At 66.6% G+C, this 56174-nt stretch carries 56 protein-coding genes and 1 pseudogene (2 of these 57 only partly in view); 33 read left to right on the top strand and 24 right to left on the bottom strand.

Translation table 11 applies throughout. The annotated features are described in order from the left end of the window. The 9 genes from PA6_RS06740 to PA6_RS06780 all read left to right on the top strand — a co-directional run. Nucleotides 1-631 carry the 3' portion of an AAA family ATPase gene (locus tag PA6_RS06740; RefSeq protein WP_021700148.1) on the top strand. The gene continues 1109 nt to the left of window position 1, outside the view, so 631 of the gene's 1740 nt are visible here — the last part of the coding sequence; the start codon falls outside the window, past its left edge; it ends in the stop codon at nt 629-631. A gap of 7 nt (nt 632-638) precedes the next feature. Continuing rightward, nucleotides 639-1007 carry a hypothetical protein gene (locus tag PA6_RS06745; RefSeq protein WP_043216386.1) on the top strand — a complete coding sequence of 123 codons (369 nt, stop codon included), beginning with the start codon at nt 639-641 and terminating at the stop codon, nt 1005-1007. Next, entirely contained in the window at nt 1004-1618 is a 615-nt protein-coding gene (locus tag PA6_RS06750) for a 3'-5' exonuclease (RefSeq protein WP_021700150.1), read from the top strand. Before PA6_RS06745 ends, PA6_RS06750 begins: the two co-directional genes overlap by 4 nt. A 48-nt stretch (nt 1619-1666) precedes the next feature. After that, nucleotides 1667-2494, top strand: coding sequence for an N-6 DNA methylase (locus PA6_RS06755; protein ID WP_021700151.1), 828 nt, complete (start codon nt 1667-1669; stop codon nt 2492-2494). Between the two features lie 7 nt (nt 2495-2501). Beyond that, complete coding sequence (locus tag PA6_RS24005) at nt 2502-2954, top strand: hypothetical protein (protein WP_021700152.1); 453 nt, start codon at nt 2502-2504, stop codon at nt 2952-2954. A gap of 258 nt (nt 2955-3212) precedes the next feature. Continuing rightward, the gene (locus PA6_RS06765; RefSeq protein WP_021700154.1) at nt 3213-3665 is read left to right on the top strand and encodes a hypothetical protein; all 453 of its coding nucleotides are present in this window, start codon (nt 3213-3215) and stop codon (nt 3663-3665) included. A 149-nt stretch (nt 3666-3814) separates the two neighbouring features. Further along, nucleotides 3815-4402, top strand: a complete 588-nt coding sequence (locus PA6_RS06770) for a hypothetical protein (RefSeq protein WP_021700155.1) — start codon at nt 3815-3817, stop codon at nt 4400-4402. 360 nt (nt 4403-4762) lie between these two features. Then, nucleotides 4763-5935, top strand: coding sequence for a tyrosine-type recombinase/integrase (locus PA6_RS06775; protein WP_081693954.1), 1173 nt, complete (start codon nt 4763-4765; stop codon nt 5933-5935). A 28-nt stretch (nt 5936-5963) separates the two neighbouring features. Next, complete coding sequence (locus PA6_RS06780) at nt 5964-7550, top strand: ABC-F family ATPase (RefSeq protein ID WP_021700157.1); 1587 nt, start codon at nt 5964-5966, stop codon at nt 7548-7550. Nucleotides 7551-7605: 55 nt separating this feature from the next. On the opposite strand, the gene PA6_RS06785 is transcribed toward PA6_RS06780, so the two are convergent. After that, complete coding sequence (locus tag PA6_RS06785; protein ID WP_021700158.1) at nt 7606-8112, bottom strand: DUF1993 domain-containing protein; 507 nt, start codon at nt 8110-8112, stop codon at nt 7606-7608. Between the two features lie 77 nt (nt 8113-8189). Here PA6_RS06785 and PA6_RS06790 point away from each other — a divergent pair, with 77 nt between their 5' ends. After that, nucleotides 8190-8528 (top strand): MmcQ/YjbR family DNA-binding protein, encoded by a 339-nt coding sequence (locus PA6_RS06790; RefSeq protein ID WP_021700159.1) that lies wholly within the window; start codon nt 8190-8192, stop codon nt 8526-8528. Here PA6_RS06790 and PA6_RS06795 read toward each other — a convergent pair. Together PA6_RS06795 and PA6_RS06800 are read right to left on the bottom strand one after the other, a co-directional pair. Continuing rightward, nucleotides 8525-9214, bottom strand: coding sequence for a DUF1294 domain-containing protein (locus PA6_RS06795; RefSeq protein ID WP_021700160.1), 690 nt, complete (start codon nt 9212-9214; stop codon nt 8525-8527). The two genes, PA6_RS06790 and PA6_RS06795, sit on opposite strands and share 4 nt — an antisense overlap. A gap of 1 nt (nt 9215) precedes the next feature. Next, entirely contained in the window at nt 9216-10046 is an 831-nt protein-coding gene (locus PA6_RS06800) for an undecaprenyl-diphosphate phosphatase (RefSeq protein ID WP_021700161.1), read from the bottom strand. Nucleotides 10047-10233: 187 nt separating this feature from the next. On the opposite strand from PA6_RS06800, the gene PA6_RS06805 reads away from it, so the two are divergent. The 4 genes from PA6_RS06805 to PA6_RS06820 all read left to right on the top strand — a co-directional run bounded on the left by PA6_RS06805 (nt 10234) and on the right by PA6_RS06820 (nt 15627). Continuing rightward, nucleotides 10234-11865: a methyl-accepting chemotaxis protein gene (locus tag PA6_RS06805; protein WP_021700162.1), complete on the top strand. Its 1632-nt coding sequence runs from the start codon at nt 10234-10236 to the stop codon at nt 11863-11865. Nucleotides 11866-11872: 7 nt separating this feature from the next. After that, nucleotides 11873-12487 carry a hypothetical protein gene (locus PA6_RS06810; RefSeq protein WP_021700163.1) on the top strand — a complete coding sequence of 205 codons (615 nt, stop codon included), beginning with the start codon at nt 11873-11875 and terminating at the stop codon, nt 12485-12487. A gap of 101 nt (nt 12488-12588) precedes the next feature. Beyond that, the gene (locus tag PA6_RS06815) at nt 12589-14469 is read left to right on the top strand and encodes a di-heme-cytochrome C peroxidase (RefSeq protein ID WP_043216387.1); all 1881 of its coding nucleotides are present in this window, start codon (nt 12589-12591) and stop codon (nt 14467-14469) included. A gap of 12 nt (nt 14470-14481) precedes the next feature. Further along, on the top strand, nt 14482-15627 hold the full coding sequence (locus PA6_RS06820; protein ID WP_021700165.1) for a catalase family protein: 1146 nt from the start codon (nt 14482-14484) through the stop codon (nt 15625-15627). 33 nt (nt 15628-15660) lie between these two features. Here the strand turns inward: PA6_RS06820 and PA6_RS06825 are convergent, their stop codons facing one another. From PA6_RS06825 to aroC, 6 genes are all read right to left on the bottom strand, one after another. Then, entirely contained in the window at nt 15661-16044 is a 384-nt protein-coding gene (locus PA6_RS06825) for a hypothetical protein (protein WP_021700166.1), read from the bottom strand. Between the two features lie 16 nt (nt 16045-16060). Continuing rightward, entirely contained in the window at nt 16061-16744 is a 684-nt protein-coding gene (gene mtnC / locus PA6_RS06830) for an acireductone synthase (RefSeq protein WP_021700167.1), read from the bottom strand. A gap of 123 nt (nt 16745-16867) precedes the next feature. Continuing rightward, complete coding sequence (locus PA6_RS06835) at nt 16868-17413, bottom strand: 1,2-dihydroxy-3-keto-5-methylthiopentene dioxygenase (RefSeq protein WP_021700168.1); 546 nt, start codon at nt 17411-17413, stop codon at nt 16868-16870. 10 nt (nt 17414-17423) lie between these two features. Continuing rightward, entirely contained in the window at nt 17424-18035 is a 612-nt protein-coding gene (locus PA6_RS06840) for a methylthioribulose 1-phosphate dehydratase (RefSeq protein ID WP_021700169.1), read from the bottom strand. After that, on the bottom strand, nt 18032-19186 hold the full coding sequence (locus PA6_RS06845; RefSeq protein WP_021700170.1) for an MFS transporter: 1155 nt from the start codon (nt 19184-19186) through the stop codon (nt 18032-18034). The genes PA6_RS06840 and PA6_RS06845 overlap by 4 nt, the downstream gene beginning before the upstream one ends. Continuing rightward, nucleotides 19183-20274 (bottom strand): chorismate synthase, encoded by a 1092-nt coding sequence (gene aroC / locus PA6_RS06850; protein ID WP_021700171.1) that lies wholly within the window; start codon nt 20272-20274, stop codon nt 19183-19185. The genes PA6_RS06845 and aroC overlap by 4 nt, the downstream gene beginning before the upstream one ends. A gap of 169 nt (nt 20275-20443) precedes the next feature. Here aroC and PA6_RS06855 point away from each other — a divergent pair, with 169 nt between their 5' ends. Further along, nucleotides 20444-21226, top strand: a complete 783-nt coding sequence (locus PA6_RS06855; RefSeq protein ID WP_021700172.1) for a hypothetical protein — start codon at nt 20444-20446, stop codon at nt 21224-21226. A gap of 172 nt (nt 21227-21398) precedes the next feature. Here the strand turns inward: PA6_RS06855 and prmB are convergent, their stop codons facing one another. Continuing rightward, a complete protein-coding gene (gene prmB / locus PA6_RS06860) occupies nt 21399-22313 on the bottom strand; it encodes a 50S ribosomal protein L3 N(5)-glutamine methyltransferase (protein WP_021700173.1) in 915 nt (304 codons plus the stop codon). Between the two features lie 110 nt (nt 22314-22423). Here prmB and PA6_RS06865 point away from each other — a divergent pair, with 110 nt between their 5' ends. The 3 genes from PA6_RS06865 to PA6_RS06875 are packed head-to-tail and all read left to right on the top strand — an operon-like array spanning nt 22424 to nt 24000. Beyond that, nucleotides 22424-23017, top strand: coding sequence for a cysteine hydrolase family protein (locus PA6_RS06865; protein WP_021700174.1), 594 nt, complete (start codon nt 22424-22426; stop codon nt 23015-23017). A gap of 57 nt (nt 23018-23074) precedes the next feature. Next, nucleotides 23075-23404: a hypothetical protein gene (locus tag PA6_RS06870; RefSeq protein WP_021700175.1), complete on the top strand. Its 330-nt coding sequence runs from the start codon at nt 23075-23077 to the stop codon at nt 23402-23404. A 35-nt stretch (nt 23405-23439) separates the two neighbouring features. After that, nucleotides 23440-24000, top strand: coding sequence for a Smr/MutS family protein (locus PA6_RS06875; RefSeq protein ID WP_021700176.1), 561 nt, complete (start codon nt 23440-23442; stop codon nt 23998-24000). 6 nt (nt 24001-24006) lie between these two features. Here the strand turns inward: PA6_RS06875 and PA6_RS06880 are convergent, their stop codons facing one another. Beyond that, on the bottom strand, nt 24007-25572 hold the full coding sequence (locus PA6_RS06880) for an FAD-dependent oxidoreductase (RefSeq protein WP_021700177.1): 1566 nt from the start codon (nt 25570-25572) through the stop codon (nt 24007-24009). Further along, nucleotides 25569-26018 (bottom strand): hypothetical protein, encoded by a 450-nt coding sequence (locus tag PA6_RS06885; RefSeq protein ID WP_021700178.1) that lies wholly within the window; start codon nt 26016-26018, stop codon nt 25569-25571. The genes PA6_RS06880 and PA6_RS06885 overlap by 4 nt, the downstream gene beginning before the upstream one ends. A gap of 167 nt (nt 26019-26185) precedes the next feature. Between PA6_RS06885 and folE the strand changes: the two genes are divergently transcribed. Then, nucleotides 26186-26734 carry a GTP cyclohydrolase I FolE gene (gene folE / locus PA6_RS06890; RefSeq protein WP_021700179.1) on the top strand — a complete coding sequence of 183 codons (549 nt, stop codon included), beginning with the start codon at nt 26186-26188 and terminating at the stop codon, nt 26732-26734. Between the two features lie 61 nt (nt 26735-26795). On the opposite strand, the gene PA6_RS06895 is transcribed toward folE, so the two are convergent. Both PA6_RS06895 and PA6_RS06900 read right to left on the bottom strand, forming a co-directional pair. Beyond that, nucleotides 26796-27398, bottom strand: a complete 603-nt coding sequence (locus PA6_RS06895; protein ID WP_021700180.1) for a glutathione S-transferase family protein — start codon at nt 27396-27398, stop codon at nt 26796-26798. Between the two features lie 2 nt (nt 27399-27400). Beyond that, the gene (locus PA6_RS06900) at nt 27401-28579 is read right to left on the bottom strand and encodes an aminotransferase-like domain-containing protein (protein ID WP_021700181.1); all 1179 of its coding nucleotides are present in this window, start codon (nt 28577-28579) and stop codon (nt 27401-27403) included. 82 nt (nt 28580-28661) lie between these two features. Between PA6_RS06900 and PA6_RS06905 the strand changes: the two genes are divergently transcribed. Next, nucleotides 28662-29114, top strand: coding sequence for a MarR family winged helix-turn-helix transcriptional regulator (locus PA6_RS06905; protein ID WP_043216389.1), 453 nt, complete (start codon nt 28662-28664; stop codon nt 29112-29114). On the opposite strand, the gene PA6_RS06910 is transcribed toward PA6_RS06905, so the two are convergent. Next, nucleotides 29115-29738: a hypothetical protein gene (locus tag PA6_RS06910; protein ID WP_021700183.1), complete on the bottom strand. Its 624-nt coding sequence runs from the start codon at nt 29736-29738 to the stop codon at nt 29115-29117. It abuts the gene before it with no gap. A gap of 138 nt (nt 29739-29876) precedes the next feature. Here PA6_RS06910 and PA6_RS23925 point away from each other — a divergent pair, with 138 nt between their 5' ends. Next, a complete protein-coding gene (locus PA6_RS23925) occupies nt 29877-30491 on the top strand; it encodes a LysE family translocator (RefSeq protein WP_021700184.1) in 615 nt (204 codons plus the stop codon). Beyond that, nucleotides 30491-31687, top strand: a complete 1197-nt coding sequence (locus PA6_RS23930) for a benzoate/H(+) symporter BenE family transporter (RefSeq protein WP_021700185.1) — start codon at nt 30491-30493, stop codon at nt 31685-31687. Before PA6_RS23925 ends, PA6_RS23930 begins: the two co-directional genes overlap by 1 nt. 178 nt (nt 31688-31865) lie before the next feature. Here the strand turns inward: PA6_RS23930 and PA6_RS06925 are convergent, their stop codons facing one another. Next, nucleotides 31866-32762 (bottom strand): bile acid:sodium symporter family protein, encoded by an 897-nt coding sequence (locus tag PA6_RS06925; RefSeq protein ID WP_021700186.1) that lies wholly within the window; start codon nt 32760-32762, stop codon nt 31866-31868. Nucleotides 32763-32982: 220 nt separating this feature from the next. Here PA6_RS06925 and PA6_RS06930 point away from each other — a divergent pair, with 220 nt between their 5' ends. Then, a complete protein-coding gene (locus tag PA6_RS06930) occupies nt 32983-35694 on the top strand; it encodes a cation-transporting P-type ATPase (protein WP_021700187.1) in 2712 nt (903 codons plus the stop codon). Nucleotides 35695-35737: 43 nt separating this feature from the next. On the opposite strand, the gene PA6_RS06935 is transcribed toward PA6_RS06930, so the two are convergent. The 3 genes from PA6_RS06935 to PA6_RS06945 form a co-directional block, all read right to left on the bottom strand. Then, nucleotides 35738-36499, bottom strand: coding sequence for an SDR family oxidoreductase (locus tag PA6_RS06935; protein WP_021700188.1), 762 nt, complete (start codon nt 36497-36499; stop codon nt 35738-35740). 145 nt (nt 36500-36644) lie between these two features. Next, nucleotides 36645-37334, bottom strand: coding sequence for an orotidine-5'-phosphate decarboxylase (gene pyrF / locus PA6_RS06940; RefSeq protein WP_021700189.1), 690 nt, complete (start codon nt 37332-37334; stop codon nt 36645-36647). Between the two features lie 58 nt (nt 37335-37392). Beyond that, nucleotides 37393-38136 (bottom strand): ZIP family metal transporter, encoded by a 744-nt coding sequence (locus PA6_RS06945; protein ID WP_043216390.1) that lies wholly within the window; start codon nt 38134-38136, stop codon nt 37393-37395. A gap of 60 nt (nt 38137-38196) precedes the next feature. Between PA6_RS06945 and PA6_RS06950 the strand changes: the two genes are divergently transcribed. The 7 genes and pseudogenes from PA6_RS06950 to cobA all read left to right on the top strand — a co-directional run bounded on the left by PA6_RS06950 (nt 38197) and on the right by cobA (nt 47725). Further along, the gene (locus tag PA6_RS06950) at nt 38197-38637 is read left to right on the top strand and encodes a thioesterase family protein (RefSeq protein ID WP_021700191.1); all 441 of its coding nucleotides are present in this window, start codon (nt 38197-38199) and stop codon (nt 38635-38637) included. Nucleotides 38638-38713: 76 nt separating this feature from the next. Then, nucleotides 38714-39184 (top strand): hypothetical protein, encoded by a 471-nt coding sequence (locus PA6_RS06955; protein ID WP_021700192.1) that lies wholly within the window; start codon nt 38714-38716, stop codon nt 39182-39184. Between the two features lie 416 nt (nt 39185-39600). After that, a complete protein-coding gene (locus PA6_RS06960) occupies nt 39601-40812 on the top strand; it encodes an MFS transporter (RefSeq protein WP_021700193.1) in 1212 nt (403 codons plus the stop codon). A gap of 202 nt (nt 40813-41014) precedes the next feature. Continuing rightward, nucleotides 41015-42679: a bifunctional protein-serine/threonine kinase/phosphatase gene (locus tag PA6_RS06965; RefSeq protein ID WP_021700194.1), complete on the top strand. Its 1665-nt coding sequence runs from the start codon at nt 41015-41017 to the stop codon at nt 42677-42679. A gap of 330 nt (nt 42680-43009) precedes the next feature. Next, nucleotides 43010-44251, top strand: a pseudogene (locus PA6_RS06970) (NAD(P)/FAD-dependent oxidoreductase); the annotation flags it as partial. 1 nt (nt 44252) lies between these two features. Then, nucleotides 44253-46976, top strand: a complete 2724-nt coding sequence (locus PA6_RS06975; protein WP_021700196.1) for a nitrate reductase — start codon at nt 44253-44255, stop codon at nt 46974-46976. Nucleotides 46977-46987: 11 nt separating this feature from the next. Next, nucleotides 46988-47725, top strand: a complete 738-nt coding sequence (gene cobA / locus PA6_RS06980) for a uroporphyrinogen-III C-methyltransferase (protein WP_021700197.1) — start codon at nt 46988-46990, stop codon at nt 47723-47725. A gap of 780 nt (nt 47726-48505) precedes the next feature. Here the strand turns inward: cobA and PA6_RS06985 are convergent. The 4 genes from PA6_RS06985 to PA6_RS07000 form a co-directional block, all read right to left on the bottom strand. Then, nucleotides 48506-50161, bottom strand: a complete 1656-nt coding sequence (locus tag PA6_RS06985; protein WP_021700198.1) for an AMP-binding protein — start codon at nt 50159-50161, stop codon at nt 48506-48508. Between the two features lie 118 nt (nt 50162-50279). Continuing rightward, a complete protein-coding gene (gene sixA / locus PA6_RS06990; RefSeq protein WP_021700199.1) occupies nt 50280-50735 on the bottom strand; it encodes a phosphohistidine phosphatase SixA in 456 nt (151 codons plus the stop codon). Next, the gene (locus PA6_RS06995; protein WP_021700200.1) at nt 50732-51079 is read right to left on the bottom strand and encodes a DUF4389 domain-containing protein; all 348 of its coding nucleotides are present in this window, start codon (nt 51077-51079) and stop codon (nt 50732-50734) included. The genes sixA and PA6_RS06995 overlap by 4 nt, the downstream gene beginning before the upstream one ends. Nucleotides 51080-51092: 13 nt before the next feature. Then, on the bottom strand, nt 51093-52115 hold the full coding sequence (locus PA6_RS07000) for an NAD(P)H-dependent glycerol-3-phosphate dehydrogenase (protein WP_021700201.1): 1023 nt from the start codon (nt 52113-52115) through the stop codon (nt 51093-51095). Nucleotides 52116-52342: 227 nt separating this feature from the next. On the opposite strand from PA6_RS07000, the gene PA6_RS07005 reads away from it, so the two are divergent. The 3 genes from PA6_RS07005 (at nt 52343) to fabB (ending at nt 56111) form a co-directional block, all read left to right on the top strand. Next, a complete protein-coding gene (locus PA6_RS07005) occupies nt 52343-54223 on the top strand; it encodes an ATP-binding protein (RefSeq protein WP_021700202.1) in 1881 nt (626 codons plus the stop codon). A gap of 145 nt (nt 54224-54368) precedes the next feature. Then, complete coding sequence (fabA, locus tag PA6_RS07010) at nt 54369-54884, top strand: 3-hydroxyacyl-[acyl-carrier-protein] dehydratase FabA (RefSeq protein WP_021700203.1); 516 nt, start codon at nt 54369-54371, stop codon at nt 54882-54884. Nucleotides 54885-54896: 12 nt separating this feature from the next. Continuing rightward, nucleotides 54897-56111, top strand: a complete 1215-nt coding sequence (gene fabB, locus PA6_RS07015; RefSeq protein WP_021700204.1) for a beta-ketoacyl-ACP synthase I — start codon at nt 54897-54899, stop codon at nt 56109-56111. A 55-nt stretch (nt 56112-56166) separates the two neighbouring features. On the opposite strand, the gene PA6_RS24745 is transcribed toward fabB, so the two are convergent. Then, nucleotides 56167-56174: the 3' end of a methyl-accepting chemotaxis protein gene (locus PA6_RS24745; protein ID WP_021700205.1), read on the bottom strand. It continues 1618 nt past the right edge of the window; 8 of the gene's 1626 nt are visible here — the last part of the coding sequence; its start codon lies off the right edge, out of view; the stop codon is at nt 56167-56169.

Below are 56174 nucleotides of genomic sequence, written 5' to 3' on the forward strand. Positions count from 1 at the left end.
CGCCATCCCGTCGCCCGAGGCTATCGCCAACGCCGAGACCACCATCGCCAGCATCCGCCAGGACCGCGACCGGGCCAGCGCTGCCCACCAGGCCCTGCAGGACGCTCTGGCCCTGAGCACTGGCCGCGAGGAGCTGATCAAGAAAGCCGCCGCGCACCACGCCGCGGTTAAGGCCTGGTCGGTGATCGCCGCGGCCCTGGCCCCGGATGGCATCCCCGGCGAGATCCTCGCGGAGGCGCTAACGCCGATCAACACCATGCTCGCCAGCATGGCGGCGGCAGCGAAGTGGCAGGAGGTGAAGGTCACCGACGACGGCGAGATCACCTATGGCGGGCGCCTGTATGGCCTGCTGAGCGAGTCCGAGCAGTGGCGCTGCGACGCCCTGCTGGCAGTGGCAATCGCTCACCTGTCCGGCCTGCGTCTGGTGACGCTGGATCGCTTCGACGTACTGCAGCCTTCGGCACGCCCGCAGATCCTTTCCCTGCTGCGCACCCTGACCCAGGGCGGCGAGCTGGAAACCGCCATCCTGGCCGGGACCATGAAAGAGGCTCTGCCGAAGGTGCCCAGCGGTATCCAGCAGGTCTGGATCGCTGGCGGCCAGATCGCGGCGCCTGTCAGCGCAGCAGCGTGAGGTGACGATGGAGCACCTGACGACCCTGAACCTGCCCGGCGCACACAACCGAGAGGCGGAGCGCCAGAGCTTGGCGGCGCTCACCGCCCACTACCTCGCCGGTGGTGGAGCGGTCGAGCAGCTGAAGATCACCGACCGCAAGCCCGAGCCGAAAGGCAGTCTCCGCGACCGCCCCGTCATCGTCCGCACAGGCACCACCACCAGGCGCGAGCTGGAGCTACGCGACCAGGAGCTGGCGAAGCGAGCGCAGGCACTGGCCAACGCTCGCATTCCCGGCGACCGCATCCGCAAAAAGCTGGGCCTCGGCCCGGTGGCATTCGAGCAATTCATCGCGCGGCACGGCATTCGCCTGCCGGCACAAAGGAGCAAGACATGAGCCATCCCCACCTGAACATCTTCGACACCGAGACCACCGGTTTTCCCCTCTGGAAGGAGCCGAGCGACGACCCACGCCAGCCCCACCTGGTGGACATCGCCGCCCTGCTCTACAGCCCGACCGGCGAGCTGATCGACAGCTTCGAGACCATCATCCGCCCCGACGGCTGGGTGATCCCCGACGAGGTGGCCGCCATCCACGGCATCACGACCGAGATGGCGATGGACCTGGGCATTCCCGAGGCCGACGCACTGGAGGGCTTCCTGGCCATCCACGAGCGCGCGGGCATGCGTGTCGCCCACAACTGCAGCTTCGACGACCGCATCCTGCGCATCGCCCTGATGCGCTACCGCGGAGTGGAAGCGGCAGACGCCTTCCGGGCGGGCGCCAGCTACTGCACCGCAATCAACTCGAAGCCGATCTGCCAGCTGCCGCCGACCGAAGCCATGCTGCGCTCGCGCTTCCGCAACCAGTTCAAGACCCCGACCCTGGCAGAGGCCCACCAGCACCTGCTCGGCGAGGAGCTGGTCGGCGCCCACCGTGCCCGCACCGACACCGAAGGCTGTGCCCGCGTCTACTTCGCTCTGCAAGAACGCCTCGCCGCCGCGTAACACCCGCCGCCCAAGGGCGGCCACCATTCCCCCCGCCTGGATCACCCTATGACCGCCGCAGCCAAGCTGCTGCCCGGCCAAGACCCGGGCGCGCACCGTAAAAACCTGATCAAGCTGCTGGAGCAGGCCAGCCGGCGCCATCACCTCTGGGAGGTGTTCGGCGACTTCATCGAGATGTCCGCCCTGGCCATGGCCAACAGCGTCGACCTGGCCCAGCGCGAAGAGCGCGAAGCCCGTTACATGCGGCTGATCAAGCGCTACGAGCCGGACGAGGTGAGGCTGTTCCCCATGATGCTCGGCGAGCTGGTCTGCGCCCTGGAGTACGGACCCGACGACGTGCTCGGCAGGGTGTTCGGCGAGCTGGAGCTGGGCAACAGCGCCCGCGGCCAGTTCTTCACGCCCTACTCCGTGAGCGCCGCTATGGCCCGCCTGCTGGTCGGTGACGGCGCAGAGATACGCGAGCGCATCGAACAGCGCGGCTTCATCCGCCTGAACGAGCCCGCGGCCGGCGCCGGCGCCATGGTCATCGCCATGACAGAGGCCATGCAGGACCGGCAGATCAACTACCAGCAGCACCTGCACGTCATCGCCCAGGACGTGGATTCTCGCGCCGTGCATATGGCCTACGTCCAGTTCAGCCTGCTGCACATCCCCGCCGTGGTGATCCTCGGCAACACCCTGGCCCTGGAAGAGCGCGAGCACTGGTACACCCCGGCCCATGTGATGGGTCTCTGGGGCCCGAAGCTGCGCCGCGGCTATGCCCTGGGCAGCGCCATGGACGAGCGCCCGGCCGACGCGCCGCCGGCGCCGGAACCCACCCCGATCTTCATCCCCCCGCTATCAGCCGCCCTGGGCGAGCAGATGGCCCTGTTCTGAGGTACGCATGATCAGCCAGCCAGACATCATCCGGCCGGAATCGCGCATTGTTGTCCAGTTCAGCTGCGGCGCCGCCTCGGCGGTAGCCGGCAAGCTGGCCTTGGCCCAGTACGGCGCCACACACGACGTCCAGTTCATCAACGCATTTCTTGCGAACGAGCACATCGACAACCGCCGCTTCCTGGCGGACTGCCAGACCTGGCTTAACCGCCAGATCACAGCAGAGGGCTGGACGCCGGCGCACGACGATCTCTACTGCGCCGCCGAGCTGCCCAGGGCGGCAGCGGCCTACATCCTCAACGGTGCGAACGACGAGGCGCCAGCCATCTGGCCGTTCGCCTCCAAATGGTGGAAGCCGAGGGATGCCCGGTCCAACTATGTGCGAGCAGGCGCCCTGATACTTGCCGAGGTTGAGCGCTTGGATCGTGCAGCAGCAGCCAGCCAGGAGCAGCAGCCTTGAGTCGAATCAAGAAGCCCCGCTGCCCGGCCTGTAACCTCCGCGACTGCCCTGGATGGCAGCCAGGCGATCCAGTTCACGAGTACCGCGGCAAAGGCAGCTGGTACCTGGGCTGCCACTGCGAGGGATGCTCGCGTGCCCGGCAGGAGTCCGGCGGCTTCATCGGTGCGCTTGCCGAGGCGCTCAGCCCCCCGCGCCAACCCTCATAACACCTTCCCTTTCCACCAAGCTGCCGGCGCCGCCCGGCGGTAAGGATTCCCTATGTCCGAAAACCCGACCCACCACACCTGCACCGACTGCTTCTACACCTGGGAGCACGGCCGCGATGGCAGCCACAGCTGCGTGCAGCGCCTGAAGGCCCGTATCTCGCTGCTGGCCGCCGCCCTGCGGGAGAACCACGAATGGCACCAGCAGCACGACGAGCACGGTGGTTACCCTGACTCGGCGCTGGAGGCCACCAACACCAACGCCCTGATCGGCGCCGCAGCCGAGTGGAAGCTGCCCTGCGAGGTCCGTTTGCCGGGAGGGATGACCATCGGCAAGGGCTGCAGCCTCAACACCCTGCTGCTGGCAATGCGCCGGCGCGAAGGTGGCCAGCCGTGGCAGGTCAGCTTCGACGAACCGATCCCGATAGACAGGGGACTGCAGCGACTCCTGCAGCCGCTGCCGGAGCAGCCGCTGGGCATCGATAGCGAGGGTGGCAGCCATGACTAAGGCGAAGCCCTGCAAACTTGGCAAGCGTCACAAGTGGGAATTTGCCCACAACCGGATCACCCAGAGCGGCGGACCGCGAACCATCCGAATTAGCAAGCGAGGCGTCTACCGCTGCGCATGCGGAGAAACCAAACTTGGGGCTCCCGACCATGAAGATTGAGCAGACCCAGATCACCAAGCTGCTGATCAGCGACCTGATGGGCGAACCGTACAAGCTGGATCCGGTGACCGTCATTCTCGAAGACTTCGAGCCAGGCAAAGGCAGGATCATCATCGAGTGCTACGGCAAGTCCTGGTCTGCCGGCTGGAGTGCTATGAGCGGTCGGACCGTTGCCCAGTTCGTCAGCGATTGTGGCGATGAATACATCATCGGCTGCATGACCAGTGTCTCCCGGCAGATGTTCAGCCCGAAGGAGCTGGTGAAGCTCGCCCGCAGGGCAATCATTGATCGGCGGCGTCGACGCGGACTGTACTGGGAGTACGGCGAGGCCCTGGAGCGCGACGAAGCTCGAGCGCTGTACGACCAGGCGGAAGAGCTTCGTTACATGGAGAACATCAACGATGGGCGCGCCCATAACGAGATGCTCACCAGCTTGTTTGGCCAGGAGTGGTGGCACATGGTGGACGGCGAAGCGGTCGAGCCGAACCCGAGCTACCTCTACCTGCAGCGCATCGTGCTGGCAGTGCAGGCAGGACTTGTCCAGGCAGGCCTCGCCCAGGGCAAGGTGGCAGCATGAACGCCCCCACATACTGCCGCACCACCGGCGACCGAATCGGGCGCTGCACCTGCCTCCGGTGCAGTCCGCCCGCTCCACCTGAGCCACCAGCTGGGCCCTAACCGGGCCTCGCAGTCCACCTTCCCCACCGCCAACATTCACTGCCGGCCGAGCCGGCGGAGGTGCCCTTATGTCTGCAGTAGAGACCGTGCAACCTCTGGACAAACTGTCCGAGAAGCAAATGGCCGAGCGCCTCGGCACGACCGCCCGAGCCCTCGAAGCCCGCCGCTCCCGGGGCCAGATACCCGAAGGGGTCTGGCGAAAGATCGGCAGCCGCATTTGGTACAGCGTCAGGAGATACGACGATTGGCAAGAAAGCCTATGGGCCTCCCCCGAGGCGTCGAATTACGGGGCGAAACCCTGCGTATCCGCTTCAACTGGAACGGCAAACGCTGCTCAGAAACCCTCGTCTACCCCGCGACGCAAACGGGCATCGCAAACGCCGCCCGTCTACGCGATCAGGTAGTCCAGATGATCAAGCTCGGGGTCTTCAACGAACTGAAGTACTCCGAGCTGTTCCCCAATTCTCCCAATGCAATATCGAGCGTCTCCCGCGGGTTTGGTCAGTACGCCCAGGTCTGGCTCGACAGCAGATCCATCTCCGAGGGCACCCGAGACAACTATGTGTCAGTGCTCAACGTCTGGTGGATGCCTTACCTGGCGACGACTCCGCTGCAGAGCATGACGCCGGCCTTCATGCGCGAGCTGGTCGTCCAGATTCCCTGGACATCGGACGGCGTGAAGGCCAATGCGATGTCGAAGCTGAGCACCATCCTGGACTCGGCGCTCGCTGACGGCCTGATCACGGCGAACCCCATGGAGGGCCTGGACATTCCGGAACGCACAGAGGCCAAGGTCGACCCGTTCACCCAGGCCGAAGCCGACCAGATCATCGCCAAGCTGTACGCCACCGAGCACTGGCCGAGCCAGATATACGCAGCGTTCTTCGAGTTCGCTTTCTACTCGGGTATGCGGCTCGGTGAAATAGCGGCGCTGCGCTGGGAAGAGGTCAACATCGAGAAGCGGATGGTGCACGTCTGTCGGACTGTCGCGAAGAAGCAGGTAGTGGAGCGCACCAAGACCAAGAAGAGCCGGTACGTACTACTCAATGACCGCGCCCTGCATGCGCTGCAGGTCGCCAAGGCCTATGCAGAGCGGCGCGCCAAGGGGAAAGGCAGAGTGACCGAGTTCCCCTACTGCTTCCCCCCGAGCAAGGGCGCGGAGTTCATCCAGCAGACGAGTGACCTGCACCATCAGTGGCGACCGACACTAAAGGCGCTGGGTATTCGCTACCGACCCCCGTACAATGCGCGCCACACCTACGCAACCATGTGTCTGATGGCTGGCATGATGCCCGCATTCATCGCCAAGCAGCTCGGCCATTCGATTCAGATCCTGCTGACTCGATACGCGCGCTGGCTGGATGGAGCAAGCGACTGGGCAGAGATGGAAAAACTAACTTTTGCCCCAAAAGTGCCCCAGACCGAAACGTAAACCTTTGAAACCCGCGAGATAGAGCCTCTTGATTTCCACCGCCAATATCACCATGCAATTCGGTGCCAAGCCGCTGTTCGAGAATGTTTCCGTCAAATTCAACAACGGCAACCGCTATGGCCTGATCGGCGCCAACGGCTGCGGCAAGTCGACCTTCATGAAAATCCTCGGCGGCGATCTGGAGCCTTCCGGCGGCCAGGTGATGCTGGAGCCGAACGTGCGCCTGGGCAAGCTGCGCCAGGACCAGTTCGCCTATGAAGAATTCACCGTGATCGACACCGTGATCATGGGCCACGAGGAGCTGTACAAGGTCAAAGCCGAGCGCGACCGCATCTACTCGCTGCCGGAAATGAGCGAAGAAGACGGCATGAAGGTCGGCGAACTGGAAGGCGAGTTCGCCGAGATGGACGGCTACACCGCCGAATCCCGCGCCGGCGAGCTGCTGCTGGGCCTGGGCATTCCGCTGGAACAGCACTTCGGCCCGATGAGCGAAGTCGCTCCGGGTTGGAAGCTGCGCGTGCTGCTGGCCCAGGCGCTGTTCTCCGATCCGGAAGTGCTGCTGCTGGACGAGCCGACCAACCACCTGGATATCAACACCATCCGCTGGTTGGAAAACATCCTCACGGCGCGTAACAGCACCATGATCATCATTTCCCACGACCGTCACTTCCTCAACTCGGTCTGCACCCACATGGCCGACCTGGACTACGGCGAGCTGCGTCTGTTCCCGGGCAACTATGACGAGTACATGACCGCCGCCACCCAGTCGCGCGAGCAGCTGCTGGCCGACAACGCCAAGAAGAAGGCGCAGATCGCCGAGCTGCAGACCTTCGTCAGCCGCTTCTCGGCCAACGCCTCCAAGGCCAAGCAGGCCACTTCGCGCGCCAAGCAGATCGACAAGATCCAGCTGGCCGAGGTCAAACCGTCCAGCCGCGTCAGCCCGTTCATCCGCTTCGACCAGAACAAGAAGCTGCACCGCCAGGCCGTGACCATCGAGAAGCTGTCCAAGGCCTTCGACGACAAGGTGCTGTTCAAGAACTTCAGCTTCCAGGTCGAGGCCGGCGAGCGCGTGGCCATCATCGGCCCCAACGGCATCGGCAAGACCACCCTGCTGCGCACCCTGGTCGGCGAGCTGCAACCAGATGCCGGTGAAGTGAAGTGGACCGAGAGCGCCGAGGTCGGCTACTACGCCCAGGACCACGCCCACGACTTCGAGGACGACGTCAGCCTGTTCGACTGGATGGGCCAGTGGACCCAGGGCGAGCAGACCATCCGCGGTACTCTGGGGCGCATGCTGTTCAGCAACGACGAGATCCAGAAGTCGGTCAAGGTGATTTCCGGTGGTGAACAGGGCCGCATGCTGTTCGGCAAGCTGATCCTGCAGAAACCCAACGTGCTGGTGATGGACGAACCGACCAACCACCTCGACATGGAATCCATCGAGGCGCTCAACCTGGCGCTGGAGAACTACCCGGGCACGCTGATCTTCGTCAGCCACGACCGCGAGTTCGTCGGCTCCCTGGCCACCCGCATCATCGAGCTCTCGGAGAATGGCGTGACCGACTTCAGCGGCACCTACGACGACTACCTGCGCAGCCAGGGCATCATCGTTTGACGCCTGCCACGCAACGAAAAAGCCCCGCCAATGCGGGGCTTTTTCATCTACGGGCTCAGACGCGGCCGAGGTAGTCCATCTTGCCGATGTCCAGGCCATTGTGGCGCAGGATGGCGTAGGCGGTGGTGATATGGAAATAGAAGTTGGGCAGCACGAAGTGCAGCAGGTAGTCCTCGCCCTTGAACTTCAGCTCGGCACCGGGAAACTTGAGCACCACTTCGCGCCCTTCCCCGCTGTCGATCTGCGCCGGCGTCAGGCTGTTGACGAATTCCAGGGTCTTGGCGATGCGCGCCTGCAGCTCGGCGAAGCTGCTTTCGCTGTCGGCGAAGCTCGGCACCTCGACCCCGGCCAGGCGCGCCGCGCAACCTTTCACGGCATCGCTGGCAATCTGGATCTGCCGGGTCAACGGGTGCATATCCGGCGCCAGGCGGGCGTTGAGCAGTACGGCAGGGTCGATCTTCCTGGCTTCCGCGTAGGCGGCGGCCTTGTCGAGGATGGCCGACAGGTTGCCGAACATGCGCACGAACACGGGAACGGAGGCCTGGTACAGAGACAGCGACATGGGGTGACTCCTTGGCAGTGAAAGGGGCAAGACTCTGCTAGGTTAGCCGCAACAGCCAACAGGGAGGTGAAACAGTGATGACGCCACAACAGGTAGCCGACTTTTGCCTGCAGTTGCCTGGGGCGCGCGAGGACTACAAATGGGGCGGCGTGCGGGTGTTCTCGGTGGCCGGCAATAAGATGTTCGCCCTGCTCAGCGAGGGCCTGGCGTTCAAGGTGGCGCCGGAGCTGTTCCTCGGCATGGTCGACCGCCCGGGCATCCGCCCCGCACCCTATCTGGCCCGCGCCCACTGGGTGAGCATGAACGAGCCATTCCCGCTGGGTGAGGCCGAACTGCAGGAGCTGCTGACCCGCGCCCACCAGCTGGTGGTGCGCAGGCTGCCAAAGATTCGCCAGGTGGGGTTGCTGCTCGACTAGAGCGGCAGCAGGTGGCCCAGGTAACGGCCGCCAAGCAGCAGATGGTCCAGCCAGAAGCCCTGGTGCAGGGTGACGATGGCCCAGAACACCAGCTGGAAGGAGGCCTTGCGCGTCTTGTGGCGAAACACCTGTTGCGCCACCAGCGCGCCAGGCCAGCCGCCGAGCAGTTCGGCGATGTGCAGGCTGTTCTCCGGCGTGCGCCAGCGGCCCTTCTGCGCATGCTGCTTGTCCAGCCAGTACTGGCAGAAGCTGAACAGACTGACCAGCGGATAGGCCAGCGCCACCCAGAACATGCCCTGGCCGAGCAGCGCCAGGCTGCCCCAGGCCGGCAGCAGGCACAGGCCGGCCAGTATCAACAGCTTGGGCGATAGATCGCGGATACCCGCGGCATCGGTGCGCCTGGACGCTTTCAGCGGGTTGCCGCCAGCAGGCTGACGAGCCGCGGCAGGTTTGCGGCGGATCGCCGGGCGATCCAGGCTGAGCCCGGCATGGCGCATATGCTGGGCGCGCGGACGCCCCTGGGCATCGCGGCCGGCGACGTAGAGCACGTTGTCGCCGACCTGCGGCCGGCTGTCACCACGCATCGCCGAGATATGCACGAACAGCGGCTCACCGCCGCCCTCGGGCTGGATGAAGCCGAAGCCTTTGCCGTCGTTCCAGCTTTTCAGAACGCCACGCTTCTCCATATCAGCCCTGAGCGCTGCTCCAGTCGATCAGGTGGAACTGCCAGGTGGCCAGGATCAGCAGACCGAAGCCGATGCGGTACCAGGCGAATACCGCGTAGCTGTGGTTGGCGATGAACTTGAGCAGTGCGCGCACGGCGATCATGGCGAAGATGAAGGACACCACGAAGCCCAAAGCGAATACCGGCAGGTCGCCGGGCTGGAACAGCTCGCGGTACTTGTAGCCGGAGTAAACGGCGGCACCGACCATGGTCGGCATGGCCAGGAAGAACGAGAACTCGGTGGCGGCGCGGCGCGACAGGCCGAACAGCAGGCCACCGATGATGGTGGAAGCCGAACGTGAGGTACCGGGGATCATCGCCAGGCACTGGGCGAAGCCGATCTTCAGCGCCTCCTTCCAGGTCATGTCGTCCACTTCCTCGACCGTCACCTCGTGCTGGCGCCGCTCGGCCCAGAGCATCACCAGCCCGCCGATGATCAGCGCCGCGGCCACGGTGATGGCATTGAACAGGTATTCGTGGATCAGGTCGGCGAAGGCCACGCCGATCACCACCGCCGGCAGGAAGGCGATCAGCAGGTTGGCGGTGAAGCGCTGTGCCTCGCGCTGGCGCGGCACGTTGAACACCGTGATGAGGATCTTGCGCCTGTATTCCCACATCACCGCGAGGATGGCACCCAGCTGGATGATGATGTTGAAGGCCATCGCCCGCTCGCCGCCAAAGCCAAGCAGGTCGGCCACCACGATCTGGTGTCCGGTACTGGAGATCGGCAGAAATTCGGTGAGTCCCTCGACCACACCTAGAATCACTACCTGCAGGGCGGTCCACAAATCCATGCAATACCTCGGGCTGGCCTTTTTCGCAGAATGGCCGATAACGAAAGGGAAACCTGAACTGGCAGGCGGAAAACGGCCGGTATGCTACCAGATGAGCCGACTCGACGCTGCCTTGCCAATGACTAATGGCAAAGCTTCTAGACTGGTTATTAGCTAGCGTCCGTCCAGAACAAGAACCGGAGTTCCCATGAACGGCCTGCGCAACCTTCCGATCAGCCGCCGCCTGTGGCTGATCCTGCTGTCGTCCTTCCTCATGCTGCTGGCGCTGACCGGGCTGATGCTGAAGCAGATCCACCATGATCTGTATCAGGCCAAGGCGCTGAAGACGCACCATGTAGTGGAAGCCGCGATGGGCGTGATCAAGCACTTCCAAGGCCTGGAAAGCACCGGCATGAGCCGCGCGGATGCGCAGAAACAGGCGATGGAAGTGATCCGTGGTCTGCGCTACGGCAAGAACGAGTATTTCTGGATCAACGACATGACCCCGACCATGGTCATGCACCCGACCAATCCCAAGCTTGAAGGCCAGAATCTCTCGGGCCTGAAGGACCCGGACGGCAAGTTCCTGTTCAACGACATGGTGGCCATCGCCAGGAAGCAGGGTTCCGGCCAGGTGGACTACCGCTGGCCCAAGCCCGGCTCGGAAGACCCGGTACCGAAGATTTCCTACGTCGAATTGTTCCAGCCCTGGGGCTGGATTCTCGGCTCGGGCATCTATGTCGACGACGTGCAGGAAGAGTTCCGTGAACAGGCCCTGAGGGCCTCCGCCATCCTGATCGTGATCGCCCTGCTGCTGGCCGCGCTGGTCACCCTGATCAACCGCAGCATCGCCCGGCCGCTGAACGAGGCTGTCGGCGCCATGGCCAATATCGCCAGCGGCGAGGCTGATCTGACGCGCAGTCTGGACAACCAGGGGCACGACGAGCTGACCGCCCTGGGCGGCCACTTCAATGCCTTCACCGGCAAGCTGCGCAGCGTGGTCGGCCAGTCGCTGCAGGCAGCTGGCGAGCTCGACCAGGCCTCGCAATCGCTGGGCGAGATCGCCGGCCAGGCCCAGCAGCACAGCCAGCAGCAGTCGCAGCAGATGGAGCTGGTAGCCACCGCGATCAACGAGGTGTCCTACGCCGTACAGGACGTGGCGAAGAACGCCGAACACGCCGCCAACGAAGTGCGCGAAGCCGAGCAGCAGGCGCTGCAGGGCCAGCAGAACATCGACAGCAGCCTGCGCCAGATCGACCAGCTGTCGGCGACCATCGACCAGGCCGTGGAAGTCATGCAGACCCTGGCCCAGGAAAGCACCCAGATCGGCAGCGTGCTGGAAGTGATCCGCTCCATCGCCGAGCAGACCAACCTGCTCGCGCTGAACGCCGCGATCGAGGCCGCACGGGCCGGTGAGCAGGGCCGCGGCTTTGCCGTGGTGGCCGACGAGGTGCGCATGCTGGCCCAGCGTACCCAGCAGTCGACCTCCGAGATCCAGGGCATGATCGAGCGTCTGCAGGGCAACTCGGAGGCTGCGGTCAAGGTGATTAATGCCAGCAGCCAGGCTTCGCAGCTGACCGTGGAGCAGGCCCGCCAGGCCGGGGAAAGCCTCAGCCAGATCGCTGCCTCGCTGCGCAACCTGACCGGCTTGAATGCCTCGATCGCCAGTGCCACGCTGCAACAGTCGCATGTGGTGGACGATATCAATCAGAATGTCACCCAGGCGGCCACGCTGGCACACGAGAATGCGCTGGCTGCCGACCAGTCCAGCGAAGCCAGCCGTCATCTGGGGCAACTGGCCGGGCAACTGAACCGCCTGTTGGGGCAATTCCGCGTATGAGGTGTCGATGAGCAGCATGGAGCATCAGGAGGTCAATCTCGGCCAGCAGCAGAACCAGGACCTGATCTGGGACCTGGACAGCATTGCCCGTCGCGAGCTGGCCGAACGCTTCATCAAGCTGTTCGAGAACCGCCTGTGCGTGTACTCCGAGTCCACTCGCCAGCTGTACACCAACTACAACCTGCACTTCCCCGCCGACTACGGGCGCAAGATGGTGGTACTACCCAACCCTTACGCCTTTCACGACACCCTGCACGGCATCGATCCGGTGGCGGTGCGCAAGACCGGCCTCTGTGTGCTGCCCGGTGTCGTGCTGGGCAAGCCCGGGCTGCTGCTGACCACGCAGATCCGCGACGGCGGGCCGGCACCCAAGACCATGCCATTCAAGCCGGCCCTGGCACAGATCATCAGCAATCAGAAGAAGATCGGCGACGTGTTCCTGCCGATCCTGATGAAGGGCGACCTGCGCGAGTTCGACCAGAGCATGCCCTATATCCACCTGCACCGCCTACAGGTACAGCGCCTGACGCTGCTCTCCTCCTTCGAACGCGACGACATCCAGCAGACCATCACGCGCAAGCTGCTGACGCTCTACCGACAGGCCGACAGCCTGGGCTGCTGAGCCCGCGTGACGAGATAGGTTTGTTATGGTCGCTTGCCATCGTCCATATGGATTGGCATAAACGAACCCCATAACAAAATCGCCACACGGATGTTGATGTCATGCGAGTCCTGCGCCGCGCACTCCTGTTGATCCTGTTGCTGGTCCTCGCCGCCCTCGCGGTCGTCCTCTACTACGTCGCCAACCCCAACCTGCCGCTGTTCAGCAAGCCGCAGCAGGTGCATTACCTCGACCAGTGGAGCGAGCAGGCGCGCCAGACCTACTACTACACGCCACAGGGCACCACGGTTAAGGGCCTGAGGTACGAGTGGTTCACCGCCCTCGAACTGCCCTTCAGCCGGGACAAGTTCGCCCGCCCCGACTACCTGGCGCGCTTCGGCTTCCTCACCGACCCGCAGCAACGGCCCAGCGCGCTCAACCCCGGCAATCTGCCGGTCGGCTTCGCCCGCCATGCCGACGACGAAACCGGCGCCCAGTACCTCGACATCAGCTGCGCCGCCTGCCACACCGGCGAGCTGCGCTACCAGGGCCAGGCCATCCGCATCGACGGCGGCGCCGCCCTGCATTCGCTGGCTTCCACGGTGCCCACGCTCAGGGGCGGCGGCTTCGGCCAGGCGCTGGGCATGAGCATGGCCTTCACCTACTACAACCCGGTGAAGTTCAACCGCTTCGCCCGTGAAGTACTGGGCACCCACTACGACAGCGGCAAGCAGCAGCTGCGCCAGGACTTCAAGGCCGTGCTCGACCGCCTGCTGGATACCGCCATGAACGATTGGCATCGCGGCCTCTACCCCACCGAGGAAGGTTTCGGCCGCACCGACGCCTTCGGCCGCATCGCCAACAGCGTGTTCGGCGATGCCATCGACGAGAGCAACTACCGGGTGGCCAACGCCCCGGTCAGCTACCCGCAGGTGTGGGACATCTGGAAATTCGACTGGGTGCAATGGAACGGCTCGGCCATGCAGCCGATGGCGCGCAATATCGGCGAGGCCCTGGGGGTGGGCGCCAGCCTGCACCTGTTCGACGAGAACGGCGCGCCGATGACGCACGACGAGCGCTATCCGTCCAGCGTGCGCCTGCGCGACCTGTACACCCTGGAAGAGACGCTCAAGCAGCTGAAGCCGCCGACCTGGCCGGAACAGGTGCTGGGCAAGGTCGACCTCAAGCTGGCCAGCCAGGGCCGTGCCCTGTTTGCCGAGAACTGCGCCTACTGCCACGCCCCCGACCCGATGCCGCGCGACAAGCGCCTGGCCCCGGCCCGCGACCCGGAATGGCACCTGCGCATCGTGCCGACCCGCATCATCGGCACCGACCCAACCACCGCCGACAATATCGCCGACCACCGCTTCGACATCCGCAAGCTGGGCTGGCAGAAGGACGAGCTGGCCAAGCTGGACGTCAAGCTGTTCGGTTCAAGCCTGGAGGAAGTCGATTTCGCCAGCATCTCCAGCGCCAAGGGCCTGGCCTATGTCACCGCCTATGTGGAAGACCGCGCCTACCGCGATGCCGGCATCCAGCCGCGCGAGCGCTGGCGCATGGACGGCTACGGCCTGGCCATCGGCGTGCAGGAAAAGCGCGGCTACAAGGCACGCCCGCTGCACGGCATCTGGGCCACCCCGCCGTTCCTGCACAACGGCTCGGTGCCCAACCTGTTCCAGCTGCTGTCGCCGGTGGTCGAACGCGACACGCAATTCTGGGTCGGCAACTTCGAATACGACCCCAAGCGCGCCGGCTTCCTCACCGGCCAGTTCGAGGGTGGCTTCCTGTTCGACACCCGCATCACCGGCAACAGCAACCGCGGCCACGAATTCCGCGACGGCTGCCGCAACGAGGGCGTGATCGGCCGCTATCTGGAGCCCGAAGAGCGCTATGCGCTGATCGAGTACCTCAAGGTGATGGGCGACGAGCAGCTGGAGAGCCAGCTACAACCGGCCGAAAGCCGCGCCTGGACCCCCGGCCCCAGCTGCCAGAACAACAACTAAGGAACAGCTGCCATGCTCAAACGTTTCTGGCTCTGGCTCGGCCGCCTGCTCGGCAAGCTGCTGCTCGTACTTCTGATCGTCGGCGGCCTCGGCTGGGCCGGCGGCAGCGCCTACTACGCCTGGAAATTCTCCGGCCCGGTGTCCACCGAGGAAGAAATACCGGCCGACGAGGCGGCGCTGACCCAGGGCATCATCGAGGACGCCATTCGCATCGTCGAACAGCACCGCGACAACACTCGCGTACTGCGCGATGCCCACGCTAAGGCCCATGGCTGCGTGAAGGCGCAGGTGACCGTGCTGCAGAACCTGGTGCCGGAACTGCGCCATGGCGTACTGGCCGAGCCGGGCAAGACCTGGCAGGCCTGGATGCGTCTGTCCAACGGCAACGCCTACCCGCAGTTCGACAGCGCCCGCGACGCCCGCGGCATGGCCATCAAGCTGCTCGACGTGCCCGGCGACAAGTTGCTGAACAGCAAGGCCACGGCCGCCAACCAGGATTTCGTGATGTTCAACCACCCGGTGTTCTTCGTCCGCGATGTCGCCGAGTACAAGCAGAACTTCGCAGCCCAGGCTTCCGGCCAGAAGATTCAGGCCTTCTTCCCCAGCTGGGACCCGCGCAGCTGGGAAATCCGCCACCTGATCATCGCCCTGAAGACCCTGGCCCCCGCACCGGACAGCCCGGTCAGCGCGACCTATAACTCCATTGCCCCGTTCAAGCTCGGCCCGCACAACATCAAGTACCGGGTGGTGCCGGACCCACAGAGCTGCCCGCCCTACGAACTGCCGGAACAGAACACCGCGCTGCCCAACTTCCTGCGCAACGCCCTGTACCAGCAGCTGTCGCTGGACCGGGTGCCGGCCTGCTTCGCCCTGCAGGTACAGCGGCAGAACGCCGATTACTACATGCCCATCGAGGACACCAGCGTGCAGTGGAGCGAGGACATCTCGCCGTTCGAGACGGTGGCGACCGTGCGCGTGGAGCCGCAGGACTTCGACTCCCGCGAGCAGAACCTGGCCTGCGACAACCTCTCCTTCAACCCCTGGCACGCGTTGCCCGAGCATCGCCCGATCGGCGGCATCAACCGCCTGCGCAAGGCGGTGTACGAGGCCGTCAGTGTCTACCGCCACCAGCGCAACGCCGCGCCGCAGGCGCACTGAAACGCCAAGGCCGCCTCAGGGCGGCCTTGTTGTTTAGCCGCGACAGTGCAGGATCTGTTCGCGCCAGCGCCACTCGCAGGCAGCCAGCCCACCGACAAACAGCGCTTCGCCGACCAGGTGGATCTGCGCGAACAGCGACGCAACCCCGGCAAACTGCACCGCCATGACCACGCAGGCACCCGCCCACAGGGCATTGCCGGCAACCAGCCCGTACAGCAGCAGGCGCGGGCGCTTGCCGCGTAGCGCCAGGGTGAAGGAATAGCTGGCGTAGAGCAGGTTCGTCACGCCGATGAACAGCAGCAGTCCGCGTGGCAGGCGATAGACCTCGCTCAGCCAGGGACCGAGCAACAGCACGAGCACAGCCGCCGTGGCCGCTGCGGCACAATCGACCCAGAGCAGATGACGAGCTGCGCGCATGGCAGAGCCCCCGCGGCTACAGGCGATCCAGATCGATCACCGCGAAGCTGGCCACCGTGTCATGCCCGGCCAGGCGACCACCCTCGCGGGCCAGGCCGATGGTCTGCAGGCCGGCCTGCTGGGCGGCGTCCAGCTCCTGGACGATGTCGGAGAGGAACAGGATTTCCTCGCCCGGCAGGCCGATGGCCGCGGCGATGGTGCGGTACGACTCGATCTCGCGCTTGGGGCCGCTGGTGGTGTCGAAATAGCCGCTGAACAGCCCGCTCAGGTCGCCGGCCTCGGAGCAGCCGAAAATCAGCTTCTGCGCCTGCACCGAACCGGAGGAATAGACATACAGCGCATAGCCGGCCTGGTGCCAGCGCTTGAGCGCTTCCACCGCGTCCGGGTAGACATGGCCCTTGAGCTGGCCGCTGGCGTAGCCCTGCTGCCAGACCATGCCCTGCAGCGCCTTGAGCGGCGTAGCCTTGCGGTCCTCGGCAAGCCACTGCAGGAGAATCTCGATGACCCGGATCAGGTCCGCCCCGCCCTCGCCGCTCTCGGCCCGCACGGCGTCCAGTTGCGCGGCCACGGCGGGCTCCTCGGCATGATCAAGGATGAACTGCGGCAGGTGCCGGGCGGCATAGGGGAACAGTACGTCGAAAACGAAGCTCACCGCACTGGTGGTGCCTTCGATATCGGTGAGGATGGCTTTGATGGGCATGGAGACTCCAGGGATGTGGGCGGCGCCCCCTCTCCCATTCATGGTAGAGGGCCGGGGAGAGGGTGAGGAAAATAGCCCTCTCCCCCAACCCCTCTCCCGCAAGCGGGAGAGGGGTGAAGAGCTTCAGTCTTCCAGGCGCGGGAAACGACTGGCGATATCGTCGCCGGTGAAGTTGGCCACCCAGCCTTCCGGGTTGTTGAACAGGCGGATGGCGACGAAGTGCGGGAACTCGCCCATGTCGAACCAGTGGCGGGTGCCGGCCGGCACCGAGATCAGGTCGTTCTTCTCGCACAGCACGGCGTACACATAGTCGTCGATGTGCAGGCTGAACAGACCGCGGCCGGCGACGAAGAAACGTACCTCGTCCTCGCCATGACGATGTTCGTCGAGGAACTTGGCGCGCAGCTCGTCCTTCTGCGGGTGATCCTTGTTCAGGCTGACCACATCGACGGTGACATAGCCCTGCTCGGCCATCAGCTTGTCGATCTGCGGGCGGTAGGCGGCGATCACCTCGTCCTGCGCAGCGCCCAGCTGGATCGGCGCACTGGCCTGCCAGCGCTCGAAGCGCACGCCGACCTCGGCCAGGGTGGCGGCGATGTCCTCGAGGTGGGTCAGCACCTTGTTCGGCACGTCCGGGTTGGACTGGTGGTAGACGGTCAGGCTGCTCATGACATCTCCTCTAGCGCTGCAGGGCGCGTACTTTCAGTTCGCACTCGAACAGGAATTCGAAGGCCTCGACCTGGCGCAGGCAGTCGGCCATGGTCGCGCCCCAGGTGTACAGGCCGTGGCCGCGGATCAGGTAGCCGACGCAATCGGGGTGCTCGTCCAGCCAGGGCTGCACCTTGGCCGCCAGGCGGGCGATGTCCTGGTCGTTGTCGAAGATCGGCACCAGCACCTGGCATTCGTGGCTGGAAACGCCGGCGAAGGCCTTCTGCAGCTCGTAGTCGGCGAACACCAGCGAGTCCGCCAGGGTCAGGCGCGACAGCACGGTGGCGTTCACCGAGTGGGTGTGCAGCACGGCGCCGATCGCCGGCTGCCAGCGGTACAGCTGGGTGTGCAGCAGGGTCTCGGCCGAGGGCTTCTTGCCCGGCTCCAGGCTGTTGCCGTCGAGGTCGGTGGCCAGCACGTCGGCCTCGCCCAGCTGGCCCTTGTGCTTGCCGGAGGCGGTCAGCAGCGCCTGGTCGGCGCTCAGGCGTGCGGAATAGTTGCTGCTGGTGGCCGGCGACCAGCCGCGGCCATACAGGAATTGCCCGGCCTCGATGATCTGCCGGGTCAGTTGTTCACGGTTCATGCCCGCTCCTCGTGCAAACGCAGTGCAATGATAATGGCCGCCGCCAGGGCGACCAAGCTGGCGATGGCGAAGGTCCAGGCCGCGCCCAGACTCTCCCAGCTGTAGCCGGCGTACAGCGCACCGAGGGCGCCACCGGTGCCGGCCAGTGCCGCGTACAGCGCCTGGCCCTGGCCCTGCTGGTTGGGCCCGAAGCTGCGCTGGACGAAATGGATGGCGGCGGCATGGAAGCTGCCGAAAGTGGCGGCATGCAGCAGCTGGGCGAACAGCAGCACACCCAGGTGGTCGGCCAGGTTGCCCAGCAGCAGCCAGCGCAGCGCTGCCAGCAGGAAGCTGGCCACCAGTACCCCGCGAATGGAATAGCGCTCCAGCACCCGCGCCATAAACAGGAACAGCACGATCTCCGCCACCACGCCCAGCGCCCACATCTGGCCGATGAAGCCACGCTCGTAGCCGAGCCGCTCCAGGTGCAGGGTCAGGAAGGTGTAGTAAGGGCCGTGCGACAGCTGCATCAGCGCCACGCAGAGGAAGAACGCCGGCACGCCCGGGCGCAGCAGCTGGGCGAGGAAGCCGCCCTCGCCGCCCTGCCCGGCCCGCGCCTGCGGCACCGCGTTGGGCACCCACAGGCTGCCGAGCAGGATGCCGGCGAGAATCAGCACCACCATCGCCGGGAACAGCCCGGGGCTGAAGCGCTCGAACAGCTCGCCGAGGCCGATCACCGCGACGATGGAGCCGATCGAACCCCACAGGCGGACCTGCGAATAGCGCGCGCTCTGCTCGCGCAGGTGGGCCAGGGTGATCACCTCGAACTGCGGCAGCACGGCGTGCCAGAAGAACGCATGCAGCGCCATCACCAGGGCCAGCCAGGCGTAGCTCTGGTCGACGAAGATCAGGGCGAAGCTGAGCAGCGTGCACAGCGCGCCGAAACGCACGATGCGCAGGCGCTGGCCGCTGCGATCGCCCAGCCAGCCCCACAGGTTGGGCGCCAGGCAGCGCATCAGCATGGGAATGGCCACCAGCTCGCCGATGCGCGCCGGGGCGAAGCCCAGGTGCTGGAAGTACAGCGGCAGGAAGGGCGCGGTGGCGCCCAGCATGGCGAAGTAGAAGAAGTAGAACGCGGACAGCCGCCAGTACGGCAGCGGCTGGGCGGTCACAGCTGGCCGAGCACCGGGGTGTTGACCCGCACGTCGGCGTTCTGCGCACGGTGACGCAGCAGGTGGTCGAGCAGCACGATGGCCATCATCGCCTCGGCGATGGGCGTGGCGCGGATGCCGACGCAGGGGTCGTGGCGGCCCTTGGTGATCACGTCCACTGGGTTGCCGTCGACGTCGATCGAGCGGCCCGGGGTGGTGATGCTGGAGGTCGGCTTGAGCGCCAGGTGGGCGACGATCGGCTGGCCGCTGGAGATGCCGCCGAGGATGCCGCCGGCGTTGTTCGACAGGAAGCCCTCGGGGGTCAGCTCGTCGCGGTGTTCGGTGCCCCGCTGGGCCACGCAGGCGAAGCCGGCGCCGATTTCCACGCCCTTGACCGCGTTGATGCTCATCAGCGCATGGGCCAGGTCCGCGTCTAGGCGGTCGAAGATCGGCTCGCCCAGGCCCGGCATCACGCCCTCGGCGACCACGGTGATCTTGGCGCCCACCGAGTCCTGGTCACGGCGCAGCTGGTCCATGTAGGCCTCCAGCTCCGGCACCTTGTCCGGGTCGGGGCTGAAGAAGGCGTTCTGCTCGACGCTGTCCCAGGTCTTGAACGGGATCTCGATTGGGCCGAGCTGGCTCATGAAGCCGCGCACCTGGATGCCCAGGCCGGCCAGTACCTTCTTGGCGATAGCGCCGGCGGCCACGCGCATGGCGGTTTCGCGCGCCGAGCTGCGGCCACCGCCGCGGTAGTCGCGGATGCCGTACTTGTGGTGGTAGGTGTAGTCGGCGTGGGCCGGGCGGAACAGGTCCTTGATCGCCGAGTAGTCCTTGGACTTCTGGTCGGTATTGCGGATCAGCAGGCCGATGGAGCAGCCGGTGGTCTTGCCCTCGAACACCCCGGAGAGGATTTCGACGACGTCGTCTTCCTGGCGCTGGGTGGTGTGGCGGCTGGTGCCCGGCTTGCGGCGGTCGAGGTCGCGCTGCATGTCTTCCAGGGACAGCTCGATGCCCGGCGGGCAACCGTCGACGATGGCGACCAGGGCCGGGCCGTGGCTTTCGCCAGCGGTGGTGACGGTGAACAGCTTGCCGTAGGTGTTGCCGGACATGCAGGGCGCTCCGCGAAATCTGCCTCGAACAAAGGTCGGCGAGTATACCGCCGGCGCCCGGCCAGTTCACCTGCGAAACGGGCACGATAGCGGCAAATGGCAGTTGGCCAGCCTGCAGTGGCGGCGAAACTTGCCGATAATGCCTGTACGCATGCCCAAGGACGCCGCGATGAGCGATACCGACGCCCAACACCCCGAAGAACAGACCGAGCAGGCTCCGCCGCCCCATCCCTGGGAAAGCCTGGAGGCGGAGCACTTCCAGCTGCTGCGCCTGGCGCCCCTGCCTGCCGACCGCGCTACCGGGCTGCGCCCGCTGCGCTTCGTGCGCTTTGGCCGCGCCGAGCGCCACAGCAACGAGCAGAGCCTGCTGCGTCTGTCCGTGGACGTGCCTGGCCAGCGCCTGCGCCCCGAGCAGAACCGGCTGGAGGTGTGGGCCGACCACCGCAACCGCGAGGTCCGCTTCGGTGCCGACAAGGGGCTTGCCATCGAGCCGGCCAACCGCGGCCTCGGCCGCTTCCTGCTGGCCCAGGGTATCGCCTGGGCACGCCAGCGCTGGGGCAGCTATACGGTCGAGGGCGGTGCGCTGGCGGTGAAGGACGTGCTCAGCGAGGACGCCCGCCTGCGCCGCGATCACTTCCTGCGCATCCAGGGCTTCGAGGTGACTTATCAGGACCTGGCCCAGGTCAAGGCCGGCTACAGCGCCAGCCGGGTCAGCGTGCTCAACCCGGAATGGAACAGGGAAAAGGTGCAGATGATCGACCTGCTCGACTGCGGCGCGATGCTGCAACAGGCCGACCAGAACCTGCACGAGCAACAGGTGAAGATCGGCAAACTGGAACATCGCGTCGAGGCACTGAAGCGCGAGGACAGCGGCCTGCGCTTCACCATCGCCTGCCTGGTGGCGCTGACCCTGTTCCAGGCCGGCCTGCTGATCTGGATCGCTACGCGCTAGATCAGTTGAGCCGCCGCAGGATGGAAAACGACCTCAGTTTTTTTCCACCACCCTTTCCCATACGCACTCAGGTGGAAAACGCTGCTGCGGTTTTCCACCCTACCCTCGGTCCGTAGCCGGAGCAGGCAGCTCGGTCCCGGATTACATCCGGGCTACCAGAGCCGGCCCGAACTCAGCCCTTGGCGCGCGAACGGAACAGCTTCTGGTACTCGCGGCATTGCGCCGCCGCCAGCAGGAATACGCCGTGGCCGCCCTGCTCGAACTCCAGCCAGGTGAAGTCCACTTCCGGGTACAGCGCCTCGACATGCACCTGGCTGTTGCCCACCTCGACGATCAGCACGCCCTTCTCGGTCAGGTGGTCGGCAGCTTCGGCCAGCATACGCCGCACCAGGTTGAGGCCGTCGTCACCGCAAGCCAGGCCCAGCTCCGGCTCGTGGTGGTACTCGGCCGGCATGTCGGCGAAATCCTCGGCATCCACGTAGGGCGGATTGGACACGATCAGGTCGAAGCGCTGCCCCGGCAGGCCATCGAAGCCGTCACCCTGCACGGTGTAGACGCGCTCTTCCAGGCCATGGCGCTCGATGTTCTGGTTGGCCACCTCGAGCGCCTCGAAGGACAGGTCGCCCAGCACCACCTCGGCCTCGGGGAAGGCATAGGCGCAGGCGATGCCGATGCAGCCGGAGCCGGTGCAGAGGTCGAGGATGCGCGCCGGCAGCGCCGGCAGCCAGGGCTCGAATTGCTGGCCGATCAGCTCGGCAATCGGCGAACGCGGCACCAGCACGCGCTCGTCGACCACGAACGGCAGGCCGCAGAACCAGGCCTCGCCGAGCAGGTAGGCGGTGGGCACGCGCTCCTCGACGCGACGCCGGATCAGCTCCAGCAGGTGCTGCTGCTCGTCTTCCTCCAGGCGGCAATCCAGGTAGCCGTCGGCGATCTCGAACGGCAGGTGCAATGCGCCCAGCACCAGCTGGCGGGCATCGTCCCAGGCGTTGTCGGTGCCATGACCGAAGAACAGGCCGGCCTCGTGAAAACGGCTGACGGCCCAGCGGATGTGGTCGCGCACGGTGCGCAGGCGGGATGGAGACACGGCTATCACCTCAGGAAAGGGTGCGCGATTCTAGCCGGAACCGCGGCAAAGGTTCACAGATCGCGCCGGGAAGCACAGAATAGACACATCGCCGTCACAGGAGCCCAACCATGTCCGAACCGAAAACCCTGTTCCAGCTGCTCGGACGCGGTTATGCACCGGCCACCCTCGGCAAGGCCACCCTGCTGGTCATCGACGCCCAGGAAGAGTACCGCAGCGGTGCCCTGCAGCTGCCGGACGTGGAAGCCGCGATCAGCGAGATCGCCACCCTGCTCAATGCCGCACGCAACCTCGGTGCCCCGGTGCTGCACGTGCGCCACCTGGGCATCCCCGGTGGCCTGCTCGACCCGCAAGGCCCGCGCGGACGCTTCATCGAAGGCCTGGCGCCGCTCGGCGACGAGCCGGTGGTGGAGAAGCGCCTGCCCAATGCCTTCGCCGGCACCGATCTGCATGAGCGTCTGCAGCAGCTCGGCCATCTGGACCTGATCATCTGCGGTTTCATGACCCACTCCAGCGTCAGCACCACGGTGCGCGCGGCCAAGGACTATGGTTACCGCTGCACCCTGGTGGATGCCGCCTGCGCTACCCGCGACCTGCCCTACCAGCACGAGCTGATCCCGGCCCGCGACCTGCACCGTATGACCCTGGCGGCCCTGGCCGACAACTACGCGATGGTCGTACCACAGGCCCGCGCCCTGCTCTGACCGGAACCCCGGCGGCAGTCGCCGGTCATAGCGCCGATAACCCAAGAGGAAATCGGAATGAAGCTGTCCGACGACGGATTCGATGCACGCCGCCTGCGCCCACGCGGCCCTGGCTGCTGGCGCTGGCGTTTTCTCGGCGCTCTCGCCGCGCTGTTTGCCGCCTTTGGCGTGTTGCTGATCATGGCCGGCGCGGCCACCCTGCTCGGCCGCCCGCCGGCACTCGGCCCACTGAACGACAGTGTCGGCGCCGCCATCACCCTGCTGCTGTTCGGCCTGTTCCTGCTGTGGGGCGGGATCAACGTCTGGCGCCGATGCCGCCGGCGCATGCGCAGGCAGCATGGCAACGAGCTGAGCCTGTCGCCACAGCTGCTGAAAAAGCGCGACTGAAGCCGGTAAACTGGCCTCTTCCGTGGAGGCTATTCATGCAAGACGACGATTTTTCCCTGTTCCAGTCCGCCGTGCGCGGGGTCAGGCCGATCAGCCATGACCGCGCCGACACCGGCAAGCCGAAGACCGATCGCCAGCGTCTGAACATCCTGCGCCAGGCGGCGACGGTGAGGACCGACGCGATCAAGGTGGACGGCTTGTCCGATCAGTTCGTCATCGACGTCGGCGCCGAGGATGAACTCTACTGGGCCCGCGACGGCGTGCAGGACGGCCAGATGCGCAAGCTCAAGGCCGGCCAGGTGGCCTTCGAGGGCAGCCTGGACCTGCACGGCATGACCGTGGAGAAGGCCCGTGAGACGCTCTGGGCATTCTTCGCCGAGGCCGCGCGCATGGAAGTACGTTGCGTGCGCGTGACCCACGGCAAGGCCGCGCGCACGGACGGCAAGCGGCCGATGATCAAGAGCCACGTCAACACCTGGCTGCGCCAGCATCCACAGGTACTGGGCTTCACCTCCTGCCTCGCCAAGCACGGCGGCACCGGTGCGGTCTACGTGCTGCTCAAGCGCACCATGATGGAAGGCCGCGACGAGGACTGAGCCGCGTCAGTCCGCCTGCCGCACCGGCCACAGGCTGATCGCCCGCTCGGCCAGGGCGGCGATGGTCAGGCTCGGGTTGACGCCGACGTTGGCCGGGATGCTGCTGCCGTCGATCACATACAGGCCCGGGTGACCGAAGACCTGGTGCCGCGCATCCACCACACCCTCCGCAGGCGAACCGGCGATCACCGCGCCGCCCAGCAGATGCGCCGTCACTGCGCGATTGCCCAGGCTTTCCGGCAGGACATTCAGTGCCTCCCCGCCACTGGCCTCGGCAAAGGCACGCGCCGCCCGGTTGGCCTGTGGCAGGTAGGTGGGCGAGGCGGCGCCGACCGACAGGCGTGACTCCAGAGCAAAAGCCCCCAGACGCCACGCGCGGCGTCGGTAGCCGAAGGCCAGCTGGTTGTCTGCCTGCTGCATCACCGTCAGCACCGAGATACGCCGGTACCAGTCGGCCGTGAACCAGTGCCCGAGCCAGTGCCAGGGACGCCGCAGCAGCTCGCCCACGACCTTGGCCGCGCGCTGCAGTGGTCGTGTGTCGTCCACCAGCGGCCCCATGTACAGACGCATGAAGTTGTAGCTGCGCGGAAAACGGTTCTGCGTGATGTGGGTCTGCGCATCCGCGTGGAAGTGGCTGGAGATGGTGGTGCCCTGGCTGATGTCCACGCCTGGCTGGCCACGGATCGCCACGATCGCCTCGCTGTTGGTGCGCACATGCTCACCCAGCGCCGCCGGCAGGTGCGGCAAGGTACGGTAGCGGTCGCGGCTGGCGAACAGAATCTCCAGGCTGCCGAGCACGCCGGCGGCGAGGATCACCTGCGGCGCGTCGAGGCTGCGCAGCGCGTGCGTGCGGCCGCGCAGATGCAGTCGATAGCCCGCGCCCTGGCGGCTGATATGGCTGACCCGAGTCTCGCTGAACACCTGCACGCCAAGCTGCCGGGCCAGGTACAGGTAGTTGAGATCCAGGCTGTTCTTCGCCCCCTGAGGGCAGCCGCTGATGCAGCTGCCACAGCGGTTGCAGCCGCTGCGAGCCGGCCCGCGACCGGCGAAATATGGATCGGGCAGCGCTTGCGGCGGGCCGAAATAGATGCCCTGCGGCACGGGCGCGTAACTCTGCGCCGCGCCGAGTGCCGTGGCCGTGCGTTGCAGCCAGTGGTCCTGCTGCCCCTGGTAGGGATTGTCGGCCACGCCGAGCATCTGCCGGGAGCGCTGATAGTGCGCTGCCAGGCTGGCCTGCCAGTCGTCCAGCGCCGCCCAGGCCGGGTCGCGGTAGAACGCCGCCTGCGGCTCCAGCAACACGGCGGCATAGACCAGGCTGCCACCACCGACGCCGACACCGTGGACCACCCCGACATTGCGATAGACCTTCTGCGCCAGCGGCCCGCGCAACCCCAGCGCGGGCGCCCACAGCAGGTGCCGCATCGATTGCCCGGCACGCCGCAGATCGGCCGCGCTGTGCTCACGCCCCTGTTCCAGCACGGCCACCCGGTAGCCTTTCTCGGCCAGGCGCAGGGCGCTGACGCTGCCACCGAAACCGGAGCCGATGATCAGCACATCGAAGTCGCCGCTCACGCCTCGCGCACCAGCAGAAAAGGAAAGCCCAGCCGACGCAGGCCCGGCAGATCGACGAAGGTCAGGCACAGGCAGTGCTGCGGGTCGAGCTGGCGCAGCTCATCACGCACCCAGCGCCAGGGCCTGCGCGTTGCCTGGCCGTAATCCAGGGCCACGCAGGGTTGCCCGTCGAGCCAGGAGGGCTGGGCGCTGTAGCGCATCGGCAGCAGCTCCAGCAGCTGCCCGCCACGGCGGCGCAGGTTGACCGCCGCCTGCGCATCGACGAAACGCTTGCCGTACCAGCCCGGCATGCCGCTCAGCGCGATGCTCGGCCCGGCGCTGCCGCGCAGCCACCAGGGGCCGATGAACTCGGCGCGCCAGCACCCGATCAGCTGCTCGGCCGCCGGCAGCTGGCGATAGCGGGCCAGCAGCTGGCTCAGGGAAAGCGAATGGAGAGTCTGCATCATGCGGCCGCCCGATTATTAGAGTTATTGCCCTAGACTAATCGCCAGCCGCCTGTCCGGCAGCCCGCAAATCTGCCAAGTCCACGGGATTTAACGCCAAGGCGCTGCACACTTGCCAGCGCGCCGCGCGCCGCCTACCCTGCCGGGCTGCAATTTCGATTGGAATTCCCATGTCCCTGGAACAGCAATACACCGCCATTCTCGGTCAACTCGGCGAAGACGTTTCCCGCGAAGGCCTGCTCGATACCCCCAAGCGTGCTGCCAAAGCCATGCAGTACCTGTGCAAGGGCTACCAGCAGACGCTCGAGGAAGTCACCAACGGCGCCCTGTTCAGCTCCGACAACAGCGAGATGGTGCTGGTGAAGAACATCGAGCTGTACTCGCTGTGCGAGCATCACCTGCTGCCGTTCATCGGCAAGGCCCACGTGGCCTACATTCCCAGCGGCAAGGTACTGGGGCTGTCCAAGGTGGCGCGCATCGTCGACATGTACGCCCGCCGCTTGCAGATCCAGGAGAACCTCAGCCGGCAGATCGCCGAGGCCGTCCAGCAGGTCACCGGCGCCCTGGGCGTCGCCGTGGTGATCGAGGCCCAGCACATGTGCATGATGATGCGCGGCGTGGAGAAACAGAATTCCTCCATGGTCACCTCGGTGATGCTCGGCGAGTTCCGCGAAAACGCCGCCACCCGCAGCGAGTTCCTCAGCCTGATCCGCGACTGATACGCTGCGGGCATGAAAAAGCCGGCTTAACGCCGGCTTTTTCATGCCCCTCAGTTCAACCTCAACCGAACATGGTCACGTGCCGCGGGTGGCTGGCGATGCGCTCGAGCCAGGCGTTGATCGCCGGGTAACCGCTCAGGTCGAAACCGCCTTCGTGCGCGACGTGGGTGTAGGCGTACAGGGCAATATCGGCCAGGGTGTACTGCTCGCCCACCAGGTAGGGCGTGCGCTGCAGCTGCTGCTCCATCACCCGGAACGCCTTGTGCCCACGCACATGGCACACCTCATACTCCTCGCGCCGCGCCTCGGGCATGCCCTGGTACAGCTGGATGAAGCGCGCCACCGCGACATAGGGCTCGTGGCTGTACTGCTCGAAGAACTGCCACTGCAGCATCTGGGTGCGCAGGCGCGGCTCGTTGGGGATGAACTCGCTGCCATCGGCGAGGAAGTTGAGGATAGCGTTGGACTCCCAGAGGAAGGTGCCATCTTCCAGCTCCAGCACCGGAATCTTGCCGTTGGGGTTCTTGGCCAGGAACTCGGCGGTCTGCGTCTCGCCCTTGAGGATGTCGATCGGCAGCCACTGATACTCGCGACCGAGCAGGTGCAGCATCAGCTTGACCTTGTAGCAGTTGCCGGAACGGTAATCGCCGTAAACCTTGAGCATGGCTACTCACTCCTTTGCGCTTCGACAGCGCCGTATGCTTCGCGGATGACCGCCGCCAGGCGACGCAGCCCCTCGCCGAGCTTCTCCGGCGGTACGTGGCTGAAATTCAACCGCAGGTAGCCGGGGTTGGCGTCCGGGTCGACGAAGAACGGCTCGCCCGGCATGAAGGCAACATTCTGCGCCATAGCCGGCTGCAGCAGGGTGCGGGTATCCAGCTTGTGGTTGAGGGTCAGCCAGAAGAACAGACCGCCCTGCGGCACCTGCCAGCTGGCCAGGTCGGCGAAATGCTCCTGCAGTGCCGCCTGCATGGCGTCGCGGCGCACGCGGTAGAAATCGCGCAGCTCGGCCAGGTGGGCCTGGTACTTGTCGCTGCCCAGCCATTGCAGGGCCTGCCACTGGCCGATGCGGTTGGTGTGCAGGTCGGCCGCCTGTTTCAGCCGCAGCAGGTGCGGGAACAGGTCCGGGCTGGCGATCAGGAAGCCGACGCGCAGGCCCGGCAGCAGGGTCTTGGACACGGTGCCGGTGTAGATCCAGCTGGTGCGCTTGAGGCGGCTGACGATGGGCGTGGCGCTGCCGGCGTCGAACACCAGCTCGCGGTAAGGCTCGTCCTCGATCAGGGTGACGTTGAACTCGTCGAGCAGCGCCGCTACGGCGTCGCGCTTGGCCTCGCTGTAACGCACGGCAGACGGGTTCTGGAAGGTCGGAATCAGGTAGGCGAAGGCCGGCTTGTGTTGCTGCAGACGCTCGCGCAGGGCCTCCAGTTCCGGGCCGTCGGCTTCCTGCGGCACGGTGATGCAGTCGGCGCCGAACAGCTGGAAGGACTGCAGCGCGGCCAGGTAGGTCGGCGCCTCGACCAGGATCTCGGTACCCGGATCGATAAACAGCTTGCTGGCCAGGTCCAGGGTCTGCTGCGAGCCGCAGGTGATCAGCACCTGGCTGGCATCGCAGTTCACTCCCAGCTTGCGCGCCTCCGCGGCCACCGCCTCGCGCAGCGCCGGCTCGCCCTCGCTCATGCCGTACTGGCCGATCGAAGCCGGCATCTCGCTCCAGTCCACTTTCGGCAGCATCGGCTCGGCGGGCAGGCCGCCGGCGAAGGACATCACCTCCGGACGTTGCGCCGCGGCGAGGATTTCGCGGATCAGGGAGCTTTTCAGACGGGCAACGCGTTCGGAGAAGGCCATGGAAGTCACCGGTAGCACAGGCAGGATAAATTGGGTCAAACTGTTTGACCGAAACTACGACGCCGGGAATGGATACGTCAATATGCTTGACCTGAAAAAGCCAAGCTCGCAGCAGGCTGCCATGGAGGCCTTCTTCTTCGGCTACCAGGCGTTCACCGCCAAACCCGACGAGATGCTGGCGCGCCGCGGCCTGTCGCGCGTGCACCACCGCATCCTGTTCTTCATCGCCCGCTACCCAGGCCTGAGCGTCAAGGAACTGCTCGGCTACCTGGGCGTGAGCAAGCAGGCGCTGAACACGCCGTTGCGCCAGCTGCAGGAAATGTCGATGGTCGAGAGCGTGGCCGCCAGCGACGACAAGCGCAAGCGCCAGCTCGGCCTCACCGTCGAGGGCACCCGCCTGGAGCAGGCGCTGCGCCGCGAGCAGGTGCGCCTGCTCGAGCGGGTGTTCAACGAGGCCGGCGAGCCGGCGGTGCAAGCCTGGCTGGCGGTCAACCAGGCCCTGAGCAAGGCCCGCCAGGCTGGCGGCGAGGACTGATCAGGCGGCCTCGCGCCCAGCCAGTTCAGCGGCGCCGCGGAAGAACACCAGCGCCGTGGCGACCATGGCCGCCAGCATCGGCAGCACGGCGACCACCAGCAGGATGATCGAGGCGGCCAGCACCCCTCCGGCCATGTTCAACCAGGCCAGCACGCGCAGCGCCGGATAGGCGTTCTCCACCTTCAGCAACATGATGCCGAGCCACAGCATCGTCAGCCCCAGCAGCGCCAGCAGGCCGAAGTAGGTGAACGAAGGCACGCTGTACTCCGTCAGCGCGCTATCGCCCCAGTACAGCTGGGTCAGCTCCAGGGCGACGCTGAGCAGAATGCTCAGCCACACCGGCCAGTCCAGCCCGCGCGCGGCGAAACGGGCCTGCAGAAAGGCCTTGAGCCGCAGTATCAGGTAGCAGCCGAGCAGCGTCGTGGCGGCGCTCAGCCAGTCTCCCAGGGTCAGCAGATCCTCGACGAAGGCCAGGCCGAGCACCACCAGGTTGGCGAACAGGTAGACCAGATTGAGCCAGCCCAGTATCCGCAGCTGTCCGGCGTTCCAGCCCGGCAGCTGCTGTGGCACCTGGGCGTCGACCAGCGCCACCTGTGGCGCGGCGAAGGGATTGTGCTGATCCATGGCAATGTCCTGATGTGATGGGAACAGTCCATACCGCCACAAGGATCGCGAAAAACTGTACCGACCATTGTCGAGACCGCTGTACCGCGACGCCCGGGCGGGCTGCGCATAGGCTGCCAGCATCCACGGAGAATCGCCATGACCTCGGAACTGCTGCTCGCCTTCATCCTTTTCGCCTTCGTCACCTCGGTGACGCCCGGCCCCAACAACATGATGCTGCTCGCCTCCGGGGTGAACTTCGGCATCCGCCGCAGCCTGCCGCACATGCTCGGCATCAGCCTGGGGTTCATGCTGCTGGTGGCCGCCGTCGGCCTGGGCCTCGGTCAGCTGTTCGAGCAGTTCCCGCCGCTGTACACCGCGCTGCGCTATGGCGGCGCCGCCTACCTGCTGTACCTGGCCTGGAAGATCGCCGCCAGCGGCGCACCGGATGCCGACGGCAAGGCCACCGGCAAGCCCTTCACCTTCCTCCAGGCCGCGGCCTTCCAGTGGGTCAACCCCAAGGCCTGGATCATGGCCATCGGCGCCATCACCACCTACACGCCGCAGGAGGGTTTCCTGGTCAACGTGCTGCTGATCGCCGCCCTGTTCGCCCTGGTCAACTGCCCCAGCGTCGGCCTGTGGACGGTGGCCGGCAGCCTGCTGCGGCGCTGGCTGGATCGTCCGCGTGTGCTGCGCGCCTTCAATATCGGCATGGCCCTGCTGCTGGTGGCCTCGCTCTACCCTATTCTGATCGACGTCAAGGGAAGCCTGTGATGACCCTGGAAGCCATGGACACCTCTCCCCGTCTGCGCCCGCTGGCCGACTCCGCGCCCTCCGCCGTGGTGGCCGGCTTCGTCTCGGCGCTCACCGGCTACACCAGCTCGCTGGTGCTGATGTTCCAGGCCGGCCAGGCCGCCGGGTTGAATGCCGCGCAGATCGCTTCCTGGCTGTGGGCGCTGTCGATCGGCATGGCCATCTGCACCGTGGCGCTGTCCCTGCGCTACCGCACGCCCATCGTGGTCGCCTGGTCGACACCCGGCGCCGCGCTGTTGATCACCAGCATGCCGGGCGTGAGCTACCCGGAGGCAATCGGCGCCTTCGTGGTCTGCGCCCTGCTGCTCAGCCTGCTCGGGCTGTCCGGCGCCTTCGAGCGGGTCATGCGTCACCTGCCCGCCTCGCTGGCGGCGGCGCTGCTGGCTGGCATCCTGTTCCGCATCGGCAGCGAAATCTTCGTCGCCGCGCAGACCAGCACCCTGCTGGTGCTGGCGATGTTCTTCACCTTCCTGTTCGGCAAGCGCCTGGCGCCGCGTTACGCCGTGCTTACCGCGCTGCTGGTGGGCACGGGCGTGGCCGCTGCGCAGGGCCTGCTCGACTTCAGCCAGGTCCGCCTGGAAATGGCGGTACCAGTGTGGACCACGCCGAGCTTCTCGCTGAACGCGGCGATCAGCATCGGCATCCCGCTGTTCGTGGTGGCCATGGCCTCGCAGAACATTCCCGGCCTCGCCGTGCTGCGTGCCGACGGCTACGCCGTGCCGCCCTCACCGCTGATCGCCACCACCGGCATTGCCTCGCTGTTGCTGGCGCCGTTCGGTTCTCACGGCATCAACCTGGCCGCCATCAGCGCCGCCATCTGCACCGGCGCCGAGGCCCACGAAGACAAGCGCAAGCGTTACACCGCCGCGCTGTGGAACGGCGTGTTCTGTGGCCTCGCCGGCATCTTCGCCGCCACCCTGGCCGCGTTGTTCATCGCCCTGCCCAGCGCGCTGATCCTGTCGATCGCCGCCCTGGCCCTGCTCGGCTCGATCGGCAATGGCCTGGCGCAGGCCATGCAGGCACCGGCCGAGCGTGACGCCGCGCTGGTGACCTTCATGATCACCGCCTCGGGCATGACCCTGCTCGGCATCGGCTCGGCCTTCTGGGGTCTGGTCGGCGGCGCCGTGACCCTGCTGATCCTGAACTGGAGGAAGTAGCGTCTGTTGCGGACTGTATCCGGGCCAAGCAAAATCTGAACGGCATGCTCTGGCCGTCCCCTCTCCCCTCGGGGAGAGGACTAGGGAGAGGGGACCAGGCGCCGCACCTTCCTCCCGTAGCAAAGCATCGGAAACGAAAAAGCCCGGGCAAGTCCCGGGCTTTTTTTGCGCGGCATCTTCAGGCCGCCTGAGCCTCCTCGGCCGCCAGCTCCTTGCCGTGGGCGAAGTTGACCCACCAGCCGAAGGCGGCGGCAGTGAAGAACATGATGAAGCTGTAGATGGCCGCCGGCACCGCCATGGTCGGGTTGTTCAGCAGCATCGGGCTGAGCGCCAGGGCAATCGCCAGGGTACCGTTGTGAATGCCGATCTCCATGCCGATGGCGACCGCCTGGCGGCGTGGCAGCTTCATCAGGCGCGGTACGCCATAGCCCACGGCCAGGCTGATCAGATTGAATAGCAGCGCGGCCAGGCCCACCACCGGCGCGTAGTCCACCACCGTCTGCCAGTCCTTGATGAAGGCCAGCACGATGACCAGCACCAGGAAGAGCGCGGAAATGATCTTTACCGGCTTTTCCATGGCATTGGCGAAACCCGGCGCCAGCTTGCGAATGACCATGCCGATGGCCACCGGGCCGAGGACGATGGCGAACACCTGCACCACCTTGGTGAACTGCAGCGGCAGGGCCTGGTCGGCCTCCATGAAATAGGCCAGCGACAGGTTGACGATGAAGGGCATGGTGAGGATGGCCACCACCGAGTTCACCGCGGTCAGGGTCACGTTCAGCGCCACGTCACCGTGCGCCAGGTGGCTGTAGAGGTTGGCCGAGGTGCCGCCGGGCGAGGCCGCCAGCAGCATCAGGCCGACCGCCAGGGCCGGGGCGAGGCCGAAACCCTTGGCGATGAAGAAGCACACCAGCGGCAGCAGGAGCAGCTGGCAGCCCAGGCCGATCAGTACCGGTTTGGGAAACTTCACCACCCGGGCGAAATCCGCCAGGGTCAGCGACAGGCCCAGCCCTAGCATGATGATGCCCAGGGCGATGGGCAGGAACAGGGTATTCAAGGCACTTGCGGTCATTCTTGTTGTTCTCCGGAACTGTCTGGCCAGCGATTCTTGACGAGCCGGCCAAGCCTTGTAACTGGCTTTTCAGGCCAAGGAAACGGGTTGTCGTAACAGAATGCAAAAAAATCGCCAGCGGCCTGGCGCCGTTCATCCCGCTAGCCTTGTCCTGAGTCAACAAAGGGCCGGCGCGGTTTGCCCAGGCTGAGGCGAAGTGAAGACGCGAAGGAACGGCACCATGAGCGATCAGCCCCATCCCTGGCATGCCCTGAGCGGCGCAGAGGCGCAGCAGCGGCTGGCTACGCCGCCTGGCGGCCTCGGCAGTGCCGAGATCGAGCGGCGCCGCCGCCAGCACGGCCCCAACCGCCTGGCGCCACCCCGGCGGCGCGGCCCGCTGCAGCGTCTGTTGCTGCAGTTCCACAACATCCTGCTCTACGTGATGATGGCCGCGGCGCTGGTCACCGCCCTGCTCGGCCACTGGGTCGACACCGGCGTGCTGCTGACCGCCGTGGTGATCAACGCGCTGATCGGCTTCATCCAGGAAGGCAAGGCGGAGAACGCGCTGGATGCCATCCGCGCCATGCTCTCGCCGCGCGCCACGGTGATCCGCGACGGCCGGCGCATGGAAATCGACGCCGCCGAGCTGGTGCCCGGCGACCTGGTGCTGCTGGCCTCCGGCGACCGCGTGCCGGCCGACCTGCGCCTGCTGCAGTGCAAGGAGCTGCGCGTCGAGGAAGCGGCGCTGACCGGTGAATCCCTGCCGGTGGAGAAGGACACCGCGGCAGTCGCCGCCGACGCGCCGCTCGGCGACCGCCACGGCATGGCCTATTCCGGCACCCTGGTGGTCTACGGCCAGGCCACCGGCGTGGTGGTGGCCACCGGCGCCGCCACCGAGCTGGGCCGCATCAACCATCTGCTGGCCGGCGTGCGCGCCCTGGCCACGCCGCTGCTGCGGCAGATCGACCGCTTCGGCCGCACCCTGGCCATCGCCATACTTGGCATCGGCGCCCTCACCTTCATCCTAGGTACGCTGTGGCGCGGCCACGCCCCGGAAGAGATGTTCATGATGGTGGTGGCGCTGGTCGCCTCGGCGATTCCCGAGGGCCTGCCGGCGATCATGACCGTCACCCTGGCCCTCGGCGTGCAGCGCATGGCGCGCCGCCAGGCCATCGTGCGGCGCCTGCCGGCAGTCGAGACGCTGGGTTCGGTGACGGTGATCTGCTCCGACAAGACCGGCACCCTGACCCGCAACGAGATGACCGTGCAGCGCGTGGTCTGCGCCGGCCACGTGTTCGACGTCGGCGGGGTCGGCTATGCCCCGGTCGGCAGCCTCAGCGTCGACGGCCGGCATGTCGAGGTCGGCCACTACCCGGCCCTGGAGCTGGCGATCCGCAGCGGCGTGCTGTGCAACGACGCACGTATGCGCGTCGAGGACGATGTCTGGCATGTCGAGGGCGACCCCACCGAGGGCGCCCTGCTGGTGCTGGGCAACAAGACCGCACTCCAGCATGACAGCTGCGCCGCCGCCTGGCCGCGCCTGGACAGCATCCCCTTCGAGTCGCAGCACCGCTTCATGGCCACCCATCACCGCGACCTGCAGGGCCAGGACTGGCTGCTGGTCAAGGGCGCGCCGGAGCGCATCCTGGACATGTGCGACCGCCAGTTCGGCCACAGCAGCCACGAGCAACCACTCGATCCCGACTACTGGCGGCGCATGGCCACCGACACCGCCGCCCAGGGCCTGCGCCTGCTGGCCCTGGCGTGCAAACGCGCCGCCCCGGCCGGCGCCAGCCTGCACATGGACGACATGCAGGGCGGCTTCACCCTGCTCGCCCTGGTCGGCATCATCGACCCGCCGCGCGAGGAGGCAATTGCCGCCGTGGCCGAGTGCCACCGCGCCGGCATCCGGGTCAAGATGATCACCGGCGACCACGCCGAGACCGCCCGTGCCATCGGTGCCCAGCTGGCCATCGGCGTCGGCAAGCCGGCCATGACCGGGGCCGAGCTGGCGCTGATCGACGATGCCGCGCTGCGCCGCGTGGTGATGGAGGTGGACGTGTTCGCCCGCGCCAGCCCCGAGCACAAGCTGCGCCTGGTGCGCGCCCTGCAGGACGATGGCCAGGTGGTGGCGATGACCGGTGACGGGGTCAACGATGCGCCGGCGCTCAAGCGCGCCGACGTCGGCGTGGCCATGGGCAACAAGGGCACCGAGGCGGCCAAGGAGGCCGCCGACATGGTGCTGGCCGACGACAACTTCGCCAGCATCGCCCATGCCGTGCGCGAGGGCCGCGCCGTCTACGACAACCTGAAGAAGTTCATCCTGTTCATGCTGCCGACCAACGGCGGCGAGGCGCTGGTGGTGATCGCCGCCATCCTGCTGCAGCTGACCCTGCCGCTGACACCGGCCCAGGTGCTGTGGATCAACATGGTCACCTCCGCCACCCTGGGCCTGGCCCTGGCCTTCGAGCCGGCGGAAGGCGACGTGATGGCGCGGCGCCCGCGCTCACCGTCCAGCCGGCTGCTGTCGGGCTTCTTCATCTGGCGCGTGCTGTTCGTCTCGGTGCTGATGATGCTCGGCGCCTTCGGCCTGTTCTACTGGGAGCTGCAGGCCGGCACCAGCGTCGAATGCGCCCGCACCATGGCGGTCAACGCGGTGGTGATGGCGGAAATGTTCTATCTGCTCAACAGCCGCTTCATCCTCGCCCCGGTGGCCAGCCGCGCGGGGCTGTTCGGCAACCCCTACGCCCTGCTGGCCATCGCTGCCTGCGTGCCGCTGCAGCTGGCCTTCACCTACGCCGCGCCGATGCAGGCCATATTCGGCTCCACCGGCCTGGCCGGCGACGACTGGCTGAAGGTGCTGCTGGCCGGCGTTCTGGTGTTCGGCCTGGCCGAACTGGAGAAATGGGCAATCCGCCGCAGCCCCTGGGCACGGCACCTGGCGGAGGACTGAAGGCGTTAGCGGTCAGCCTGCACGACAGGCTGACCGGGGCGGCTCAGATGACGGTCGCACCGCCGTCGACCACCAGCGAATGGCCGGTGGTGAAGCCTGCCGCGTCGCAGCACAGGTAAAGCACGGCGGCGGCGATTTCCTCGACCTTGCCGATACGACCGACCGGGTGCATGGCGGCGACGAACTCGGCCTTCTTCGGGTCGGCTTCGGCGGCACGGCGGAACATGTCGGTGTCGATCACCGCCGGGCACACGGCGTTGACGCGGATTTTCTTCTTCGCGTACTCCACGGCGGCAGACTTGGTCAGGCCGATCACCGCGTGCTTGGAGGCGGCGTAGATGCTCATCTTCGGCGCGGCACCGATGCCGGCGACGGAGGCGGTGTTGACGATGGCACCACCGCCCTGCGCCAGCAGCAGCGGCAGCTGGTGCTTCATGCACAGCCACACGCCCTTGACGTTGACGCCCATGATGGCGTCGAACTCGGCTTCGCTGCCTTCGGCCAGCTTGCCCTTCTCGATCTCGATGCCGGCGTTGTTGAACGCATAGTCGAGGCGACCATAGGCGCCCAGGGTGCGCTCCATGAGCACCTTGACCTCGGCCTCGCGGGTCACGTCGCAACGCACGAAGACTGCCTCGCCACCGGCGTCGCGGATCAGCTGCACGGTGCCTTCACCGCCCGCGACGTCGACGTCGGAAACCACCACCTGCAGGCCCTCGGCGGCGAATGCCAGGGCGGTAGCGCGGCCGATGCCGGCAGCACCGCCAGTGACCAGGGCTACTTTGCCGGAGAAAGTCATGCTCATGTCTGCATCCTCGCAGGAGTTGAAATCGGGCGAAGTCTAGCCAGCGAGGCAGAAGACGAGCAGCACTATCAGGGTGCGATGTGCAGGATCATCCAGAAGAGTGATGAAGGCTACCGGCGCTTCATCACTCTTGTGGATGGAGAGATCAGCCCAGCTCGGCGACGATGTCGGCCAGCGCCTGGGCCGGATCGGCGGCCTGGCTGATCGGGCGACCGATCACCAGATAGTCGGAGCCGGCGGCCAGGGCCTGGGCCGGCGTGAGGATGCGCTTCTGGTCATCGGCACTGCTGCCGGCCGGACGAATGCCCGGAGTGACCAGCTGCAGGGCCGGATGGCTGGCCTTGAGCGCAGGCGCCTCCTGGGCCGAGCAGACCAGCCCGTCCATGCCCGCCTGCGCCGCCAGGCCGGCCAGGCGCAGCACCTGCTCCTGCGGCGCGATGTCCAGGCCGATGCCGGCCAGGTCCTGCTGCTCCATGCTGGTCAGCACGGTCACACCGATCAGCAGCGGCTTGCGGCCGGCCAGCTTGTCCAGCTCCTCACGGCAGGCCGCCATCATGCGCAGGCCGCCGGAGCAGTGCACGTTGACCATCCACACGCCCAGCTCGGCGGCGGCCTTGACCGCCATCGCCGTGGTGTTGGGGATATCGTGGAATTTCAGGTCGAGGAACACCTCGAAACCCTTGGCCTGCAGGGCCTCGACCACCGCCGGGCCGCTGCGGGTGAACAGTTCCTTGCCGACCTTGACCCGGCACAGCTGCGGGTCGAGGCGGTCGGCCAGGGCCAGGGCCGCATCGCGGGAAGGAAAGTCGAGGGCAACGATGATCGGGGTGGACATGGCGGGCTCACTGGCAAGTCAAAAACGCCGCGCATTGTAGCGGAAGCCACGCGCCAGGTCAGATCGCCTTGTCCAGCGCCAGCGCGGTCATGAACCCGGTCAGGGTGATCAGCCCGGTCAGCGCGTGGGTTTCGGCGAACGCCTCGGGAATCATCGCATCGACCAGCATGCACAGCACCGCACCGGCGGAGAACCCCAGGGCCACCGCCAGCCAGTGCGGCGACAGGCCGGCAAACAGTCCCGGCCCGGCCATGGCGGCGATGCCCGAGAGCAGCACGATGCCACCCCACAGGCGGAACACATAACGCCGGCTGCGACCCTCGGCACGCAGACCAGCGGCGCTGGCCAGGCCTTCCGGCAGGTTGGAGAGGAAAATCGCCACCAGCAGCATCAGGCTGACCTGGCCGCCGTCGAGCAGCCCCAGGCCCAGGCCGACGGACTCCGGAATGCCGTCGAGGAAAGCGCCGGCAGCAATCAGCAGGCCGGCCATGTGGGTCTGCCCGCCGGCTTCGCGGCCGCGCTGATGGCGCTCCTGACGCTCCAGCCACTCGTTGGCGGCGACGAAGCACAGGCCACCGGCCAGCAGGCCCCACAGGGTCGGCGCCAGGCCGCCCAGGCGCAGCGCCTCGGGAATCTGCTCGAAGCACAGCGCGGCGATCAGCACCCCGCTGCCATAGGCCATCAGCGCCGCTACCACGCGCTGCGGCAGGCGCAGCAGTACCCCGAGCAGGGCCCCGAGCAACAGGCTGCTGGCCGCGACTATTCCCCACAAGCCGGCCTGCGCCAGCATCCCCCAATCCATGCAACCCCCAACTCGCGATAGCCGGTTAGACTGGCCGCCCCTTACCCCCAGGCAAGTGCGATGGCCCGTCTCCAGCTCGATTTTTCCCAGCAGCAGTTCCGCTACCAGACCCCTATGACGGTGCGCAGTACCGACATCAACGCGGCCAACCACCTGAGCAACGATGCCATGATCTCGATGATCTCGGAGGCCCGTGCGCGCTTTCTGTTCGATCACGGCATTCGCGAAACGGCCGAAAGCGGCCCCGGCATCATAGTCACCGACCTCGCCACCATGTACCGCGCCGAAGCCCATGCCCGCGATCAGCTGCTGTTCGAGGTCGGCGTGATGGACTTCAACCGCTACGGTGGCGACATCATCTTCCGCATCACCCGCCCCGCCGATGCCACGCTGATCGCGCTGGCCAAGTCCGGTTTCGTGTTCTTCGACTACGCCCTGGGCAAGGTCACGGCCATGCCGGTCGAGTTCCAGGCCAAATTCCCCGAGGTGAACTGGCTGTAGTTGGCGAACGCTCGGTGAACGCTCTAGGTTTACACAAGTAGCGCCCGCCCAGAGGCGCACCCTCGAGAAGCCTGACATGCGCAAACCCCACCGACTCCTGTTACTCACCACCCTGCTGGCCCTGCCCCTGAGCAGCCTGGCCGACCCATCGCCGGAACGCGGCCGCTATCTGCTGCAGATAGCGGGCTGCAACGACTGCCACACGGCCGGCTACCTGCTGGCGCCGGACAAGACTCCCGAGCAGGCCTGGCTGCTCGGCGACACCCTGGGCTGGAGCGGCCCCTGGGGCACCACCTACGCCAGCAACCTGCGCCTGATCCTGCCCAGACTGAGCGAGGAGCAGTGGCTGCAGCTGGCGCGCCAGGCTGCCTATCGTCCGCCGATGCCCAACCATGCCCTGCGCATCATGGAAGAGGACGATCTACGCAGCATCCACCGCTTCGTCGTCCAGCTCGGCGAAGCCGGACAGCCCGCCCCGGCAGCGCTGGCGCCGGGCCAGACGCCGGCCGGCCCGGCCGTGCTGTTCCCCGCCCCACCCGCGCCCTGACACCGCCCCGACTCAGTGCGCCGCATCCAGGCGGCGCACCGTATTGAGCCGGACCAGGCCGACGCCAGCGCAGGGAATCCCTGTTTGCAGGGCTTCGCCAGCCTTGGCCCGAGTATTGCTGTAGCCCTGTCACAGGCATCCAACGGCGGTTGCCACCGATACGACAAAGGCGTCGCACCTCCTCCGCTCTCGCGGTCCGTGGTGCGGCGCCTTTTGCGTTTCAGCCCCAGCGCATGGGGAGGTTGGCGCGCCGCGATCCGGGCGCCAGCCGGTCACTCTCTCAAACCTGGCTGTGGCTTCGGCCACCGGGCCGGGCGCCACAAGCGCCGGGCTTCTCCCACTGGCGGCCAGGCGACGTGCCCACGATCACGTCGCCGCGCCGCCGGCGGGACTCTAACTCGATGATGAGGTGTTGGATGAATACAAGTTTCTGGAAAGCCGGCCACGCACCGACGCTGTTCGCCGCGTTCCTCTATTTCGACCTGAGCTTCATGGTCTGGTATGTGCTCGGCCCGCTGGGCGTGCAGATCGCCAGCGACCTGGGCCTGACCACCCAGCAACGCGCCATGATGGTCGCCACGCCGATCCTGGCCGGCGCCGTGCTGCGTTTCCTGATGGGCCTGCTGGCCGACCGTACTTCGCCGAAGAGCGCCGGCCTGATCGGCCAGGTGATCGTCATCGCCGCCCTGGCGGTGGCCTGGCAGCACGGCATCCACAGCTACGAGCAGGCGCTGCTGCTCGGCCTGTTCCTCGGCTTCGCCGGCGCCTCCTTCGCCGTGGCCCTGCCGCTGGCCTCGCAGTGGTACCCGCCGCAGCACCAGGGCAAGGCCATGGGCATCGCCGGCGCCGGCAACTCCGGCACCGTGCTGACCGCCCTGTTCGCCCCGGGCCTGGCCGCCGCCTTCGGCTGGAGCAACGTGTTCGGCCTGGCGCTGATCCCGCTGGTGCTGACCCTGATCATCTTCGCCAGCGTGGCCAAGAACGCTCCCGAGCGTCCGGCGCCCAAGTCCATGGCCGACTACCTCAAGGCCCTTGGCGACCGCGACAGCTGGTGGTTCATGTTCTTCTACAGCATCACCTTCGGCGGCTTCCTCGGCCTGGCCAGCACCCTGCCCGGCTACTTCCACGACCAGTACGGCTTCGATCCGGTCAAGGCCGGCTACTACACCGCCGCCTGCGTGTTCGCCGGCAGCCTGATGCGCCCGCTGGGCGGCGCCCTGGCCGACCGCATCGGCGGCATCCGCTCGCTGCTGGTGATGTACACCTGCGCCTCCATCTGCATCGCTGCGGTGGGCTTCAACCTGCCCAGCGCCTACGCCGCCCTGGGCCTGTTCGTGGTCGCCATGCTAAGCCTGGGCGCCGGCAACGGCGCGGTGTTCCAGCTGGTGCCGCAGCGTTTCCGCAAGGAAATCGGCGTGATGACTGGGCTGATCGGCATGGCCGGCGGCATCGGCGGCTTCTGCCTGACCGCAGGGCTCGGCGCGATCAAGCAGTCCACCGGCGACTACCAGCTGGGCCTGTGGCTGTTCGCCAGCCTGGGCGTGCTGGCCTGGTTCGGCCTGCACGGCGTCAAGCTGCGCTGGCGCACCACCTGGGGTTCGGCTGCGGTGACCGCCGCCCGCGTATAAACCTGTGTTCGGCGCCGGGCTCCCTGCCCGGCGTCGCGCAGGTCGGTTGCGACAAAGGCGGGGCAACCACAGACTCCTCGCACTGGTCAGGAAAGGTGGAGTGGCAACACTCCTGGGAGGCTGAGCGGCTCGGCCTTTGTCTCAACCGACTTGCATACCCTCGGGCGCCGACTGGCGCCCTTTGCACAACAAGAGAATCCGCATGGCCCTGCAACTGAGCTTCGGCGAAGCCACCGCCACCGGCCCGCGCCCGGAAAACCAGGACGCCATCCGCGTGGTCACTCCGGCGCCCGCCCTGGCAGCCAGCAAGGGCTACCTGCTGGCCCTGGCCGATGGTGTCAGCCAGTGCGCCGACGGCGGCCTGGCCGCCCGCGCCACCCTGCAGGCCCTGGCGCTGGACTACTACTCGACCCCCGAGACCTGGGCCGTGGCGCAATCGCTGGACCGCCTGCTGGTAGCGCACAACCGCTGGCTGCAGGCCGGCAGCGGCGGCCAGCCGCTGCTGACCACCCTCTCCGCCCTGATCCTGCGCGGCCGCCGCTTCACCCTGGCGCATGTCGGCGACTGCCGCGCCTACCGCCTGCACGGCGGCCAGCTCGAGCGCCTCAGTGAGGACCATGTGTGGGAGCAGCCGGGCATGCAGCATGTGCTCAAGCGCGCCCTGGGCCTGGATCAGCACCTGGTGGTGGACTACCTGGAGGGCGAGCTGCGCGAGGGCGAGCGCTACCTGCTGGTCAGCGACGGCGTCTGGTCAACCCTGGGCGACGCTGGCATCCACAGCCTGCTGCGGGACGAGCACGACCCGACCGCCGCCTGCCAGGCGCTGGTCACCGCTGCTCACCTGGCCGGCAGCCAGGACAACGCCAGCGCCGTGCTGGTGCAGGTCGACGCGCTGCCGGACAACGACCTGGCCGACACCCTGGCCCAGCTGCAGCAGTGGCCGCTGCCGCCCAAGCTGCGCGAGGGCCAGGATTTCGAGGGCTGGCAGGTCGAGCGCCTGCTGGCCGAGTCGCGCCAGTCGCTGGTGTACCGGGTGCGTGATGCCCAGGCCCGGCGCTGGCTGCTCAAGACCCTGCCGACCAGCCGCCACGACGAGGCCCAGGCCGGCGCGGCCCTGCTGCTGGAGGAATGGTTCCTGCGCCGCGTGGCCGGCCGCCACTTCGCCGAGGCCCATGCGCTGCCGCAGCGCCAGCACCTCTACTACGTGCAGCGCGAATACGCCGGGCAGACCCTGGCCGAACACCTGCGCCTGTACGGCCCGCTGGGCCTGCCGGAATGGCTGGACCTGGCGCCGCGCCTGCTCAAGGCCCTGGGCCTGCTGCACCGGCGCAACATCCTGCACCGCGACATCAAGCCGGAGAACCTGCTCTGGTGCGACGACGGCGAGCTGCGCCTGCTCGACTTCGGCCTGGCCTACTGCCCCGGCCTGTCGCGCGACGAGCAGCACGCGCTGCCCGGCACGCCCAGCTACATCGCCCCGGAAGCCTTTGCCGGCGCCGCCCCGGATCGCCAGCAGGACCTCTACGCCGCCGGGGTCACCCTCTATCGCCTGCTCACCGGTCACTACCCCTATGGCGAGATCGAGGCCTTCCAGCACCCGCGCTTCGCCAAGCCGGCCGCGCCCAGCCGCTACCGCCCGGATATCCCGGCCTGGCTCGACGACTGCCTGCTGCGCGCCGTCGCCGCCAGCCCCGGCGAACGCTTCGAAACCGCCGAGGAGTGGCTGCTGGTGGTCGAACAGGGCGAACGCCAGGCGCTGAACGTACGCCCGCGCCCACTGCTCGAGCGCGAGCCGTTGAAGGTCTGGCGTGGCGTGGCGCTGGCCTCGCTGCTGCTCAACCTGATCCTGCTGGTCGCTTTTCTATAGGGCGGGTGAAACCCGCGAGTTATGGGCGCGGGTTTCACCCGCCCTACAGCAAACCGCACCACAACGACGCAGCATCGCTTTATACGGGTGCGCAAAACCACCAAAAACCTCGACAGAGAGCCGCTGAAAGCCCGAAAACCGGGCTTCGAAAAAGTTGGCACGAGGTCTGCAATAACTCATTCGACAGTACATAAAGGCGGCGCCCTCAACGTAGAAGGCACTGCCTCCCGATCGATCGGGACAAGGACAAAGGCGTCCTCGCTAGAGCACTAGCGGGACGCCTTTTTTGTTGCCGACAGTTTTTACGATTTCACACAGGAGAGGACCGGCATGAACAAACTCAAGCTGGTGATGGTAGGCAACGGCATGGCCGGGGTCAGAACCCTGGAGGAGCTGCTCCGGCTCGCCCCGGACCTGTACGAGATCACCGTGTTCGGCGCCGAGCCGCACCCGAACTACAACCGCATCCTGCTCTCCCCCGTGCTGGCCGGCGAACAGAGCTTCGCCGACATCGTGCTCAACGGCATCGAGTGGTACCAGCAGCACGGCATCGACCTGCGCCTGGGGCGCAAGGTGGTGGCCATCGACCGCAAGAAGCGCGTGGTCACCGCCGACGATGGCAGTACCGCGCAGTACGACCGGCTGATCCTCGCCACCGGCTCCAACCCCTTCATCCTGCCGGTGCCGGGCAACCGCCTGGAAGGTGTGATCGCCTACCGCGACATCGCCGACACCGAGATGATGATGCAGACCGCGCGCACCCACAGCCATGCCGTGGTCATCGGCGGCGGCCTGCTCGGCCTGGAGGCGGCCAATGGCTTGCGCCAGCGCGGCATGAACGTGACAGTGGTGCACCTGGCCGACTGGCTGCTGGAGCGCCAGCTCGACCGTACCGCCGGCGAGCTGCTGAAACAGGCGCTGGAGGCGCGCGGCATTCGCTTCCGCCTCAACGAACAGACCGAGGAGCTGCACGACTACGGCAGCGGCCGCGTCTGCGCCGTGCAATTCAAGAGCGGCGACACCATTCCCGCCGACCTGGTGGTGATGGCCGCCGGCGTGCGCCCCAACACCGAACTGGCGGAAAAAGCCGGCCTGCCGTGCAACCGCGGCATCCTCGTCGACGACTGCCTGCAGACCTATGACCCGCGCATCTACGCGGTCGGCGAATGCGCCAACCACCGCGGCATCGCCTACGGCCTGGTCGCGCCGCTGTTCGAGCAGGCGCAGGTCTGCGCCAATCACCTGGCCATGCTCGGCACCGCCCGCTACCAGGGCTCGGTGATCTCCACCAAGCTCAAGGTCACCGGCATCGAGCTGTTCTCCGCCGGCGACTTCATGGGCGGCGACGGCACCGAGACCATCACCCTCTCCGACCCCATCGGCAGCGTGTACAAGAAGCTGGTGATCAAGGACGACGTGCTGGTCGGCGGCTGCCTGTACGGCGACACCCTCGACGGCAGCTGGTACTTCCAGCAGATCCGCGAGGGCGTCGACATCGGCCGCATGCGCGACCACCTGATGTTCGGTCGCGCCAGCCTGGAGGCCGCCGGCCTCGCCGAAAAGGATGCCGCCCGTGCCTGAAGCGACCCTGCAAACCACAGCAGCCACCTGCTGCTACTGCGGCGTCGGCTGCGGCGTGCTGATCGAGCACGATGGCGAGAAGATCCTCGGCGTGCAGGGCGACCCCAGCCACCCGGCCAACTTCGGCCGCCTGTGCAGCAAGGGCTCGTCCCTGCACCTGACCGGCGACCTCGACGCCCGCGCCCTCTACCCCGAGCTGCGCCTAGGCAAGGGCATGGCCCGTGCCCGCAGCAGCTGGGACAGCGCCCTCGACCACGCCGCCAGCGTGTTCGCCGAAACCATCCGCGAGCACGGCCCGGACAGCGTCGCCTTCTACATCTCCGGCCAGTTGCTGACCGAGGACTACTACGCCTTCAACAAGCTGGCGCGCGCCCTGGTCGGCACCAACAACATCGACAGCAACTCGCGCCTGTGCATGAGCTCGGCGGTGGTCGGCTACAAGCGCAGCCTCGGTGCCGACGCCCCGCCCTGCAGCTACGAGGATATCGAGCAGGCCGACTGCCTGCTGATCGCCGGCAGCAACATGGCCTACGCGCATCCGATCCTGTTCCGTCGCCTGGAAGCGGCCAAGGCGGCGCGGCCCGAGATGACGATCATCGTCGTCGACCCACGGCGCACCGACACCTGCGAGCTGGCCGACCTGCACCTGGCCATCGCCCCAGGCACCGATGTGGCGCTGTTCCACGGCCTGCTGCACCTGCTGCTGGCCAACGGCGACTACGACCCGGCCTATATCGACGCTCACACCGAGGGCTTCGAGGCCCTGCGCGGGCTGGCGGCCGACTACCCGCCGAGCGAAGTGGCGCGCCTGTGCGGCATCGATGTGGCCGACCTGCGCCGCGCCGCCGCGCTGATCGGCCAGGCGCCGGCCTTTCTCTCGCTGTGGTGCATGGGCCTCAACCAGTCCACCGCCGGCAGCGCCAAGAACAGCGCGCTGATCAACCTGCACCTGGCTACCGGGCAGATCGGCCGGGTCGGCGCCGGCCCCTTCTCCCTCACCGGCCAGCCCAACGCCATGGGTGGCCGCGAGACCGGCAGCCTGAGCAACCTGCTGCCTGGCCACCGCGAGGCGGCCAACCCGGAGCACCGCGCCGAAGTGGCGCGCTACTGGGGCGTGGACAGCCTGCCGGCGAACACCGGTCTGTCCGCCATCGAACTGTTCGAGGCGGTACGCGAAGGCACGATCAAGGCCCTGTGGATCGCCTGCACCAACCCGGCGCAATCGCTGCCGGACCAGCAGAAGATCCACGAGGCCCTGAGCGCCTGTCCCTTCGTGGTGGTACAGGAAGCCTTCTTCACCACCGAAACCTGTAAGTACGCCGACCTTCTGCTCCCGGCCGCCAGCTGGGGAGAAAAAGAAGGCAGCGTGACCAACTCCGAGCGGCGCATCAGCCATGTGCGCCGCGCCGTGCCAGCGCCCGCAGAGGCGCGGCCGGACTGGGCGATCGTCTGTGACTTCGCCCGCCGCCTGGAACAACAGCTACGCCCCGGCCTGCCAAGCCTGTTCGACTTCGCCAGCGCACAAGCGCTGTTCGAGGAATACAAGCACCTGACCCAGGGACGCGACCTGGACCTTTCCGGTCTCAGCTACGCCATCCTGGACGACCAAGGTCCACAACAATGGCCCTTCCCGGCCGGCGCCCAGCAGGGCACCGCGCGGCTTTACGCGAACGGCCTCTTCCCCACCGCCAACGGCCGCGCCCGCTTTGTCGCCGACCCGTTCGTGCCGGGCCGGGAGCGCCCGGAGAGCGACTTCCCGCTGCTGCTCAACACCGGGCGCCTGCGCGACCAGTGGCATGGCATGAGCCGCACCGGCACCGCCGCACGGCTGTTCGGCCATGCGCCGGAAGCGGTGCTCGGCCTGCACCCGGACGAGCTGAAGCGCCGTGGTCTGCAGGCCGGCGAGCTGATCCAGCTGCGCAGCCGGCGTGGCGGCCTGATCCTGCCGGTACAGGCCGACGAGGCGCTGCAGCCGGGCCAGGCCTACCTGCCGATGCACTGGGGCGACCGCTTCCTCAAGGGCCTGGGCACCAACGTGCTGACCCAGCCGGCGTTCGACCCGCTGTCCAAGCAGCCGGAACTGAAGCTCAGCGCCGTGCAGGTCGAGCGCGCCGAGCTGCCCTGGCAGTTCTTCGCCCTGGTCGAGGGCGACGTGCAGCGCCGCCTAGAGGCCCTGCGCCCGCTGTTCGAGCATTTCGCCTACGCCAGCCTGGCGCCCACCGGCCGCGAACAGCGCCCGGCCCTGCTGATCAAGGCCGCCGCTGAAGCGGCGCCGGACGCCGCACTGCTGGCTGCGATCGACGCCCTGCTCGGCGTCGATACCGGGCCGGTGATGGCCTATGACGATGCCCGGCGTGGCGTAGGCAAGCGCGTGCGCTTCGTCGACGGGCGCATCGTCGCCGTGCGCCTGGCCGGTGAGATCGCCGCCCGCGACTGGCTCAAGGGCCTGTGGGAACAGGGCAGCAGCGACGCCGACCTGCGCCGCTGGCTGCTCGCTCCACTGCCGACGCCACCGGGTGGCGGCCTCAAGGCCAGCAAGGTGCTGTGCAACTGCATGAACGTCAGCCAGGACAAGGTGTGCGCCGGCATCGAGCGCGGCCTGGACCTGGACGGCCTCAAGCACGAGCTGAAATGCGGCACCAGCTGCGGCTCCTGCGTACCGGAAATCAAGCGACTGCTGGCCACCCGCGTGGCGGCCGTCGCCGTGCAAGCCTGAGGAGTAGAAGCATGAGTGCAAAAGTCTGGCTGGTGGGCGCAGGCCCCGGCGACCCGGAACTGCTGACCCTCAAGGCGGTAAAGGCCCTGCAACAGGCCGATATCGTAATGATCGACGACCTGGTCAACCCGGCCGTGCTGGAACACTGCCCGGCAGCGCGCGTGGTGCCGGTGGGCAAGCGCGGCGGCTGCCGCTCAACGCCGCAGGCCTTCATTCACCGCCTGATGCTGCGCTACGCCCGCCAGGGCAAGTGCGTGGTGCGTCTGAAAGGCGGCGACCCGTGCATCTTCGGCCGTGGCAGCGAAGAAGCCGGCTGGCTGGCCGAGCACGGCATCGAGGTGGAGATGGTCAACGGCATCACCGCCGGCCTGGCCGGCGCCACCCAGTGCGGCATCCCGCTGACCCTGCGCGGCGTGGCCCGCGGCGTGACCCTGGTCACCGCCCACACCCAGGACGACAGCAGCCTCAATTGGCAGGCCCTGGCCCAGGGCGGCACCACCCTGGTGGTGTATATGGGCGTGGCGAAACTGGCGGAAGTACGCGACAGCCTGCTGGCCGGCGGCATGCGCGCCGACATGCCGGTGGCGATGATCGAGAACGCTTCGCTGCCACAGCAACGCGAGTGCCGCAGCACCCTGGCCGGCATGCAGCAGGCGGCCAGCGATTTTGCGCTGAAGAGCCCGGCGATCCTGGTGATCGGCGAGGTGGCGGCGCAGCAACAGATTCAAGCTTTGGCAGAGATTGCCTGATCCCCTTCGCTCCTGCGGAGTAGTGCTTCGCCCGGCCGTATGGCCGGGCTTTTTTTTGCTGTGAAAAGGAGCAAGGCCTTGGTGCCGGACTGGCAAGATTGTGTGAGTCTGGAGGGATTTGCTTTCAAGCCGATTATCGAGCCTACCGATACTTCCCGTTTCGCCCCGCCGGGCAACTCACTTTTCTTTGTTTGCGCAAAGAAAAGTAAGCAAAAGAAAGCGCCCCCCGACATCCGGCCCCGCCTGCGGCGCGGTTCCCTCCTTCCGGTGTCGCTCCGGGGGCCGTCACGAAGGGACGTCCCTGTCCCTTCGTTCCTCGCTCGGCGTCCTGCCTCGCGTCCCCCTGCACAACACCTCCACTCGGCCTTCTGACGGGGACTATGGCTCCGAGTTGTCTGAAGGTTTTCTTTCGCTCTTGGTTTTCTCATACGAGCCATCAGGCAGTAAAAGGCGCCCCGTCAGGAGGCCGAGTGGAGATGCCGCGTAGGGGAGCGAGCCGCAGGGATGCGGCGAGAGGCATAGCGGGCCAAGGATGGCCCGTGTATGCCGGCCCCCGAAGGGGCGTCGGAAGGAGGGAACCGCGCCGCAGGCGGGGCCGGATGCCGGGGTGGCCTTCTCTTTGGTTACTTTCTCTTGGCCAGACAAGAGAAAGTGACTCGCCCGGAAGGGGCGAAACCAGAGGATTCAGCTCGCTCGGAAAACGGCTGGACACCGAATCAGGTACACACAGTTTTGCCAGCGCGGTATCAGAGCTCCCCCATCCCAAGATGCTCACCCGGCCTACTGGTGCCAAAGCACACCCTCGCGCCGCTCCCCCCAGGTACTGAAGTGCGGACCATAGGCGCTCTCCACCGAAGCCCGCTTGATCTTCAGCGTCGGCGTCAGGAAGCCGTTGTCCACCGCCCACACCTCGGGCACCAGCACCAGGCCGTTGAGCTGCTCGTGCTTGTCGAGTACCTGGTTGGTTTCCTCCAGCAGGCGCTTGAGGCTGCCTTCCAGGTGCTCGCGTGGTTCCTTGCGCCCCGCTTCAGACAGCACGCACAGGGCCAGAGGCTGCGGCAGGCCGTCGCCGACCACACAGACCTGCTCGATATGGTTGTGCACCGCCAGGCGATTCTCGATCGGCGCCGGGGCGACGTACTTACCCTTGCTGGTTTTGAAGATTTCCTTGATCCGCCCGGTCAGGCGCAGGTTGCCCTCGGCGTCCTGCTCACCCTTGTCGCCCGTGCGCAGGAAGCCATCCTCGGTGATCGCTTCGGCGGTCTTGCCCGGCTCCTTGAAGTAGCCCTGCATGGTCGAGCCGCTGCGCACCAGCACCTCGCCCTCCTCGCTGATGCGCACTTCGACGCCCGGGTTGTTCTGGCCGATCCAGCCTTTCTTGAACTTGCCGGGGCGGCAGACGTGCGAATAGCCGCAGTTCTCGGTCATGCCGTAGACCTCCTGCAGCTCCAGGCCCAGGCGCCGGTACCAGGCCAGCAGCGCATCGGGCACCGGGGCGGCGCCGGACAGCGCGTAACGCACCGCGTCCAGGCCCAGGCCGCGCAGCACCTTGCGCCCGAACAGACGCCCGAGCAGCGGGATGGACAGCAGCATGTCCAGGCGCTTGGCCGGCATCTTGGAATAGACGCCCATCTGGAACTTGGTCCAGATCCGCGGTACGCCGAAGAACACCGTGGGCCGCGCGCGGCGCAGGTCGGCGACGAAGGTGTCCAGGCTCTCGGCGAAGTACACGGTCAAGCCGCTGTACAGCGAATTGAGCTGGACGAACATGCGCTCGGCGACATGGCACAGCGGCAGGTAGGACAACACCCGGTCATCATCGCGCACGCCGAACAGCTCGGTGGCGTGACTGGCGGTGAAGCCGAAGTTGCCGAAGTTGTGCATCACCCCCTTGGGCATGCCGGTGGTACCGGAGGTGTAAATGATGGTGGCGAGCTGCTCGGCGCTCGGTTTCGGCTGGTCCTGGATCGGCGCACAGCCCTGCAGGTCCTGCCAGGTGCGGTCATAGCGACCGTGCGGATGCAGTGGCAGCGACACGGTCACCACGCCCTCGGGCACGCCGGGTGCCATGGCCGGCCAATCATCCAGCTTGCCGATGAAGGCCACCCTGGCCTCGGCGTGCTCCAGCACCTGGCGCACCGATTCGGCGGTGAGGTTGGGATAGAGCGGTACCGAGACATGCCCGGCCATCCAGATGGCCAGGTCGGCGACGATCCAGTGGGCGCAGTTCTTGGAGATGATGGCGATTCTGCTGCCCTGCTCCAGCTCCAGGCTGCGCAGCCAGCTCGCGGCGCGTCGGGCCTGCTCGCCTACCTCGGCCCAGGTCAGCTGTTCCACCTGACCAGCGCCAAGGGGCTGGATCAGGTAGGTCTTGTTCGGATGACGCGACTCACGCTCGAAGAACATCTCGAGCGGCAAACGGACTGCACTGGCCACGGGGCCTCCTTGTTTATTGTTTTTGTCACAGGGAGCAACCAAGCACTTGCTTGGTTTAATATTCCATGCGTCAGGAGGTGCGGCAAGTGAAGAAATGTTACGGGAGCAGAGAAGCGCTCTATTCCGGGTGGTACAGCCCTGCCAGCTGCATCAGCCCGGGAATCGCCGCCGCGCCGTCCAGCTCGACCAGACTGGCGGTGCGCAGCAACAGGGTCTCCTGCAGGTGCCCGTGCTGGAGGAAGCCGGCCAACTGGCCCAGCAACGGGTTGTGGCTGACCAGCAGACAATGACCGGGATAGCTGTCGAGGCGGTTGGCGGCGTCGCGCGGTGAGTCGTCAGGCGTGGCCCAGTCGACAGTTGTCAGTGGCAGCGCCAATCCGAGCACCTCGCGCACGATCTCGGCCGTCTGCTGGGCGCGCAGGTAGGGACTGGCGAGAATGTACTGCAGCGGACGGCCGCGCAGGCGCTCGGCGCTCCTGCGCACTTCCTTGCGGCCGCGCTCGGTCAGAGGTCGCTCGGCATCGCTGCGCGCACGCGCTTCGGCCTCGCCGTGGCGCAGCAGCCAGAGGGTCACAGCTTAGGTTCTTCGTCGCGCACCGGGTGCGGCGCCGGCGGAATGCTGTGCGGCTCGTTGTCCTGCGGCGCGCGCGGGGTCGGCCAGTCGGCGAACGGCCAGGGCTTCTCCTCGGTGTTGAAGGTGCCGAAGCGGCCGATCTGCTGCAGATACTGGCTGAGGCTGTCGCCGAAGCCCTGCAGGGTGCCATTGGGCGCCCCGTAGAACAGGCGGTAGCCGAGCTGCAGCAGAACCACGCCACCGAGCACGATCTCGGCCAGCTGCCAGACGATGGTGAAGATCACCATCCACAGGATGCGCAGGGCGATGGACTCGCGCTCCAGTTCCTTGTTCTCGTCAGTCATGCCGCTCTCCTCATCAGAAACCACTGGGGGAAATGAAGTCCACGTCAGTCTTCGGCTCGCCGCGCATCAGCGCCTGAATCACCTGCTCCAGGGTGCGCCCCTCGAACAGGATGGCATGCAAACCGGCAACCAGCGGCATGTAGACCTGCAATTCCTCCGCCTTGTTCTTCAGCACCTTGAGCGTATTGACGCCCTCGGCCACCTCGCCCAGGCGCGCCACGGCGTCCTCCAGGCTCAGACCTTCGCCCAGGGCGAAGCCGACCTGGTAGTTGCGGCTCTTCGGTGAAGAACAGGTGACAATCAGGTCGCCCACCCCGGCCAGGCCGAGGAAGGTCATGGGGTTGGCGCCGAGCTTGACGGCAAAGCGGGTCATTTCCGCCAGCGCGCGGGTGATCAGCATGCTCTTGGTGTTCTCGCCCATGCCCAGCGCAGCGGCCATGCCGGCGATGATGGCGTAGACGTTCTTCAGCGCGCCGCCCAGCTCCACGCCGAAACGGTCGCGGCTGGCATAGACACGGAAGGTGCGGCCATGCAGGGCCGACTGCACGCGCTGGCAGAGTTCCTCGTCCTCGCTGGCGATCACCGTTGCGGTCAGCGCATGTTCGGCGACCTCGCGGGCCAGGTTGGGGCCGGACAGCACGCCGATACGCGCCTGCGGCGCGACTTCGGCGAGGATCTGGCTCATCAGTTTGAAGCTCTCGGCTTCGATGCCCTTGGTGGTGCTCACCAGCAGCTTGCCGGCCAGGCCCGCGGCGACCGGCTGCAGGGCCTTGCGCAGGGCGGACGAGGGCAGCGCCACGAATACCAGCTGGCAGGCGGCCAGGGTCGCCGGCAGATCGGTCACCGGTTCGACCCCCGGCAGCAGCTTGATGCCCTTGAGGTAGCGCGGGTTCTCGCGCTGGGTGCGCATGGCCTCGGCCTGCTCGGGATCGCGCATCCACTGCAGAACGCGCTGGCCGTTGGCGGCCAGAAGGTTGGCGATGGCGGTGCCGAAGCTGCCGCCGCCCAGTACTGCAACGGGTTGTTGCTCGGTCATAGGAATTCCAGAAAAGCCATCCAGATGGAGGATGCCGCATTATCACGAAGCCTTGCCCGACCGGCCAGTCCCAGACGTGATCCAGGTCCAGCCAGCGCGCTGGCAAAGCCTGTCTTCTCGGTTAACATGCGATTTTCCGCCAGAGAACAAGGCCGTTCCGTGCGCATGCTCCACGCTCAGACTCCCGCTGCCCAGCCACGCTGCCTTCACCATGGAGATTGCCGGCCATGATGTGCGGACGTCGCTGGGATATCCACACCCGCACCCAGCTGATCAGCGTGGGCCCCGCCCTGCTGCTGACGCTGCTGCTGACCGGGTTCTTCACCCACTCGCGGCTGCAGGACCTGCGCCAGGAAATCGACCATACCGGCCAGTTGATGGCCAATCAGCTGGCCCCGGCCGCCGTGCATGGCGTCACCAACGGTGATACGCAGGCGCTGGAGAACCTGCTGCGTGCGACCCTGCAGGCTCCCAACGTGCGCTTTCTCGAGGTGCGCGACCAGAGCGAGAACATCCTGGTCTATGTCGAACAGCCGCGCGCCGACACCACCTCCAGCGTCGACGTCTTCCATGCCCCCATCCGCCGTGCCGGCGAAACCAGCGCCACCTACCTGGGACGTGTCGTGGTGGGCATGTCCGACGAGACATTCACCAGCCGGCAGCAGGCCATTCTGCTCAAGGCCACGATGCTGGCCCTGGTCGCCCTGCTGCTGACCTTCTTCCTCGCCCGCCAGCTGGCACGCCGCCTGGCCAGGCCGCTGAGCGCCATGGGCCGCACCCTCGAGGCGATCAAGGCCGGCGACTATCGTCCCAGCCTGGAGGAGACCGACAGCGGCGAGCTGGGCGACCTCGCCCGGCATATCAACAGCCTGGCCGTGGAGCTGGAACGCTCCGGCCGCGAGCAGCGCGAGGCCATGCAGCAGCTGATTCAGACCCGCGAGGAAGCCGAACAGGCCAGCCGCGCCAAGTCCGACTTCCTGGCCATGATGAGCCATGAGCTGCGCACCCCAATGAATGGCGTGCTGGGCATGTTGCAACTGCTGGAAACCACCGAGATGACTCAGGAACAGGCGGAATATGCCGCCCTGGCGACCGAGTCCACCGAACACCTGCTCAAGGTGATCAACGACATCCTCGACTTCTCGCGCATCGAGCGCGGCGCCCTGGAGCTGGAGCGCATCCCCTTCAGCCTGCAGGACCTGCTGCTCGGCTCGATCCAGGTGTTCCAGCACAGTGCACAACAACGCGGCCTCTATTTGCGCCTGGAGAGCCAGCCGGGGCTCGAGGACTTCGAGGTGCGTGGCGACCCGACGCGTATTCGCCAGATCCTGGTCAACCTGCTGGGCAACGCGCTGAAGTTCACCGAGGAAGGCGGCATCCGCATCGAGACCCGCTGGCAACCGCTGGACAACGAGGTGCTGTGGTTTACCTGTGCCGTGCGCGACAGCGGTATCGGCATCGCCCCCGAGCGCCTGGAGCACATGTTCGATGCCTTCCAGCAGGCCGATACCTCGATCTCGCGGCGCTACGGCGGCACCGGCCTCGGTCTGTCCATCGCCCGCACCCTGGCCGAACGCATGGGCGGCACCCTGCATGCCAGCAGCGAGGAAGGCATCGGCTCGGTATTCACCCTGGAGATTCCTTTGCCGTTCAGCCTGCGCAGCGAGGATGTCCAGGCACAGACGCAGAACGATGTCGCGAGCGGCGGCGATCAGGAAGTCCTGCTGGTGGAGGACAACCCGGTCAACCAGACCGTTATCGAGGCCATGCTGCGCAGCCTGGGTTATCGGGTCACCCTGGTCGGCGACGGCGCCCAGGCCGTGCAGCGCTTCGATGCCCGGCGCTTCTCCGCGGTGCTGATGGATTGTCGCCTGCCGGTCATGGATGGTTACGAGGCAACCCGGCAGATTCGCCGGCACATGCCGCAGAATGGCACCCCGATCATCGCCCTGACCGCCAACGCCCTGCAGGGTGACCGCGAGGCCTGCCTGCAGGCCGGCATGAACGATTACCTGGCCAAGCCATTCAAGCGTGCCGACCTGGAACGGGTATTGCTGCGCTGGCTCGGCAAGCGCAGCCAGGAAAATATCCCGGGCAGCGAAAAATGACTTATGACAAGAACAGCCGGTATACAGGTGTTCACACTAGGCTGTGACTTTCACCGGAGCGCAACAGTCTATGACTAGTCTGCCGCTACACAAGAAAACCCGCGGCGCAGCTTAGCCCCGCCGAGGGGACCATTGAGGAGTTCGCATGACCCAGCAAAACGCCTATACCCGGGAAGAGTTGCTCGCCTGCAGCCGCGGCGAACTGTTTGGCCCAGGTAATGCGCAATTGCCCGCCCCCAACATGCTGATGATCGATCGCATCGTGCATATCAGTGAAACCGGCGGCAAATACGGCAAAGGCGAAATCGTCGCCGAACTCGACATCAATCCGGACCTCTGGTTCTTCGCCTGCCACTTCGAAGGCGATCCGGTGATGCCGGGCTGCCTGGGCCTCGACGCCATGTGGCAGCTGGTCGGCTTCTACCTGGGCTGGCAGGGCAATCCGGGCCGCGGTCGCGCCCTCGGCTCCGGCGAAGTGAAGTTCTTCGGCCAGGTGCTGCCCACCGCCAAGAAAATCACCTACAACATCCATATCAAACGCACCATCAACCGCTCGCTGATCCTCGGCATCGCCGATGGCAACGTCAGCGTCGATGGTCGCGAGATCTACAGCGCCGAAGGCCTCCGCGTCGGCCTGTTCACCTCTACCGACAGCTTCTGAAGGATTTTCCGCATGCGTCGCGTCGTGATCACCGGTCTGGGCATCGTTTCCTGCCTGGGCAATGACAAGGACACCGTTTCCGCCAACCTGCGCGCCGGCAAGGCGGGTATCCGCTTCAACCCGGAATACGCCGAGATGGGCCTGCGCAGCCAGGTTTCCGGCTCCGTCGACCTCAACCTGGAAGAGCTGATCGACCGCAAGGTCCTGCGCTTCATGGGTAACGCCGCCGCCTACGCCTACCTGTCGATGGAACAGGCGATCAAGGATGCCGGCCTGAGCCCGGAAGACATCTCCAACCCGCGCGTCGGCCTGATCGCCGGTTCCGGCGGTGCTTCCACCCTGAACCAGATGGAAGCCATCGACACCCTGCGCGAGAAGGGCGTCAAGCGCATCGGCCCATACCGCGTGCCACGCACCATGGGCAGCACCGTGTCGGCCTGCCTGGCCACGCCGTTCCAGATCAAGGGCGTGAACTACTCCATCTCCTCCGCCTGCGCGACCAGTGCCCACTGCATCGGCCACGCCATGGAGCAGATCCAGATGGGCAAGCAGGACATGGTCTTCGCCGGCGGCGGTGAAGAAGAGCACTGGAGCCAGAGCTGCCTGTTCGACGCCATGGGCGCCCTCTCCACCCAGTACAACGAAACCCCGGAAAAAGCCTCGCGCGCCTACGACGCCAAGCGTGACGGCTTCGTCATCGCCGGCGGTGGCGGCATGGTGGTGGTCGAGGAACTGGAGCACGCACTCAAGCGCGGCGCCAAGATCTACGCCGAGATCGTCGGCTACGGCGCCACCAGCGACGGCTACGACATGGTCGCACCGAGTGGTGAAGGCGCCGTGCGCTGCATGCAGCAGGCCCTGGCCACCGTCAGCGCGCCGATCGACTACCTCAACACCCACGGCACCTCCACCCCGGTCGGCGACACCGCCGAGGCCCGCGCCGTGCGCGAAGTGTTCGGCGCCAGGGCACCGGCCATCAGCTCGACCAAGAGCCTGTCCGGTCACTCGCTGGGCGCCGCCGGCGTGCACGAGGCGATCTACTGCCTGCTGATGATGCAGGGCGGCTTCATCGCCGGCTCGGCCAACATCGAGGAGATCGACCCGGAAATGGCCGACCTGCCGATCCAGCGCCAGACCCGCGACGCCCAGCTCAACACCGTGATGAGCAACAGCTTCGGCTTCGGCGGCACCAACGCCACGCTGATCCTGCAGCGTTACCAGGGCTGATTTCCAGCCCCATGAAAAACGGCGCCCTCGGGCGCCGTTTTTCGTTATGCCGACCTCAGATGC

Source organism: Aquipseudomonas alcaligenes NBRC 14159, assembly GCF_000467105.1.
GTDB lineage: Bacteria > Pseudomonadota > Gammaproteobacteria > Pseudomonadales > Pseudomonadaceae > Aquipseudomonas > Aquipseudomonas alcaligenes.

Bases quoted from the DNA above. Each gene is read 5' to 3' on its own strand.
- mtnC (WP_021700167.1), bottom strand. From the start codon at position 16,744: ATGCCCATCAAAGCCATCCTCACCGATATCGAAGGCACCACCAGTGCG.
- PA6_RS06765 (WP_021700154.1), top strand. From the start codon at position 3,213: ATGTCCGAAAACCCGACCCACCACACCTGCACCGACTGCTTCTACACC.
- folE (WP_021700179.1), top strand. From the start codon at position 26,186: ATGTCCCTGGAACAGCAATACACCGCCATTCTCGGTCAACTCGGCGAA.
- PA6_RS06935 (WP_021700188.1), bottom strand. From the start codon at position 36,499: ATGAGCATGACTTTCTCCGGCAAAGTAGCCCTGGTCACTGGCGGTGCT.
- PA6_RS07005 (WP_021700202.1), top strand. From the start codon at position 52,343: ATGATGTGCGGACGTCGCTGGGATATCCACACCCGCACCCAGCTGATC.
- PA6_RS06755 (WP_021700151.1), top strand. From the start codon at position 1,667: ATGACCGCCGCAGCCAAGCTGCTGCCCGGCCAAGACCCGGGCGCGCAC.
- fabA (WP_021700203.1), top strand. From the start codon at position 54,369: ATGACCCAGCAAAACGCCTATACCCGGGAAGAGTTGCTCGCCTGCAGC.
- PA6_RS06870 (WP_021700175.1), top strand. From the start codon at position 23,075: ATGAAGCTGTCCGACGACGGATTCGATGCACGCCGCCTGCGCCCACGC.
- PA6_RS06950 (WP_021700191.1), top strand. From the start codon at position 38,197: ATGGCCCGTCTCCAGCTCGATTTTTCCCAGCAGCAGTTCCGCTACCAG.
- PA6_RS06745 (WP_043216386.1), top strand. From the start codon at position 639: ATGGAGCACCTGACGACCCTGAACCTGCCCGGCGCACACAACCGAGAG.
- PA6_RS06810 (WP_021700163.1), top strand. From the start codon at position 11,873: ATGAGCAGCATGGAGCATCAGGAGGTCAATCTCGGCCAGCAGCAGAAC.
- PA6_RS06955 (WP_021700192.1), top strand. From the start codon at position 38,714: ATGCGCAAACCCCACCGACTCCTGTTACTCACCACCCTGCTGGCCCTG.
- PA6_RS06835 (WP_021700168.1), bottom strand. From the start codon at position 17,413: ATGAGCAGCCTGACCGTCTACCACCAGTCCAACCCGGACGTGCCGAAC.
- PA6_RS06865 (WP_021700174.1), top strand. From the start codon at position 22,424: ATGTCCGAACCGAAAACCCTGTTCCAGCTGCTCGGACGCGGTTATGCA.
- PA6_RS06785 (WP_021700158.1), bottom strand. From the start codon at position 8,112: ATGTCGCTGTCTCTGTACCAGGCCTCCGTTCCCGTGTTCGTGCGCATG.
- cobA (WP_021700197.1), top strand. From the start codon at position 46,988: ATGAGTGCAAAAGTCTGGCTGGTGGGCGCAGGCCCCGGCGACCCGGAA.
- PA6_RS06750 (WP_021700150.1), top strand. From the start codon at position 1,004: ATGAGCCATCCCCACCTGAACATCTTCGACACCGAGACCACCGGTTTT.
- PA6_RS06910 (WP_021700183.1), bottom strand. From the start codon at position 29,738: ATGGATCAGCACAATCCCTTCGCCGCGCCACAGGTGGCGCTGGTCGAC.
- PA6_RS06960 (WP_021700193.1), top strand. From the start codon at position 39,601: ATGAATACAAGTTTCTGGAAAGCCGGCCACGCACCGACGCTGTTCGCC.
- PA6_RS06820 (WP_021700165.1), top strand. From the start codon at position 14,482: ATGCTCAAACGTTTCTGGCTCTGGCTCGGCCGCCTGCTCGGCAAGCTG.
- PA6_RS06885 (WP_021700178.1), bottom strand. From the start codon at position 26,018: ATGATGCAGACTCTCCATTCGCTTTCCCTGAGCCAGCTGCTGGCCCGC.
- PA6_RS06875 (WP_021700176.1), top strand. From the start codon at position 23,440: ATGCAAGACGACGATTTTTCCCTGTTCCAGTCCGCCGTGCGCGGGGTC.
- PA6_RS06805 (WP_021700162.1), top strand. From the start codon at position 10,234: ATGAACGGCCTGCGCAACCTTCCGATCAGCCGCCGCCTGTGGCTGATC.
- PA6_RS06840 (WP_021700169.1), bottom strand. From the start codon at position 18,035: ATGAACCGTGAACAACTGACCCGGCAGATCATCGAGGCCGGGCAATTC.
- PA6_RS23925 (WP_021700184.1), top strand. From the start codon at position 29,877: ATGACCTCGGAACTGCTGCTCGCCTTCATCCTTTTCGCCTTCGTCACC.
- PA6_RS06930 (WP_021700187.1), top strand. From the start codon at position 32,983: ATGAGCGATCAGCCCCATCCCTGGCATGCCCTGAGCGGCGCAGAGGCG.
- PA6_RS06900 (WP_021700181.1), bottom strand. From the start codon at position 28,579: ATGGCCTTCTCCGAACGCGTTGCCCGTCTGAAAAGCTCCCTGATCCGC.
- PA6_RS06825 (WP_021700166.1), bottom strand. From the start codon at position 16,044: ATGCGCGCAGCTCGTCATCTGCTCTGGGTCGATTGTGCCGCAGCGGCC.
- PA6_RS06770 (WP_021700155.1), top strand. From the start codon at position 3,815: ATGAAGATTGAGCAGACCCAGATCACCAAGCTGCTGATCAGCGACCTG.
- PA6_RS06775 (WP_081693954.1), top strand. From the start codon at position 4,763: ATGGGCCTCCCCCGAGGCGTCGAATTACGGGGCGAAACCCTGCGTATC.
- PA6_RS07000 (WP_021700201.1), bottom strand. From the start codon at position 52,115: ATGACCGAGCAACAACCCGTTGCAGTACTGGGCGGCGGCAGCTTCGGC.
- PA6_RS06905 (WP_043216389.1), top strand. From the start codon at position 28,662: ATGCTTGACCTGAAAAAGCCAAGCTCGCAGCAGGCTGCCATGGAGGCC.
- fabB (WP_021700204.1), top strand. From the start codon at position 54,897: ATGCGTCGCGTCGTGATCACCGGTCTGGGCATCGTTTCCTGCCTGGGC.
- PA6_RS06815 (WP_043216387.1), top strand. From the start codon at position 12,589: ATGCGAGTCCTGCGCCGCGCACTCCTGTTGATCCTGTTGCTGGTCCTC.
- PA6_RS06965 (WP_021700194.1), top strand. From the start codon at position 41,015: ATGGCCCTGCAACTGAGCTTCGGCGAAGCCACCGCCACCGGCCCGCGC.
- aroC (WP_021700171.1), bottom strand. From the start codon at position 20,274: ATGTCCGGCAACACCTACGGCAAGCTGTTCACCGTCACCACCGCTGGC.
- PA6_RS06925 (WP_021700186.1), bottom strand. From the start codon at position 32,762: ATGACCGCAAGTGCCTTGAATACCCTGTTCCTGCCCATCGCCCTGGGC.
- PA6_RS23930 (WP_021700185.1), top strand. From the start codon at position 30,491: ATGACCCTGGAAGCCATGGACACCTCTCCCCGTCTGCGCCCGCTGGCC.
- pyrF (WP_021700189.1), bottom strand. From the start codon at position 37,334: ATGTCCACCCCGATCATCGTTGCCCTCGACTTTCCTTCCCGCGATGCG.
- PA6_RS06895 (WP_021700180.1), bottom strand. From the start codon at position 27,398: ATGCTCAAGGTTTACGGCGATTACCGTTCCGGCAACTGCTACAAGGTC.
- PA6_RS24005 (WP_021700152.1), top strand. From the start codon at position 2,502: ATGATCAGCCAGCCAGACATCATCCGGCCGGAATCGCGCATTGTTGTC.
- PA6_RS06945 (WP_043216390.1), bottom strand. From the start codon at position 38,136: ATGGATTGGGGGATGCTGGCGCAGGCCGGCTTGTGGGGAATAGTCGCG.
- PA6_RS06995 (WP_021700200.1), bottom strand. From the start codon at position 51,079: ATGACTGACGAGAACAAGGAACTGGAGCGCGAGTCCATCGCCCTGCGC.
- PA6_RS06800 (WP_021700161.1), bottom strand. From the start codon at position 10,046: ATGGATTTGTGGACCGCCCTGCAGGTAGTGATTCTAGGTGTGGTCGAG.
- PA6_RS06855 (WP_021700172.1), top strand. From the start codon at position 20,444: ATGAGCGATACCGACGCCCAACACCCCGAAGAACAGACCGAGCAGGCT.
- PA6_RS06790 (WP_021700159.1), top strand. From the start codon at position 8,190: ATGACGCCACAACAGGTAGCCGACTTTTGCCTGCAGTTGCCTGGGGCG.
- PA6_RS06795 (WP_021700160.1), bottom strand. From the start codon at position 9,214: ATGGAGAAGCGTGGCGTTCTGAAAAGCTGGAACGACGGCAAAGGCTTC.